The 55031-nt window shown below is 71.8% G+C and carries 54 protein-coding genes and 1 pseudogene (2 of these 55 running past the window's edge); 28 read left to right on the forward strand and 27 right to left on the reverse strand.

The window, feature by feature from the left end:
• Positions 1-926 carry the 5' portion of a type III PLP-dependent enzyme domain-containing protein gene (locus BT341_RS24750; protein WP_072478547.1) on the reverse strand. 379 nt of this gene lie to the left of the window's left edge, so the window shows 926 of its 1305 coding nt (coding positions 1-926); its start codon is at positions 924-926; its stop codon lies beyond the left edge, outside the window.
• An 81-nt stretch (positions 927-1007) separates the two neighbouring features.
• On the opposite strand from BT341_RS24750, the gene BT341_RS24755 reads away from it, so the two are divergent.
• Both BT341_RS24755 and BT341_RS24760 read left to right on the forward strand, forming a co-directional pair.
• On the forward strand, positions 1008-1958 hold the full coding sequence (locus tag BT341_RS24755; RefSeq protein WP_245805092.1) for a LysR family transcriptional regulator: 951 nt from the start codon (positions 1008-1010) through the stop codon (positions 1956-1958).
• Positions 1919-2125 carry a DUF2630 family protein gene (locus BT341_RS24760; protein WP_072478548.1) on the forward strand — a complete coding sequence of 69 codons (207 nt, stop codon included), beginning with the start codon at positions 1919-1921 and terminating at the stop codon, positions 2123-2125. The genes BT341_RS24755 and BT341_RS24760 overlap by 40 nt, the downstream gene beginning before the upstream one ends.
• Positions 2126-2128: 3 nt before the next feature.
• Here the strand turns inward: BT341_RS24760 and BT341_RS24765 are convergent, their stop codons facing one another.
• The gene (locus tag BT341_RS24765; RefSeq protein ID WP_072478549.1) at positions 2129-2923 is read right to left on the reverse strand and encodes an IclR family transcriptional regulator domain-containing protein; all 795 of its coding nucleotides are present in this window, start codon (positions 2921-2923) and stop codon (positions 2129-2131) included.
• A gap of 112 nt (positions 2924-3035) precedes the next feature.
• Here BT341_RS24765 and BT341_RS24770 point away from each other — a divergent pair, with 112 nt between their 5' ends.
• The 5 genes and pseudogenes from BT341_RS24770 (at position 3036) to BT341_RS24790 (ending at position 7489) form a co-directional block, all read left to right on the forward strand.
• Positions 3036-3596, forward strand: a complete 561-nt coding sequence (locus BT341_RS24770) for a flavin reductase family protein (protein WP_072478550.1) — start codon at positions 3036-3038, stop codon at positions 3594-3596.
• A gap of 19 nt (positions 3597-3615) precedes the next feature.
• A complete protein-coding gene (locus BT341_RS24775; RefSeq protein WP_072478551.1) occupies positions 3616-5172 on the forward strand; it encodes a 4-hydroxyphenylacetate 3-hydroxylase family protein in 1557 nt (518 codons plus the stop codon).
• A 13-nt stretch (positions 5173-5185) separates the two neighbouring features.
• Positions 5186-6034 (forward strand): annotated as a pseudogene (gene catA / locus BT341_RS24780) (catechol 1,2-dioxygenase).
• 59 nt (positions 6035-6093) lie between these two features.
• Entirely contained in the window at positions 6094-7212 is a 1119-nt protein-coding gene (locus tag BT341_RS24785) for a muconate/chloromuconate family cycloisomerase (protein WP_072478552.1), read from the forward strand.
• A 1-nt stretch (position 7213) separates the two neighbouring features.
• Positions 7214-7489 (forward strand): muconolactone Delta-isomerase, encoded by a 276-nt coding sequence (locus BT341_RS24790; RefSeq protein WP_072478553.1) that lies wholly within the window; start codon positions 7214-7216, stop codon positions 7487-7489.
• Position 7490: 1 nt separating this feature from the next.
• On the opposite strand, the gene BT341_RS24795 is transcribed toward BT341_RS24790, so the two are convergent.
• From BT341_RS24795 to BT341_RS24805, 3 genes are read right to left on the reverse strand one after another with little or no spacing between them, the layout of a single operon-like run.
• Positions 7491-8582: an Rv2629 family ribosome hibernation factor gene (locus BT341_RS24795; RefSeq protein WP_072478554.1), complete on the reverse strand. Its 1092-nt coding sequence runs from the start codon at positions 8580-8582 to the stop codon at positions 7491-7493.
• Between the two features lie 52 nt (positions 8583-8634).
• On the reverse strand, positions 8635-9189 hold the full coding sequence (locus BT341_RS24800; protein WP_072478555.1) for a hypothetical protein: 555 nt from the start codon (positions 9187-9189) through the stop codon (positions 8635-8637).
• An 11-nt stretch (positions 9190-9200) separates the two neighbouring features.
• Positions 9201-10490, reverse strand: a complete 1290-nt coding sequence (locus BT341_RS24805; RefSeq protein ID WP_072478556.1) for an NAD(P)/FAD-dependent oxidoreductase — start codon at positions 10488-10490, stop codon at positions 9201-9203.
• A 181-nt stretch (positions 10491-10671) separates the two neighbouring features.
• Here BT341_RS24805 and BT341_RS24810 point away from each other — a divergent pair, with 181 nt between their 5' ends.
• Positions 10672-11043, forward strand: a complete 372-nt coding sequence (locus BT341_RS24810; protein ID WP_072478557.1) for an STAS domain-containing protein — start codon at positions 10672-10674, stop codon at positions 11041-11043.
• 47 nt (positions 11044-11090) lie between these two features.
• Here BT341_RS24810 and BT341_RS24815 read toward each other — a convergent pair whose 3' ends face one another.
• The 3 genes from BT341_RS24815 to BT341_RS24825 are packed head-to-tail and all read right to left on the reverse strand — an operon-like array spanning position 11091 to position 12072.
• A complete protein-coding gene (locus BT341_RS24815) occupies positions 11091-11357 on the reverse strand; it encodes a DUF4235 domain-containing protein (RefSeq protein WP_072478558.1) in 267 nt (88 codons plus the stop codon).
• On the reverse strand, positions 11354-11662 hold the full coding sequence (locus BT341_RS24820) for a DUF3618 domain-containing protein (protein ID WP_072478559.1): 309 nt from the start codon (positions 11660-11662) through the stop codon (positions 11354-11356). Before BT341_RS24820 ends, BT341_RS24815 begins: the two co-directional genes overlap by 4 nt.
• Entirely contained in the window at positions 11659-12072 is a 414-nt protein-coding gene (locus BT341_RS24825) for a phage holin family protein (RefSeq protein WP_072478560.1), read from the reverse strand. The genes BT341_RS24820 and BT341_RS24825 overlap by 4 nt, the downstream gene beginning before the upstream one ends.
• Before the next feature lie 118 nt (positions 12073-12190).
• Here BT341_RS24825 and BT341_RS24830 point away from each other — a divergent pair, with 118 nt between their 5' ends.
• From BT341_RS24830 to BT341_RS24840, 3 genes are all read left to right on the forward strand, one after another.
• On the forward strand, positions 12191-12652 hold the full coding sequence (locus BT341_RS24830; protein ID WP_072478561.1) for an SRPBCC family protein: 462 nt from the start codon (positions 12191-12193) through the stop codon (positions 12650-12652).
• A gap of 76 nt (positions 12653-12728) precedes the next feature.
• Positions 12729-13568, forward strand: a complete 840-nt coding sequence (locus BT341_RS24835) for an aldo/keto reductase (protein ID WP_072478562.1) — start codon at positions 12729-12731, stop codon at positions 13566-13568.
• Positions 13569-13638: 70 nt separating this feature from the next.
• Positions 13639-14106 carry a hypothetical protein gene (locus BT341_RS24840; protein ID WP_072478563.1) on the forward strand — a complete coding sequence of 156 codons (468 nt, stop codon included), beginning with the start codon at positions 13639-13641 and terminating at the stop codon, positions 14104-14106.
• A gap of 10 nt (positions 14107-14116) precedes the next feature.
• Here BT341_RS24840 and BT341_RS24845 read toward each other — a convergent pair whose 3' ends face one another.
• Together BT341_RS24845 and BT341_RS24850 are read right to left on the reverse strand one after the other, a co-directional pair.
• Complete coding sequence (locus tag BT341_RS24845; protein WP_072478564.1) at positions 14117-14890, reverse strand: GAF and ANTAR domain-containing protein; 774 nt, start codon at positions 14888-14890, stop codon at positions 14117-14119.
• 312 nt (positions 14891-15202) lie between these two features.
• Positions 15203-15730: a hemerythrin domain-containing protein gene (locus BT341_RS24850; RefSeq protein ID WP_072478565.1), complete on the reverse strand. Its 528-nt coding sequence runs from the start codon at positions 15728-15730 to the stop codon at positions 15203-15205.
• Positions 15731-15856: 126 nt separating this feature from the next.
• Here BT341_RS24850 and BT341_RS24855 point away from each other — a divergent pair, with 126 nt between their 5' ends.
• Positions 15857-17374 carry a CYTH and CHAD domain-containing protein gene (locus tag BT341_RS24855; RefSeq protein WP_072482167.1) on the forward strand — a complete coding sequence of 506 codons (1518 nt, stop codon included), beginning with the start codon at positions 15857-15859 and terminating at the stop codon, positions 17372-17374.
• A 33-nt stretch (positions 17375-17407) separates the two neighbouring features.
• Here BT341_RS24855 and BT341_RS24860 read toward each other — a convergent pair whose 3' ends face one another.
• Genes BT341_RS24860 through BT341_RS24870 form a run of 3 tightly spaced genes read right to left on the reverse strand, consistent with a single transcriptional unit; the run spans position 17408 to position 19031 of the window.
• The gene (locus BT341_RS24860; RefSeq protein WP_072478566.1) at positions 17408-18199 is read right to left on the reverse strand and encodes a SigB/SigF/SigG family RNA polymerase sigma factor; all 792 of its coding nucleotides are present in this window, start codon (positions 18197-18199) and stop codon (positions 17408-17410) included.
• Entirely contained in the window at positions 18196-18645 is a 450-nt protein-coding gene (locus BT341_RS24865; protein ID WP_072478567.1) for an ATP-binding protein, read from the reverse strand. The genes BT341_RS24860 and BT341_RS24865 overlap by 4 nt, the downstream gene beginning before the upstream one ends.
• A gap of 56 nt (positions 18646-18701) precedes the next feature.
• Positions 18702-19031 (reverse strand): plasmid stabilization protein, encoded by a 330-nt coding sequence (locus tag BT341_RS24870; protein WP_072478568.1) that lies wholly within the window; start codon positions 19029-19031, stop codon positions 18702-18704.
• 205 nt (positions 19032-19236) lie between these two features.
• Between BT341_RS24870 and BT341_RS24875 the strand changes: the two genes are divergently transcribed.
• Positions 19237-20199, forward strand: a complete 963-nt coding sequence (locus BT341_RS24875) for an LLM class F420-dependent oxidoreductase (protein ID WP_072478569.1) — start codon at positions 19237-19239, stop codon at positions 20197-20199.
• A gap of 83 nt (positions 20200-20282) precedes the next feature.
• Positions 20283-22055, forward strand: a complete 1773-nt coding sequence (ctaD, locus tag BT341_RS24880) for an aa3-type cytochrome oxidase subunit I (RefSeq protein ID WP_072478570.1) — start codon at positions 20283-20285, stop codon at positions 22053-22055.
• A 280-nt stretch (positions 22056-22335) separates the two neighbouring features.
• Here the strand turns inward: ctaD and BT341_RS24885 are convergent, their stop codons facing one another.
• Positions 22336-22701, reverse strand: coding sequence for an STAS domain-containing protein (locus BT341_RS24885; RefSeq protein ID WP_072478571.1), 366 nt, complete (start codon positions 22699-22701; stop codon positions 22336-22338).
• A gap of 303 nt (positions 22702-23004) precedes the next feature.
• On the opposite strand from BT341_RS24885, the gene BT341_RS24890 reads away from it, so the two are divergent.
• The gene (locus BT341_RS24890) at positions 23005-23733 is read left to right on the forward strand and encodes a GAF and ANTAR domain-containing protein (RefSeq protein ID WP_072478572.1); all 729 of its coding nucleotides are present in this window, start codon (positions 23005-23007) and stop codon (positions 23731-23733) included.
• Between the two features lie 14 nt (positions 23734-23747).
• Here the strand turns inward: BT341_RS24890 and BT341_RS24895 are convergent, their stop codons facing one another.
• Positions 23748-23951 carry a hypothetical protein gene (locus tag BT341_RS24895; protein ID WP_072478573.1) on the reverse strand — a complete coding sequence of 68 codons (204 nt, stop codon included), beginning with the start codon at positions 23949-23951 and terminating at the stop codon, positions 23748-23750.
• A 188-nt stretch (positions 23952-24139) separates the two neighbouring features.
• Between BT341_RS24895 and BT341_RS24900 the strand changes: the two genes are divergently transcribed.
• From BT341_RS24900 to ligD (BT341_RS24915), 4 genes are all read left to right on the forward strand, one after another.
• Complete coding sequence (locus BT341_RS24900; protein WP_072478574.1) at positions 24140-24337, forward strand: hypothetical protein; 198 nt, start codon at positions 24140-24142, stop codon at positions 24335-24337.
• Between the two features lie 123 nt (positions 24338-24460).
• Positions 24461-25408 carry a non-homologous end joining protein Ku gene (ku, locus tag BT341_RS24905; protein ID WP_072478575.1) on the forward strand — a complete coding sequence of 316 codons (948 nt, stop codon included), beginning with the start codon at positions 24461-24463 and terminating at the stop codon, positions 25406-25408.
• Entirely contained in the window at positions 25405-26349 is a 945-nt protein-coding gene (gene ligD / locus BT341_RS24910) for a non-homologous end-joining DNA ligase (protein WP_072478576.1), read from the forward strand. The genes ku and ligD (BT341_RS24910) overlap by 4 nt, the downstream gene beginning before the upstream one ends.
• Positions 26346-27212, forward strand: coding sequence for a non-homologous end-joining DNA ligase (gene ligD / locus BT341_RS24915; RefSeq protein WP_072478577.1), 867 nt, complete (start codon positions 26346-26348; stop codon positions 27210-27212). The genes ligD (BT341_RS24910) and ligD (BT341_RS24915) overlap by 4 nt, the downstream gene beginning before the upstream one ends.
• Before the next feature lie 6 nt (positions 27213-27218).
• On the opposite strand, the gene BT341_RS24920 is transcribed toward ligD (BT341_RS24915), so the two are convergent.
• Complete coding sequence (locus BT341_RS24920; protein WP_072478578.1) at positions 27219-27851, reverse strand: UdgX family uracil-DNA binding protein; 633 nt, start codon at positions 27849-27851, stop codon at positions 27219-27221.
• An 89-nt stretch (positions 27852-27940) separates the two neighbouring features.
• On the opposite strand from BT341_RS24920, the gene BT341_RS24925 reads away from it, so the two are divergent.
• Positions 27941-28357 (forward strand): CBS domain-containing protein, encoded by a 417-nt coding sequence (locus tag BT341_RS24925; protein ID WP_072478579.1) that lies wholly within the window; start codon positions 27941-27943, stop codon positions 28355-28357.
• A 68-nt stretch (positions 28358-28425) separates the two neighbouring features.
• On the opposite strand, the gene BT341_RS24930 is transcribed toward BT341_RS24925, so the two are convergent.
• The 6 genes from BT341_RS24930 to BT341_RS24955 form a co-directional block, all read right to left on the reverse strand.
• Positions 28426-28710, reverse strand: a complete 285-nt coding sequence (locus BT341_RS24930; protein ID WP_072478580.1) for a DUF3040 domain-containing protein — start codon at positions 28708-28710, stop codon at positions 28426-28428.
• 87 nt (positions 28711-28797) lie between these two features.
• Positions 28798-30564, reverse strand: coding sequence for an IlvD/Edd family dehydratase (locus BT341_RS24935; RefSeq protein WP_072478581.1), 1767 nt, complete (start codon positions 30562-30564; stop codon positions 28798-28800).
• A gap of 90 nt (positions 30565-30654) precedes the next feature.
• Positions 30655-32067, reverse strand: a complete 1413-nt coding sequence (locus BT341_RS24940; protein WP_072478582.1) for a GH1 family beta-glucosidase — start codon at positions 32065-32067, stop codon at positions 30655-30657.
• On the reverse strand, positions 32064-32921 hold the full coding sequence (locus tag BT341_RS24945; RefSeq protein WP_072478583.1) for a carbohydrate ABC transporter permease: 858 nt from the start codon (positions 32919-32921) through the stop codon (positions 32064-32066). The genes BT341_RS24940 and BT341_RS24945 overlap by 4 nt, the downstream gene beginning before the upstream one ends.
• Positions 32918-33907: a carbohydrate ABC transporter permease gene (locus BT341_RS24950; protein WP_072478584.1), complete on the reverse strand. Its 990-nt coding sequence runs from the start codon at positions 33905-33907 to the stop codon at positions 32918-32920. Before BT341_RS24950 ends, BT341_RS24945 begins: the two co-directional genes overlap by 4 nt.
• A gap of 4 nt (positions 33908-33911) precedes the next feature.
• On the reverse strand, positions 33912-35210 hold the full coding sequence (locus BT341_RS24955) for an ABC transporter substrate-binding protein (protein ID WP_072478585.1): 1299 nt from the start codon (positions 35208-35210) through the stop codon (positions 33912-33914).
• 249 nt (positions 35211-35459) lie between these two features.
• On the opposite strand from BT341_RS24955, the gene BT341_RS24960 reads away from it, so the two are divergent.
• The 4 genes from BT341_RS24960 (at position 35460) to BT341_RS24975 (ending at position 43085) form a co-directional block, all read left to right on the forward strand.
• Positions 35460-36455 carry a LacI family DNA-binding transcriptional regulator gene (locus BT341_RS24960; protein WP_072482168.1) on the forward strand — a complete coding sequence of 332 codons (996 nt, stop codon included), beginning with the start codon at positions 35460-35462 and terminating at the stop codon, positions 36453-36455.
• Between the two features lie 321 nt (positions 36456-36776).
• Positions 36777-39704, forward strand: coding sequence for a glycoside hydrolase family 48 protein (locus BT341_RS24965; protein ID WP_072478586.1), 2928 nt, complete (start codon positions 36777-36779; stop codon positions 39702-39704).
• 10 nt (positions 39705-39714) lie between these two features.
• Complete coding sequence (locus BT341_RS24970; protein WP_072478587.1) at positions 39715-41241, forward strand: cellulase family glycosylhydrolase; 1527 nt, start codon at positions 39715-39717, stop codon at positions 41239-41241.
• A gap of 26 nt (positions 41242-41267) precedes the next feature.
• Positions 41268-43085, forward strand: a complete 1818-nt coding sequence (locus BT341_RS24975; RefSeq protein WP_177328891.1) for a glycoside hydrolase family 6 protein — start codon at positions 41268-41270, stop codon at positions 43083-43085.
• 66 nt (positions 43086-43151) lie between these two features.
• On the opposite strand, the gene BT341_RS24980 is transcribed toward BT341_RS24975, so the two are convergent.
• Positions 43152-43679 carry a GNAT family N-acetyltransferase gene (locus BT341_RS24980; protein WP_245805093.1) on the reverse strand — a complete coding sequence of 176 codons (528 nt, stop codon included), beginning with the start codon at positions 43677-43679 and terminating at the stop codon, positions 43152-43154.
• A 117-nt stretch (positions 43680-43796) separates the two neighbouring features.
• Positions 43797-45068 carry an ABC transporter substrate-binding protein gene (locus BT341_RS24985; RefSeq protein WP_072478589.1) on the reverse strand — a complete coding sequence of 424 codons (1272 nt, stop codon included), beginning with the start codon at positions 45066-45068 and terminating at the stop codon, positions 43797-43799.
• A 149-nt stretch (positions 45069-45217) separates the two neighbouring features.
• Between BT341_RS24985 and BT341_RS46695 the strand changes: the two genes are divergently transcribed.
• Positions 45218-46579, forward strand: coding sequence for a LacI family DNA-binding transcriptional regulator (locus BT341_RS46695; RefSeq protein ID WP_245805094.1), 1362 nt, complete (start codon positions 45218-45220; stop codon positions 46577-46579).
• 47 nt (positions 46580-46626) lie between these two features.
• Here BT341_RS46695 and BT341_RS25000 read toward each other — a convergent pair whose 3' ends face one another.
• Positions 46627-47718, reverse strand: a complete 1092-nt coding sequence (locus tag BT341_RS25000; protein ID WP_072478590.1) for a lytic polysaccharide monooxygenase — start codon at positions 47716-47718, stop codon at positions 46627-46629.
• Between the two features lie 156 nt (positions 47719-47874).
• On the opposite strand from BT341_RS25000, the gene BT341_RS25005 reads away from it, so the two are divergent.
• Both BT341_RS25005 and mgrA read left to right on the forward strand, forming a co-directional pair.
• Complete coding sequence (locus tag BT341_RS25005; RefSeq protein ID WP_072478591.1) at positions 47875-49068, forward strand: AGE family epimerase/isomerase; 1194 nt, start codon at positions 47875-47877, stop codon at positions 49066-49068.
• Between the two features lie 32 nt (positions 49069-49100).
• On the forward strand, positions 49101-50096 hold the full coding sequence (gene mgrA / locus BT341_RS25010; RefSeq protein ID WP_072478592.1) for an L-glyceraldehyde 3-phosphate reductase: 996 nt from the start codon (positions 49101-49103) through the stop codon (positions 50094-50096).
• Positions 50097-50100: 4 nt separating this feature from the next.
• Here the strand turns inward: mgrA and BT341_RS25015 are convergent, their stop codons facing one another.
• Entirely contained in the window at positions 50101-51246 is a 1146-nt protein-coding gene (locus tag BT341_RS25015) for a cellulose-binding domain-containing protein (protein WP_072478593.1), read from the reverse strand.
• A 421-nt stretch (positions 51247-51667) separates the two neighbouring features.
• On the opposite strand from BT341_RS25015, the gene BT341_RS25020 reads away from it, so the two are divergent.
• Positions 51668-53167, forward strand: a complete 1500-nt coding sequence (locus BT341_RS25020) for a cellulase family glycosylhydrolase (protein ID WP_072478594.1) — start codon at positions 51668-51670, stop codon at positions 53165-53167.
• A 52-nt stretch (positions 53168-53219) separates the two neighbouring features.
• Here the strand turns inward: BT341_RS25020 and BT341_RS25025 are convergent, their stop codons facing one another.
• Positions 53220-55031 carry the 3' portion of a cellulose binding domain-containing protein gene (locus BT341_RS25025; RefSeq protein WP_281256005.1) on the reverse strand. 897 nt of this gene lie beyond the right edge of the window, so only the last 1812 of its 2709 coding nucleotides appear in the window; its start codon lies beyond the right edge, outside the window; its stop codon occupies positions 53220-53222.

The raw sequence follows: 55031 nt of genomic DNA on the forward strand, positions 1-55031 counted from the left end.
TGGGCGCCCGCGTGCGTCACGGCGACGGGCCTGCCGCCCGCGACCTTCGTGTATTCGACCGTGCTGACCAGGAACCCGTTCTTCGCCAGCAGGGACCGCCCGAACTCGGTGACGAAGCCGTACCGGCCGCCGGCGAGGGCCGGGACGCGAGCCAGCAGCGTCGCGACGTACTCGGCGTAGGTCGGGCCCTGGTCCTCGGACGCGAAGTCCACCGGGAGCCCGCCGCCCAGGTCGATGCTGGTGACCTGCCGGTGTCCGGCGTCGGCGTTGATCGCCTCGGCGAGTTCGTGCACGGCGGCGACGCCGTCGGCCATCAGCTGCGGCGGGCAGCCCTGCGAGCCGACGTGGACGTGCAGCCGGGTGAGCCACGGGCGGCGCGCGAAGGCGTCCTTGAGCCGGGCCCGGTTTCCGTCGTCCCGCAACGGGATCCCGAATTTCGACATCGCGGTGGCGGTGCTGGTGTCGCCGATCCGGCCCGCCCCGACCTGTGGGTTGATGCGCACGCCGAGCACCGAACGCGGGGTCGTGGTGACCAGCCGGTCCAGCCGCGCCAGCTCCTGGAAGCTGTCCGCGTTGACGGCCGTGCCCTCGGCGAGGGCGTGCGCGAGCTCGGCGGTGGTCTTGGCGGGGGAGTCGAGGACCAGCCGCGGGCCGCGCAGGCCGGCGGCTTCGGCGACCGCCGTCTCGCCCGGGCTCGCGACCTCGGCGTCGACCCCGAGGTCGCCGAGGAAGCGCAGGACGGGGGCCAGGCCGCACGCCTTGACGGCGACCGTGTGCTGGACCTGCCCGAGCGGGGCGAAGGCCTTGGTCAGGTCCTCGACGGCTTCGCGGATGCCGGCGAGGTCGACGAACCCGGCGAGCGGGGCGGCGAGGCCGTGGGCGGCCGCGGCGGCGAGGGCGTGGCGCTTGCGTTCGGTGCGGTTCACGCCTCCAGGACAGCGCGCCCGCCGGGCGCGGGTCCAAGACTTCGTTCTTCTGAGGTCATAGGACCGGCCTATAGTGGCTGGGTGGACCTGCGTCGTTGGCACTACTTCGCCGTGCTGGCCGAGGAGATGCACTTCACCCGCGCGGCCGCGCGGCTGTTCGTGTCGCAGCCGTCGCTGAGCCAGCAGATCCGCGCGTTCGAGGCGGAGCTGGGCGTGGCGCTGCTCGACCGGTCGGGCCCGCGCTTCGCCTTGACGGAAGCGGGCCGGGTCGCCGCGGCGGAGGCGCGGGAGCTGCTCGACCGCCTGGACCGGGCCCGCGGCGTGATCGCGGCGGCCGGCCGGGGCGACGCGGGCCGCCTCCGGATCGCTTACACGCGTTCGGCACCCGGCCCGCTGGCCGGTGACCTGGTCGCGGCGTTCCGCGCGCGCCACCCGGACGTCGAGCTGGCGCTGGAGACGGGCTGGACGAGCCTGAACCTGGCCCGGCTGGCGGCGGGCGAGATCGACGTGGGCTTCGTCCGGCCACCGGTGCGCGCGCCCGGCATCGAGGTGGCGGTGGTCGGCTCGGAAGAGGTGCTGATCGCGGTGCCGTCGGGTCACGCGCTGGCCCGCCGCCGCAGCCTGCGGCGGGCGTGGATCGCGGGCGAGCCGGTCGTGTTCTGGCCGCGCGAGAACGGTCCGGGCCAGTACGACGCGATCAGCGAGCAGGTCTGGCCGGGCGGGGTGCCGCCGATCGTGCGCGAGGAACCGGAGGACGAGCAGCTGATGCGCGCGGTGGCGGAGGGCGCGGGCATCGCGGCGGTGCCGGAACACCGGGCCCGCGCGCTCCGCCGTCGCGGTGTCGTGCTGCGCCGGCTGGAGGAGCCGGCCCCGGTGATCGACCTGGGCCTGGCCTGGCGGGCGGGGCCGGTGGCGCCGGTGGTCCGAGCGTTCGTGGAGCCGGCCCGCGCCGGCGCGGCGTATGCTCGCGGGCGGACAGGAGGGGATTTCCCATGGCGGCCCGCGAAATCACCGACCGCATCGCCGACTTGATCGACGAGGAGCACCGGCTGCGCACGGGCGCGCTGCACCACGGCGGGCTCACCCCCGGGGAGCGGCTCCGGCTCAAGGACCTCGAACGCCAGCTCGACGCGGCCGTCGACCTGCTCCACCGCCGCCAGGCCCTGTCCGTCTTCGACGACGACCGAGACGGCGGCTGACGCTCAGAAGAACCCTTCGCGCCCGCTGCCGGGCGTGACCCGGTGGCCGAGGTCGGCGCTGATCCGCGCCGCCGTGCGCACCACCAGCGGCACCACCTCCTGGCGCAGCTTCTCCACGTCCGACCGGCCGCTCGACGTCGACGACGCCAGTGCCGCCACCACCGCGCCGCTCGCGTCGCGCACCGGCGCGGACACCGACAGCAGCCCTTCCTCCAGCTCCTCCTCGACCAGCGACCAGCCCTGGTCCTGCACCGTCCGCAACGCGCGGCGGAACGCCGCTTCGTCGGTGATCGTCCGCTCGGTGAACCGCGGCAGCCCAGCCGCGACCACCTCGTCGACCAGCGACGGCGGTGCCCAGGCCAGCAGCACGCGGCCCATCGACGTCGCGTGGGCGGGCACGCGCGTGCCGATCGAGACGTTGATGCTCATGATCCGCCGCACCGGCACGCGCGCGACGTAGACGACCTCGGCGCCGTCCAGCGCGGCCAGTGACGCCGATTCGCCGGTCTCCTCGGCGAGGCTCAGCAGCCGCGGCTGGGCGATCTCGATCATGCCGTGCGAAGCCGAGTAGTGCTGGCCGATGCTCAGCACGCGCGGGGTCAGCGTCCAGCGCGGCCCGTCGCCGCGGACGTAACCGAGCCGCTGCAGCGTGAGGAGGATCCGCCGCACGGCCGGGCGGGACAGGCCGGTCGCCGCCGCCAGCTCGGCGAGCGTCGGATTCGCGCGGTCGGCGTCGAACGCCATCAGCACGGCGAAACCCCGCTCGATGCTCTGGATGAAGTCGCGGTCGGTCTCCATCCGCACATCCTCCCGTACGGCCCGTCATGACAACGCGGACGCGCCGGGGGACTCTCCTCATGCGTCCGCATAGCGTTCAAATTGTACGCAAAGCGTACATGAGGTGGGAGCGATGACGCTCGACCAGCGCGAAGTCCGCAACGCCTTCGGCCGCTTCGCCACCGGGGTCACGGTGGTGACCTGCCGCAACGACCGGGGCGAGCCGCACGGGGCGACCGTGAACGCGTTCACCGCCGTCTCGCTCGAGCCGGCGCTGTGCCAGGTGACGCTCACCCGCAGGTCCAAGGCCTGCCGCTACCTCGACGGCGCGCCGTTCGCGGTGAACGTCCTGGCCGCGGACCAGCTCGACACGGCGTGGCACTTCGCCGGCCGCCCCCGGGACCGGGCGCCGGCGTGGGCCGAAGGGGTCCTCGCCCCGGTGCTGACCGGCACCGCGGCCACCATCTCCTGCCAACCGTGGCGGAGCTACGACGGCGGTGACCACCTCATCGTCATCGGCGAGGTCGAGCACCTCGAGACCAGCGACGCCGACCCGTTGCTGTTCTTCGCCGGCGGGTTCCGCGAACTCGCCCCGCGCGGCCACGCCCACTGGTCGGCCTCGCTCGACTGCCCCGACCTCGGCTGGTTCGGCTCGGCCGCCGAATTCGCCCCGCTCACCGCAGCCGCTCGGTAACGACGAAGGGTTTGCCCCGATGACCATCCAAGAGCAGGACGCGCCGTCGAAGGTGCGCACGACCCGGCCGATGACCGGCGACGAGTACGTCGAGTCGATCCGCGACGGCCGGGAGGTGTTCATCTACGGCGACAAGGTCGACGACGTCACGACGCACCCGGCGTTCCGCAACTCCGTGCGGATGACCGCCCGCCTCTACGACGCCCTGCACGACCCGGACCGCCAGGACGTGCTGACCGCGCCGACCGACACCGGCGGCAGCGGCTTCACCCACCCGTTCTTCCGCACGCCCAGGTCCGAAGAGGACCTGTTCGCCGACCGGGACGCGATCGTCGCCTGGGCGCGCATGACCTACGGCTGGATGGGCCGCAGCCCGGATTACAAGGCCGCTTTCCTCGGCACCCTCGGCGCGAACTCCGACTTCTACGAACCGTTCGCCGGCAACGCCCGGCGCTGGTACACCGAGTCGCAGGAGAAGGTCCTCTACTGGAACCACGCGATCATCAACCCGCCGGTGGACCGCGACCGCAACCCCGACGACGTCAAGGACCTGTTCATCCACGTCGAGCAGGAACGCGACGACGGCCTCGTCGTCTCCGGCGCCAAGGTCGTCGCGACCGGCTCGGCGATCACGAACTACAACTTCATCGCCCACTACGGCCTGCCGATCAAGAAGCGCGAGTTCGCGCTGGTCTGCACGGTGCCGATGGGCGCGCCCGGCATGAAGCTGATCTGCCGCAACTCCTACTCGAACGTCGCGGACGCGACGTCGAGCCCGTTCGACTACCCGCTCTCGAGCCGGTTCGACGAGAACGACACGATCTTCATCCTCGACAAGGTGAAGATCCCGTGGGAGAACGTCTTCATCTACGGCGACGCCGAGAAGGCGAGCACGTTCTTCCCCGGCTCGGGCTTCCTGCACCGCTTCACCTTCCACGGCGTCGCGCGGCTCGCCGTCAAGCTCGACTTCATCGCCGGCCTGCTGATGAAGGGCGTGGAAGTCACCGGCACCAAGGACTTCCGCGGCATCCAGACTCGCGTCGGCGAGGTGATCGGCTGGCGCAACCTGTTCTGGGCGCTCTCGGACGCGATGGCCGCCAACCCGGACGAGTGGCGCAACGGCGCGGTCCTGCCGCACCTGGACTACGGCCTGGCCTACCGCTGGTTCATGACGCTCGGCTACCCGCGCGTCCGCGAGATCATCATGCAGGACCTCGGCTCCGCGCTGATCTACCTGCCCTCGTCGGCGAAGGACTTCTCCTCGCCGGAGATCCGCCCGTACCTCGACCAGTACGTCCGCGGCTCCAACGGCTACGACGCCGTCGAGCGCGTGAAGCTGATGAAGCTGATCTGGGACTCGATCGGCAGCGAGTTCGGCGGGCGGCACGAGCTCTACGAGCGGAACTACTCCGGCAACCACGAAGGCGTGCGCGCCGAGCTGCTGTTCGCCGCCCAGCAGTCCGGCGCGGCCGAGGCGATGAAGGGTTTCGCCGAGCAGTGCATGGCCGAGTACGACCTGGACGGCTGGACCGTCCCCGACCTCTACAACCCCGGCGCCACCACCCTTTCCCGCTGACGAAGGAGCCGTCATGACCACCACCGAACCCCAGGCGCCGACCGCGGCGGCCGCCGGCAGCTCCGCCAGCGCGGCCTTCCGCGCGGCCGCCCGGACCACGCAGGACGTGCCGCCCGAGCGGGTCGGCGAGGTCGCCCGCGCCGTCCTGCGCGGCGTGCACGCCGCGATCCGCGAGCACGACGTCACCTACCCGGAGTTCCAGGCCGCGAAGCAGTGACTGATGGACGTGGGCGAGTGCGGCGAATGGCCGCTGTTCCTGGACGTGTTCGTCGAGCACGTCGTCGAGGAGGTCGCCGCCTGGACGCAGGACGGGACGAAGGGCAGCATCCAGGGCCCGTACTACCTGCCCGGCCAGCAGAAGCTGCCGTGGCAGGCGGCGCTGCCGATGCGCCCGGGCGAGCAGGGCACGCCACTCGTGCTCGCCGGGCAGGTCCGCGACGTCGGTGGCCACCCGGTCCCGGCGGCGGAGCTGGACATCTGGCACGCCGACGACGAGGGCTACTACTCCGGCTTCGCCCCGGGCATCCCGGACGGCAACCTGCGCGGCGTCGTGGTGAGCGACGGCCAGGGCCGGTTCGAGATCACCACCGTGCGGCCGGCGCCGTACCGGATCCCGACCGACGGCCCGACCGGCAGGCTGATCGCCGCGGCGGGCTGGCACGCGTGGCGCCCGGCCCACCTGCACCTCATGGTGCGCGCGCCGGGGTACCGCACGATCACCACGCAGCTGTACTTCCAGGGCGGGGAGTGGCTCGACAGCGACGTCGCCGATGCCACCAAGCCGGAGCTCGTGCTGGACCCGCGGCCCCAGGAGGACGGCAGGCTGCGGGCCGCCTACGACTTCGTGCTGGAACGCGCCTGAAGAACCCCGCCGGCCGGGCCCTCGCGGCCCGGCAGGCCCGTCCCCGGGAACGAGGAGACATGACAGACCTGGCGATCGACCGCGTCGAGACGGTGCTGCTCGACGTGCCGCTGCGCCGCGCGCACCGGTTCGCCCGCACCGGGATGGCCGCGCAGCCGGTGCTGCTGGTGTTCGTCCACACGCGTGGCGGCGCCGTCGGCACCGGCGAAGGCGTGGTGCCCGGCGGGCCGTGGTGGGGCGGCGAGTCGGTGGAGACGATGGCGCTGGTCGTCGAGCGGTACTTCACGCCGGTGCTGCTGGGACGGCCGGTCGACGACATCGCCGGGATCCTGCGCGACCTCGGCGACGTCGTCGCGGCCAACCTCTACGCCAAGGTGGCGGTCGAGGTGGCCCTGCACGACGCGTGGGCCCGCGCCCTCGGCGTCCCGCTGCACACGCTGTTGGGCGGCCTCGCCCGGCGGTCGGTGCCGGTGACCTGGGCGCTGGGCACCGAACCGGCGCCCGTCGTGGCCGACGAGGCCCTCGCCATGCTCGACGCGGGGCACCGCAGCTTCAAGCTGAAGATGGGGGCCCTGGACCCGGCTGACGACGTGGCACGGGTGTGCGCCGTGGCGGAGAAGCTGGTCGGGGTGGCGAGCGTGCGGGTCGATCTCAACGCGCGGTGGGACCTGCTCACGTCGCTGAAGTACCTGCCCCGGCTGGCGGGCGCGGGCGTGGAGCTGGTCGAGCAGCCGGTACCGGGCGCGGAGGCCGAAGCGCTGGCCGAGATCAACCGCGCGCTGCCGATCCCGGTGATGGCGGACGAAAGCCTCCGCACGCCCGCCGACGCGCTGCGGCTGGCGCGCCTGCGCGCCGCGGACGTGTTCTCCCTCAAGACGACGAAGTCCGGCGGCCTGCGGGCCACCCGGGCGATCGCCGAGATCGCCGCCGCGGCCGGGATCCCGTGCCACGCCGGGACGTCGATCGAGAGCCCGGTCGGGACGGCGGCGTCGCTGCAGCTGGCCTGCGCGGCGCCGTCGGTGACGTGGGGCAGCGAGCTGTTCGGGCCGCTGCTGATGAGCGAAGAGCTGGTGACGACGCCGTTGCGCTACGAGGGTGGCGAGCTGCACCTGCCGGACGGGCCGGGCTTGGGCGTCGAGCCGGACCGGACGGCCGTGCGCCGGCTGGAAAGGCGCTGAGATGCTGTTCCACGTACGGATGGACGTGACGATCCCGCCCGGCCTCGACGTCACCGACCGGGTGGCGGCGGAAAAGGCCCGCGCGCTGGAGCTCCAGCGCGCGGGCGTGTGGGTGCACCTGTGGCGGATCGTCGGGCGCTACAGCAACTTCAGCGTCTTCGACGTCGCTTCCAACGACGAGCTGCACGGGATCCTGTCGGCCCTGCCGCTGTACCCGTTCATGCGGATCGAAATCACGCCGCTGGCCACGCACCCGTCGGAGCTCGCCGCGCAGTAGCTCAGGCGTGCCGCAGGAGGGCGCCGAAGCCTTCCCAGAGGTCGACGCGCTCGTCGAGCACCACGACCTCGGCACCGGTGGCCACCGCGGCGAACGGGATCGCCTCGTCCGCCCGGCGCGGCTCGGGCGCGGTGACGCCGAGCGCCTGCAGCCCGGCCTTGCCCACGGCCACCTGCGCCGGATCCGGGCCGCCGAACACCGACGTGTCGCCCGGCGAGCCCACCAGCAGCGTTTCGACGTTCGCCTCGGCCAGCGCGTTCGTCACCGCCTCCAGGCCGCTCACCGCCAGCCCGGCTCCACGGCCGGATTCGGCGCGGAACCGCTCGGCCACGTCGTCGAGCTCCGCGAGGTGACGGCCGGTCAGCAGCTCGTGCACCCGCCGGTCCAGCTCGTCGCGGGACGAGCCCGCGGCGCGGCTGCCCGCGTCGACCTCGTGCGCGATCCGGCGGACCGGCTCGGGCAGGCTCTCGTGCAAGGCGGTCCGCGCCTGCTTCTCGCCGGCCAGGACGACCAGCCGTGCGCCGCAGCGCTGCACCGCCTTCGCCACGTGGTCCGCCACCGCCACGACGTTGCGCCGGGCGGTCTCCTCGGCGGCGTTCTGGAGGTTGTGGTGTGCCGTGCCGCCGCCGCGGACCTTGTGCACCGGGTGGTTTTCGCCGTCGATTGTCCGGGTGTGCGGTTCGCCGTCGCCGTATTCGGTGATTTCGGCCCCGACGCGGTCGACGACGACGAGGACGTACCGCGGGATCTCTTCGCTGTGCGTCGCCAGCGGCAGCAGGTACGGCAGCGGCGAGAAGCGCACCACCTGCGACGGCGGCGGGGCGTCCAGCCGCCGGTCCAGCAGCACCTTCCCGTGCGCGGCGATGATGCTGCGGCCCGCCTTGCCGGCGGGCGGCTCGCTGCCGCGCACGGCCCGCAGGACGGCCTCGGTCGTCGCCGGATCGGCTCCCTGGTCGCTCAGCGCCGCTTCGATTTCCTTGAGCCGGAGTTCGAGCTGCTTGGCCGCGTCCTCGGTGTCGTGCGAGAAGTCGAAGTGCACGGACGCGAACGGGCCGTCCGCGGTCGTGAGTCCGCGCAACGCGGAAGTGTCCACAATAGACTCCTTTCTGCTGCTCGTGCGCGGCGGTTACCGCCCGTGCGACGCGTCAAACGTCGCCGAGCGCGGCGCGGACCGCCGCCACCACGTCCGGGTGGCCGAGCGGCAACGGCGGCGGCACGCGGTCGTCCGCGCTCTCGGTGCTCGAAGCGGCCAGCCGGACTTCGGTGCCCGCCTCGCGCAGCTTGGCCACGACGTCGTCGTGCTCGGCCAGCCAGGCTTCGTTGGCCTTCGCGGCGTCGCCCGAGGGCAGGAACGCGTCGGACGCCGGGTCGACCAGCAGCAGCTGCCGCGCGGCGCCCGGGTGGCGCTCGACCAGCTGCAGGGCCTCCGCCGCGAAGGGACCGCCGGCCACGACGGCGATGTCGGGGTCGCCGGGGCCGGCGTCCCCGAGGAGGTCGTCGGCCTCGGTGAGGGCGCCGCCGGCGGGCACCCGGCACCAGAAGATCCCGCGCCGCTCGGCCAGCGGACGCCAGGTCGCGGGCAGCTCGTCGTGCCGCGCGGCGCCGGCCGGGTCGAGGACGATCACCTTGGGCCCGGACGGATCGCCGGCGGTCACGACGGACGGGCCCTCGGAACGGGCGGGTTCGGGTTCGGCGGGCATGGCGGTTCCTTTCAGTGCCGGGGAAGCTCCGGCGAGTCGGTGTCGAGTGGCACCGACCCGGACCGGACGAGTCCCAATTGGACGGTCTGGCGGCCGGTCAGCCGCTCCAGGACCCAGTCGGCCGCGGTGCGCACCCGGTTCCCGGGCATCGCCATCAGGTGGTAGCCGCGGGTCACGGCCTTGGCGGGCAGCCCGGACAACGGGATGCGCAGCGGGTTCGCGGCGGCCGCGCCGGCGCCCAGGTCGACGACGAAGCCCAGGTCGTGGTGGCGGTAGGTGCCGGGACGGCCGTACCCGAGCGACGCGGCGACGTTGCGCCCGGCGAGCTTGCCTTGCCGCTCGGCGTGCTGCGCCGTCATCGCGGTGTACTGCCCGGGCCGGGTGAGGTCGGGCACGGCGGCCGCGTCACCGCAGGCGAAGACGTCGTCGCGGCCCGGCACGGTGAGCTGCTCGGTGACGACCAGGCGCCCCTTGGCCGTCTCCAGGCCCAGGCCGGCGACCAGCGGGTCGGGCCGCACGCCGACGCACCACACCAGCGTGCGGGTCGGCACCGGATCGCCGTTGGTCAGCGTCACGCCCTTGGCGTCGGCGTGGTCGACCGAGGTGTTCATCAGCACCTCGACCCCGCGCGAGCGCAGGACCTGGTCCGCGGTCCGGCCGAGCCGCCGGTCCAGCTCGGGCAGCACCCGCTCGGCCACGTCGAGCAGCAGCCACCGGATCCGCTGGCCGGCCAGCTCCGGGTGGCGCGCGGCGAGGGCTTCGGTGAACGCAGGACCCTGCGCGGCGACCTCGGTGCCGGTGTACCCGGCGCCGACGACCACGAACGTGCAGCGCGCGTCCCGTTCGGCGGGGTCCTCGGCCGCGGCGGCCAGCTCGATCTGGCGCGTGACGTGGTCGCGCAGGTACAGCGCCTCCGGCACGCCGCGGAAGCCGTGCGCGTACTCCGGCACGCCCGGGACCGGCAACAGCTTGTTGACGCTGCCGGCGGCGAGCACCAGCCGGTCGTACCCGATCCGGTGCTCCCGGTCCTCGGGGTCGGTGTAGGTGACGTGCCGGGCGTCGAAGTCGATCCCGGTCGCGGTGCCGAGCACGAGCCGGACGCCGCGCAGCGTCTCCGGGATCGAGACCGCCACCCGCCGGGGATCCAGGATCCCCGCGGCCACTTCGGGCAGCAGCGGCAGGTACAGGAAGTAGTCCGTGGGGTTGAGCACGACGACTTCGACGTCCTCACCGGCTTCCCTGCGAAGGCTCTTTGCCGCGTGGTAACCGGCGAAACCCCCGCCGACGATCACGACACGCATGGATCTCCTTCCGGGCCGGATGTCCGTCCCGGGCGGTTACCCGAGGCCGGGCCGGGGAAACCCGGCCGGTGGGCCCCCGCGGGGTTGACCTGGGGACACAGGGGCGTACGGTCATAGGAGTTGGCTGTTGTTCAGACACGTGCTCCGGTCAGCGCCCCTGCACACCGCGTTAGGGAGCGCCATGAACTGCTTTCGCACGATCGAAGAACCGTCCGGCCTGACTTTCACCACCACGCAGCGACCGGGCGGAATCCGGGTCATCACCCTGGTGGGTGACGTCGACGCGGCCACGGTCCACACCCTGGACGAAGCCCTCGCCGCGGGGGAGCGGCTGGTCGCCGACCTCACCCGGGTCTCGTTCCTCAGCTGCGCCGGTGTCCGGTCGCTGCTGGAGGCGAACACCCGCACGGAGCTCGCCGTCGCCGTCGGCGGTCACGCCGTGACGCGCTCGCTGGAAGCCACCGGAGCCGACCGGCTCCTGGCGGTCCACCGCGGGACCGGTGCCGCCGTCGCCGCGCTGACCCCGGTCCCGGAACCCGGCCGGGAGGCGTGACCACGCCACCCGCTCCCACCGTCCACTGTGGCCGGTGACCGCCGGGGTCAGTCGTCGCCGGGCCACTCGCCGGTCGCCTTGCGGTAGCCGATGGCCCCCGCCCGCTCGGTGGCGGCCTTGACGGCGGCGAAGATCGCGCCCTGCACCGCCGCCGCGATGATCACCTGCTGCCAGGTGTAGTCGCGGTCGGTGGCGCCGGGCGCGTCCTCTTCGCCGGCCACGCGCTTCCAGACCTGCTTGAACGCCTGGCCGGCGAGGACACCGCCGAGGGCGCCGATCACCCAGCTCAGCGGCTTGTACAGCACCTTGTTCACGAGTCGTTCCTCCGTCGCAGGATGAGCCGGATCACGATCAGCAGCCCCAGCAGGCCGGCGAAGACCGGCAGCGGGTTGCTCCGGACGGCGTCGGCACCCTGCCGGAACCTGATCGCGGTCGGCGCGTTCGTCACGTCGGCGACCTTGGCGGTCGCCTGGTCGAGCTTCTCGTCGACGCTCTCCTTCACCCGGGCCTTCACGTCGAGCTTCTGCCCGAGCGCCTCCAGCGTCTCGGCCAGCTCCTCGCGGGTGGTGTCCCGGTCGAGCCGGGCCTCTTCGGCGTTCTTCGGGAAGTCCCCGCTCATGTGCGCACTCCCTGTTTCACGGTGTCCACGTCGGCCCGCACGCCGGTGATCGCCTCTTCCGGAACCGGCGGCACGCCCTGCGTGACTTCCTTCTTGCCGACCAGCGCCGCGATCCCGGCGACGACGAACAGCGCCGCCGCCACGATCAGCGCGGCCAGCCAGCCGGGCACGACGAGCGCCAGTGCCAGCACCGCGGCCGCGACCAGCGTGCCCGCGCCGAGCAACGCGAACACGCCCGCCGCGCCGAACAGGCCGGCGCCCAGCCCCATCTTCTTCCCCTTGCGCTGCAGCTCGAAGACGGCGAGCCGCATCTCGTCGCGGACGAGCCGCTTGACCTCGTCGGTCAGGTCGGTCACCAGCTCGCCGACCGACCGGTCGGCGGCGGGCTTCTTGTTGGCCTCTTCGATCACCGGACACACCTCCTTGCCTGGCCGCCGTGTACCCGGCGCCGCCCGGTGTCAACCGCGCCGGGTTTGACCGTTGCCGCACCGGGTAGCCGGATGGCTCGACACCGACGAGGAGGAGTGCATGAGCACGATCACCGAAACCGTGGACGTCGAGGTGCCCGTCTCGACCGCGTACAACCAGTGGACGCAGTTCGAGGAGTTCCCGCAGTTCATGGAAGGCGTCGAACAGATCCGCCAGCTGGACGCCACCCACACCCACTGGGTGACGCGGTTCGGCGGGGTGACACGCGAGTTCGACGCGACGATCACCGAGCAGCACCCGGACGAGCGGGTGGCGTGGACGTCCGACTCCGGTCCGGACCACGCCGGCGTGATCACCTTCCACCGGCTCGACGACTCGCACACGCGGGTGACCGCGCAGATGGACATCGACCCGGAGGGGTTCGCCGAGAACGTCGCCGACAAGCTCGGCGTGCTCGACCGCCGGGTGAAGGGCGACCTCAAGCGGTTCAAGGAGTTCATCGAGCGGCGCGGCGGCGAGACCGGCGCGTGGCGTGGTGACGTGGACCGCCCGGGCACGTAACTCGACCGGGTGACACGGCGGGACGGCCACCGTCCCGCCGTGTTTCGCGTCCGGGGGCCTCGGGTAGGCCGCTGGCATGACGACCACCGCTGCCCACGTCCCGACCGTCGAGCTGAACAACGGCGTGCGCATCCCGCAGTTCGGGTTCGGCGTGTTCCAGATCCCGCCGGAGGAGACCGCGCGGGCGGTGCGGACCGCGCTGGAAGCCGGCTACCGCCACATCGACACCGCGCAGATGTACCGGAACGAGGCGGGTGTCGCGGCGGGCATCGCGGAGTCCGGCCTGGCGCGCGACGAGGTGTTCGTCACGACGAAGCTGGCGAACGACGCGCACGGCTACGACAACGCCATCACCGCACTCGAGGGCAGCCTGCGGCGGCTCGGGTTCGACCACGTCGACCTGTACCTGATCCACTGGCCGTTGCCGCACAAGGACAACTACGTCCGGACGTGGCGCGGTTTCGAAGACATCCTGCGCGCCGGCAAGGCCCGCGCGATCGGCGTGTCGAACTTCCAGCCCGCGCACCTCGACCGGCTCGCCGAAGAGACCGGCATGGTGCCCGCGGTGAACCAGATCGAGCTGCACCCGGCCCTGCAGCAGCCGCCATTGCGCGCCTACCACCAGGCACACGGCATCGCCACCGAAGCGTGGAGCCCGTTGGCGCAGGGGGAAGTCCTCGACGACCCGGTGCTCGCGGACCTGGCGGAGAAGCACGACCGGACACCCGCGCAGGTCGTGCTGCGCTGGCACGTCCAGCTGGGGAACATCGTGTTCCCGAAGTCGTCGTCGCCGGAGCGGATCCGGCAGAACATCGACGTGTTCGGCTTCCAGCTCGACGACGAGGACATGACGGCGATCGGCAAGCTCGACGCCGGCAGGCGCACCGGGCCGGACCCGGACACTTTCACGGGGTGACCGCGGCGTTTCCCTGTGCGACCTACCGGGTACCTCTTCCGGGTAGGTCCCCCAGGAAGGAGCGTCCGGCATGACCACGAACGCGTATCTGTCGTTCCTCGCGATCGGCATCGCGCTGGTCTTCATAGACGGGCAGATCATCTACCGCAGCGGCCGCCGGTACCTGGAGAACTCCTACGGCGACCCGGCGGCAGGCGCGTCGATGACCCGGCTGGTCACGGTGCTGTTCCACCTGGCGACACTGGGGGTGCTGGCGCTCGTCTCGACGATCGACATGGGCGGCAGCGACCTGCCGGGCGTCGTCGGACGGCTCGGCGTGCTCCTGCTGATCCTGGCGCTGGCCCACGCGATCACGCTCGCGGCGCTCGCCCGCATCCGCGGCGAGCAGGAGGTGGAGGCGGTCGTCCAGCGCGGCAACCGGCGGCAGCGGGTGGAGCCGGAGCAGCAGGCGACCGTGACGCCGGTCCCGGGCCAGGACGGCCGTTACCCGGCGGCGAGCCCGTCGCTGGAGAACCGGTCCCCGTATTCGGCGCAGTGAGTTCGGCGGGTCAGCGGTCGGCGGGCTGGTCGGTGAGCGCCTTGGCGACATCGGCCAGCTTGACGTTGAGGTCCTGGGACGCGCGGCGCAGCACGTCGAACGCTTCGTCGGCGGTGATGCCGCGGCGCTGCATGAGAATGCCTTTCGCCTGGCCGATGACGTCCCGGCTCTCGATCGCACGGCGCAGGTGCGCCGCCTCCAGCTCGGCCGCCTCGACGGCCTGGGTGTGGGCCAGTGCGAGTGACGCGTGCGTCGCGAGCAGGAGGGCGAGGTCCACCGCCCGGTTGTCGAACGCGTCGGGCCGGCTCGAGTAAACGTTGAGCGCGCCGGAGGTCCGGTCGGTGTCCGGGATCAGGGCGGTGGCCAGCACCGAGTGGTAGCCCAGCGCCGCCGCGCCCGGGCCGAACTTCGGCCAGCGGGGTTCGTGGGCGAGGTCCTGCGACCAGCCGATGGCCGGGCCGTCGGGCCGCGCCGACTCCACGCACGGGCCTTCGCCGTGGTCGTACTGCAGCTGGTCGAGCCGGACCGCGATCGCGTCGGTCTCGACGGGAGTGCGGTAGGTGCCGCCGGGTTCCCGGAGCGTGACGCTGACGAGGTCGGCACCGGGGATGATCGCCTTGGCGGCACCGACGACGAGCCGCAGCACCCCGCCGACGGTCGGCGTCGCCTCGAGCAGGGTCCGCGTGAGATCGGCGAACTGCCCCGCGAGCAGGCCGGCCTGCCCGTGGCCGTCCTGGCCGAACCGGGCCCGTTCCCGGGCCCACTCGTCTTCGCCGATGCTCATGCGTCTCGTCGTCCTCACGTCCGGGTGGAAGTCCTATTCAACCCGATGCCGGTGGGGGAGCGGCGAGCCGGTGTTCAGCCGGGTGACCGGCGACGCGGCGCAGTGTGGCGCGCGCCTGTGCGGGAGCGGGCTGTGCCGACGCCAGGCCGGGAGAGCCTGCGGCGCGGGGCGGCCCGGGCGCGGTCGGCGACGTGCGGCGCGGAGCGGCCCGGGCGCGGTCGGCGACGTGCGGTGCGGGCCACACCCGGTGCGGTGGGGTAGCCGGTCGGCCACCAGCGGTGAGTCAGCCGCGCGGAAGCGAGTTGCCGATGCTCAGCCGGGAGAGCCGGCCGCCCGGCGCAGCGCCGCCCGGGCGCGGTCGACGAAGCCCGGTCCCGGCCACAGCTGGTCCGCCTGCGGCATCCGGTCGGCCAGGTCCGGATGCGGCAGCGTCGCCGCGCTGTGCCGGACCTCCAGGACCTCCCGGCCCAGCTCGGCGCGCCGCTCGGGCGGGCAGCTCGCGCGGACCTCGCGTACCGCCCGCGCGCCTTCGTCGCGGACGTGCCGGCGCACCGCCCGGATCAGCCCGCCCAGCACCCGCTCGAACCGGGGCTCCTGCGGCCCGGTGCCCTCCAGCCGCCGCATCAGGTCCTCGGCTTCCGCCAGGTCGCCGTCGCCGTCGAGGAACCGCTCTTCCGCGACGGCGTGGCGGACCAGCACCGCGATCAGGTGGTCGGCCAGATCCCGCCGGTTCTCGGGGCTGCCCTGGCCGAGCTCCAGCTCGGTGCACAGCCGGTCCAGCTCGCGGTGGTCGCCGGCGAGCACGGTGGTCAGGTCGGTTGCGGGCTGGCTGCCGTTCATGCACGCTCCTGGTCCGGACTCGGTTTTTCGCCCGATCGGGTACCCGCTGCCCGCACACCGAATCGCGCGTCGGCCCGCCGCCTGCCGGGTACCCACCGGGAGAACCGGCCCCCAAGGAGGATGATCATGGCAGCGCCCTCGTCGGTGACCGAACGCGAGCGCAAGTACGAAGTCGCCGCGGGCAGCGGAGTGCCGCGGCTCGTCGGCGTCGCGGGCGTCGCGACCCAGGACGACCCGGTCGAGGAGATCCTCGACGCGTCCTACTACGACACCGAAACGTTCCGGCTCGCCCGCGGCGGCATCACGCTGCGGCGCCGCGTCGGCGGCCACGACGCCGGCTGGCACCTCAAGCTGCCGGTCTCGGCTGACGAACGGCAGGAGATCCGGCTGCCGCTGGGCGGCGACCCCCACAAGGTCCCCGGACGGCTGCGCCGCCTGGTGCGCGCGTACACGCTGGGGGAGAAGCTGGTGCCGATCGCGCACCTGCGCACCGACCGGTTCGCCCACCGGCTCGCCGACGCCGGCGGCCGGACGGTCGCGACGCTGACCGACGACCACCTGACCGGGGAGGCGGGCGGGGAGACCGCGCGGCTCGACGAGTGGCGCGAACTCGAGCTGGAGCTGGACCCGGCCACCGAACCCGGGCGGCTCGGCGAGTTCGACCGGGCGCTGGCCGAAGCCGGCGCGACGGCCTCGCCGTGGCCGTCGAAGCTGCGCCGGCTGATCGGCGACCGCGTGCCGTCGCCGCCGCGCGCCCGCAGGAAGCCGACCGCGGGCGACGTCGTGCTGGCGTCGCTGCGCGAGCACTACGGCGACCTGCGCCGCGCGGACGTCGGGGTCCGGCTGGACGCCGCGGACTCCGTGCACCGGATGCGCGTGGCGACGCGGAAGCTGCGCAGCTCGCTGCGCACGTTCGGGTCCATTGTGGACAAAGACGCGACCGCGCCGCTCGCGGCCGAGCTGAAGTGGCTCGGGCGGCAGCTGTCGCCGGCCCGGGACGTCGAAGTCGGCGAGCGACGGCTGCGCGAGCAGCTCGGCGACGTCCCGTCGGAGCTGGTGTTCGGGCCGCTGCGCCAGTACCTGACCCGCCAGTTCGCCCGTGAGGCCGAAGAAGGCCGGGCCCGCGTCATGGCGGCGCTGACCGGCAAGCGGTACCTGAACCTGCTGCGGGCGCTGGACACCGTGGTCGAGGAACCGCCGCTGACGGCCAGGGCGGGCAAGCCGGCGAAGTCTGCGTTGCGCAAGCCGCTGCGCAAGGCCGCCAAGAGGCTGCGTCACGCCGAAGGGGCGACGGAAGGACTGGAGGACCGCGAACTCGAGAAGGCGTTGCACGAGGTCCGCAAGAAGGCGAAGCGTGCCCGCTACGCCGCCGACACCGTGAAGCCCGTCTACGGCAAGAAGCTGCGGAAGTGGCGCAAGAACGTCAAGGCCGTGCAGCAGACGCTGGGCGAGCACCAGGACACCGTGGTCGGCCGGGACGTCCTGCACCACCTGACCATCGCCGGGCACGGGGAAGGCCAGAACACGTTCACGTTCGGGATGCTCTACGCCGGCGACGCCGCCCGGGCCGAGCGGCTGCGCGAGACGTTCGCACGGCGGTGGCGGCGGCTGGAGAAGGGCGGCCGCCCCGGCTGGCTCCGCTGAGCGGCGGGCCCGGGCCGGCCGCCGCGGCCGGCCCTAGCCCTCGCCGGTGAGCTTGCCGCGCAGCTGTTCCAGGGTCTGCGACAGCAGGCGCGAGACGTGCATCTGGGAGATGCCGACGCGGTCGGCGATCTGGGTCTGGGTGAGCCCGCCGAAGAACCGCATCACCAGGATCGCGCGCTCCCGCTTGGGCAGCTCCTGCAGCAGCGGCTGGAGGGCCTCGTGGTTTTCGACCATGGCCATCTCGTGGTCGGGTTCCCCCATGGTGTCCGCCAGCGACAGCGCCTCGGCGTCGTCGTGCACCGGCTTGTCGACGGACAGGGCCTGGTAGGCGTTGCCGGCCAGGAGCCCTTCGCGGACTTCGTCGACGTCCAGGTTCAGGTGCTCGGCCAACTCGGTCGGCGTCGGTGCCCGCCCCAGGCGCTGCGAGAGCACCGCCGAGCCCTGGCTCAGGGACAGGTGCAGCTCCTTGAGCCGCCGCGGCACCCGCACCGACCAGCCGGTGTCCCGGAAGTGCCGCCGTACCTCGCCCATGATCGTCGGCACGGCGAAGGACAGGAAGTCGTGCCCCCGGGCGGGGTCAAACCGGTCCACGGCGTTGATCAGCCCGATCCGGGCCACCTGGACCAGGTCCTCCCGGGGTTCGCCGCGGCCGGAGAACCGGGTCGCGATGTGCTCGGCGAGCGGCAGGAGCTCGGTCACCAGCTTGCTCCGGACGACTTCGCGGCGGGGGTCGTCCGGTCCGAGCGTCCCCAGCTCCTCGAACAGCGGCTCGCAGTGGGCGTATTCGTCCGGGCGGTGGAGGAGGGTTTTGCGCTCGCTGCTCACGCGCTCGTTCCCGGGTTCAGCACCAGCTCGATCGTGACGATGCCCGCGCCTCCACCGGGAAGGACGTCGCAGTGCGCGGTCACCGACCGGCTCAGCGTGGTGAGGACGTGCCAGCCGAAGGTGCGGTCGCTCGGTGGCCGCGGGTCGCTCGAGCGGACCGAGACGACGACGTGCAGGCCGTCGGCGGCCTGCAGGAACCGGCAGTGCAGCTGGCTGCCGAGCTCGGCCAGCTGGACCAGCTGAGCGCACGCCTCGTCGACGGCCATTTTCGCGTCGGCGATGGCGTCGAGGCCGAAGTCCGCGCGCGAGACCACGCCGTGCGTGAGCATCCGGACCAGGGGAATCTGCTCGGCCATGGCCGGCAGGCGCAGCTCCACCGGCTCCTCGAGCAGCTCGTCCAGCGTCGGCCTCCGGCCGTGCGAGCTGCCGCTTCGTGTTTCTTCCATGCGTGAGGTACTACCCATCCGGGGGACAGCCGACACTTCGTGATCAGGGATCTGCGTCACCGGCCCAGCGCCCGTTCGAGTTCTTTCTTGGTCATCGTCGAGCGGCCGTCGATGTTCCGCTTCTTCGCCTCGTTGTAGAGCTGGGCCTTCGTCGGCCCGCCGGGGCCCTTGCGGTTGCCGGACCGCTCGCCGCCGCGCTGCTGCGGGGACTTGTCCTTGACCGACGTCCGGCTGGCCTGCCGGGACTCGCCGGACTGCGCCCGGTTCTTGTTTACCGTGCGCGCGGCGATCTCCTTGGCCCGTTTCGTGCTCGCGCCGCGGTCCTCGGCCGAGTCTTTGATGTGCTCGTACTGCCGCTCGCGCTTGTCGCTCCACGACTGAGGCATGCCCGCTCCTTCCTCTCGCGGGGTGAGTACCCGGTCGATCACCGGGTAAACCCCCGGCCAGGGCGGCCCGCGGGACGCACCGGGAGTTCCTGCACGACCAGGGTGCCGGGGACGCCGTGGGTGCGCGTCCGGTCGATCTTCCGGCCCGCCGGTTACCCAGTGCTCCGGGCGGGTACGCGGGGGGCTGATGCGAGAGGAGGCGCCGATGCGGATCGGCTACACCCTGATGACCGAGCAGGCGGGGCCGAACGACCTGGTCCGGTTCGCCGCCGGGGCCGAGCAGGCCGGCTTCGACTTCGAGGTGATGAGCGACCACTACTCGCCGTGGCTGGACGAGCAGGGCCACGCGCCCTACGCCTGGAGTGTGCTGGGCGCGGTGACCCAGGCGACCGAGCGCGTTGAGCTGATGACCTACGTCACCTGCCCGACCATGCGCTACCACCCGGCGGTGGTCGCGCAGAAGGCGGCGACCGTGCAGGCGCTCTCGGGTGGCCGGTTCACCCTCGGCCTCGGCGCGGGCGAGAACCTCAACGAGCACGTCGTGGGCCGCGGCTGGCCACCGGCGAACGTCCGGCACGACATGCTCGCCGAGGCCGTGCAGATCATCGGCGGCCTGTTCGACGGCGGGTACTTCGACTACGAGGGCAAGCACTTCCGCGTCGACTCGGCGAAGCTGTGGGACCTGCCGGAGAAGCGGACGCCGATCGGGGTCGCGGTGTCCGGTTCGCAGTCGATCAAGCGGTTCGCCCCGGTGGCCGACGCGATGATCGCCGTCGAGCCCAAGAGGGAGCTGTCGCAGGAGTGGGACGCGACGAAGCTCGGCCCGCCGACCCGCAAGATCGGCCAGATGCCCGTGTCGTGGGGGACCGACCGCGACGCGGCGGTGCAGCGCGCGCACGAGCAGTTCCGGTGGTTCGCCGGCGGCTGGAAGGTCAACGCCGAGCTGCCGGGTCCGTCCGGTTTCGCCGGGGCCACGCAGTTCGTCCGCGAAGACGACGTCGCGGGCTCGATCCCGTGCGGCCCGGACCTCGAGCCGATCGTCGAAGGCGTGCGCGAGTTCGAGAAAGCCGGCTTCACCGACGTCGCCCTGGTGCAGATCGGCGGCGACCAGCAGAACGGCTTCCTCGACTTCGCCGAGAAGGAGCTGCTCCCCGCCCTGCGCGGGTAGGTCCACCCGTTCGGGGGAACGCGGATCGCGGCCGTCAGGAGTAGTACGCGGAGTACGGGGCAGTCCGGCGACAGGAGTTGCGGATGACCGACGTGAAGCCGGCACCGAGCCTGCGGGCGGTGCCACTGGCAGTCGCGCGGCGCGGGCCGAAAGGCAGCGTGCTGCTCCGGCTCATGCGCACCACCGACCCGAAGCAGATCGGGATCCTGTACCTGGTCTCCTCGTTCGGGTTCTTCATGGCGGGCGGCGCGATGGCGCTGCTGATGCGCGGCGAGCTGGCCCGGCCCGGCCTGCAGTTCCTGTCGCCGGAGCAGTACAACCAGTTGTTCACCATGCACGGCACGGTGATGCTGCTGCTGTACGCGACGCCGAACCTGTTCGGGTTCGCCAACTACATCCTGCCGCTGCAGATCGGCGCGCCGGACGTCGCGTTCCCGCGGCTCAACGCGTTCTCCTACTGGCTGTACCTGTTCGGCGGGCTGATCGTGCTCAGCTCGTTCCTGACCCCCGGCGGCGCGCCGGACTTCGGCTGGACGGCCTACACGCCGCTGTCCAACACCATCCACTCGCCGGGCATCGGCGGCGACCTGTGGATCATGGGCCTGATCGTGTCCGGGCTCGGCACCATCCTCGGCGCCGTCAACATGGTCACCACGATCGTGTGCCTGCGCGCGCCCGGGATGACGATGTGGCGGATGCCGCTGTTCACCTGGAACATCCTGTTCACCGCGATCCTGATCCTGCTGGCGTTCCCGATCCTCACCGCGGCGCTGTTCGGCCTGGCCGCCGACCGCCACCTGGGTGCGCACGTGTTCGACCCCGAGAACGGCGGGGCGATCATGTTCCAGCACCTGTTCTGGTTCTTCGGCCACCCCGAGGTCTACATCGTGGCGCTGCCCTACTTCGGGATCGTCACGGAGATCATCCCGGTGTTCAGCCGCAAACCGCTCTACGGCTACCGGCTGATGGTGTTCGCCACGATCGGGATCACCGGCCTGTCGGCGACGGTGTGGGCGCACCACATGTTCGCGACGGGTTCGGTGCTGCTGCCGTTCTTCTCGATCATGACGTTCTTCATCGCGGTGCCGACCGGGATCAAGTTCTTCAACTGGATCGGCACGATGTGGAAGGGGCACCTGAGCTTCGAGACGCCGATGCTGTGGTCGGTCGGGTTCATGGTGACGTTCCTGTTCGGCGGGCTGACGGGGGTCATCCTGGCGTCGCCGCCGCTGGACTTCCACGTGCACGACAGCTACTTCGTGGTGGCGCACTTCCACTACGTGCTGTTCGGCACGATCGTGTTCGCGACGTTCGCGGGCATCTACTTCTGGTTCCCGAAGATGACCGGCCGGATGCTCGACGAGCGGCTCGGCCGGTGGCACTTCTGGACGACGTTCATCGGCTTCCACACGACGTTCCTGGTCCAGCACTGGCTGGGTGACATGGGCATGCCGCGCCGGTACGCGGACTACCTGTCGACGGACGGCTTCACGACGCTGAACACGATCTCGACGATCGGCGCGTTCATCCTGGGCGCGTCGACGCTGCCGTTCATCTGGAACGTCGTGAAGAGCTACCGCTACGGCGAGCAGGTCCTGGTCGACGACCCGTGGGGCTACGGCAACTCCCTCGAGTGGGCGACGACGTGCCCGCCGCCCCGGCACAACTTCCTGGACCTGCCGCGGATCCGCTCCGAGCGGCCGGCGTTCGAGCTGCACCACCCGGAGGCGGTGGAGCGGATGAAGGAGGAGCGGTACATCCGGTCGAAGCGCGCCCAGGCCAAGGCGGCGGACAAGGGGACCGAACCACCCCAGTCGCGTGAGGGCCACGCGGGAACGGCGGGTTCCTCGCGCTGACGCCCGGGCAGCGGGCTGCCGGGATCTGCCTGGGGTTTTGCGTGGGTCGCCGGAACCGGTGGTGCTGGGCGAGTGCGGCTTCGGCCGCGGTACTCGCCCATCGCGCCGGATTCCGCGGCTCGGCGATCCGGCGGCGCCAGGCGGCGTGGGGCACCGGTCGGTGCGGTTCCTCGCCCGGCTGCCGGCCGAGGGGCGCTCACAGGCGGCCGGGTGGCCGGAACGCGGAGGCCGGCGGGCTTTCTTGGCCGTCGCCACTGCCCGCGGGCTTCGACCGCCGCCGTCAGGCGGTCGCGGGTTCGGGGCGCCGGTCGGCGACCGTCACGCGCTGGTCCGCGCCGGTGACCCGCAGGGCCCGGCGGACGAACGGGCTCCGGCCGGTCACCACCAGCAGCGCCGTTCCCTTCTGCTCCGCCTGCAGTGCCGCGTGCAGCAGCACCCGCACCCCCGCCACGCCCAGGAAGTCCACTTCGGACAGATCCACCACCAGCCGCTCCGGTGCCGCCCAGAGGCGGTCCGACAGCAGGGTCGCCAGGTCCGCCGCCGTTGCCGTGTCGAGGTCGCCGCGGGCCGTGATCAGCACCGCGTGCGGGGCGGGCCACGCAGTGCGCAGCCGCAGTGCCGGGTGTGGTTGCCGGGAGATCTTCATGCCGGTTCGCCGCCGTCCTGGTGCCGCGCGGGGCCGAGGGCGCCGCCGCGCTCGAATGATGCGGGGCCGGCTGCTGATTGAACCGTCCACCGAGCCTAGCCACCTCCGGGGGACTCGCAACCGTCGTTGCTCCGAACGGGGGAGAGCCGCACGCCACCGCGGTGACCGCTTGTGCCCGCGCCGACCGGGATGCAGTAATCTCGCGCTGGACCCGTTAAAGCGCTAGCGGCCCACTAGTGGCGCGCGCCCGGGTCCTCCCTGGTCTTCAGCGCCCTGACTCACGGAATGAGGGCGTCAGCAAGGATGACGGGCGGGCACGAGGAGCTCACCGCGCGGCTCGACGAAGTCACGGTCGCCATGGAGTCGCTGACCGCGATGCTGGACACCGAGCTCGACCTCGGCCAGATGCTGCAGGCGGTGTGCGACCACGCGGTCCAGGTCGTGCCGGGTGCCGACATGGCGAGCATCACCCTGGTGCGCGACGGCGTGCCGGAGACGGTCGCCAGCACCGACGAGCGGGCGGTCAACTTCGACCGCGAGCAGTACCGGATCGGCGACGGCCCGTGCCTGCGCGCCGCCGAGACGGGGCAGCCGGTCCGGGTGGGCATCGGGGCGGTCGGGGACCTGTGGCCGCAGTTCGTCTCGTCGGCCGAGCAGCTGGGCGTCGCGAGCTTCCTCGCCGCGCCGCTGACCGTGGACGACGACATGTCCGGCGCGGTCAACCTGTTCGGCTTCGGCGAGCACGGCTTCAGCGAACTGGGCACGAAGATCCTCGAGCTGTACACGGCGACGGTCGTGTTCGGCCTCCGCAGCGCGCGCCGCTACTTCGCCGCGCGTGAGCTGGTCGACCAGCTGAACCGCGCCCTCGAGACCCGCGCGGTGATCGACCAGGCCAAGGGGATCCTGATGGCCGCGCACCGGATCACCGCGGAGGACGCCTTCCAGCGGCTGGTGAAGCGTTCCCAGGACGGCAACCGCAAGCTGCACGAAGTGGCCGCGGAGTTCGTGGCCGCGGTCGCGACGACCACCTGACCGCCGGCCGGTCGCTAGCTCGTGGGAACTTCGTCCGGCGGGGTCTCGGCCACCGGGTCACCGCGGTGCCGGCTGCGCTGGCAGGTCGTGCAGACCAGGGTGCGGCCGAGCACCGTGCCGTCGTCCGCGACCACCTGGGCCACGTGCATCGTCGGGAAGCCGCAGACTTCGCAGGGCAGCGACCCCTCCTCGCGGCTGATGCGGATCTGCGTGCCCATCCGGCCTCCTGGTGTGACGTGGGTCTCACTACTCTGCCGGTTTCGGCCGCGGGGCCCACCGAATTCACTCGTTCGGCCTAGCGAAAGCCGTCTCCGGGAACCCGATCGGCTGCTCCAGTGTTTCGTGGGATGAGACGGGGTAATCCGCCGGCGCAAGGATCACCGGGGGATACCGGAGGGGAGCGAACATGCGAGACAAGCGGAACGACCTGCGGCCGGTGGCGGACCTGCTCCTCGAGGGCGGGGACACGCCGACCCAGGCGGCCACCCGGCGCAAGGCGGCACTCGCCGTCGCGGCGCGGGCGAAGGATCCCGAGGACTGCGCGCGGCTGCTCGACATGCTGGGCCTGCACCGGATCGGCACCCGCAGCAGCGAAGTCGCCTGACGCGCGTGCGCGCGGAGCCCGCCGAGGCCACCCGGTCCGGCGGGCTCCGGCCGTCACGCACCGCGACGGCGCCGGGTTTCGGGAAGCGATCATGCGGGTATCGCTGCCGGTGAGGAGGTCGACATGGCCAGACCGGTGTGGAGCGGCGCGCTGAGCCTGGGGTTGGTCACCGTGCCGGTGGAGCTGTACCCCGCGGTGGCGGACCACACGATCCACTTCCACCAGTTCGAACGCGGGACGTCGGACCGGATCCGCAACCGCCGGGTCAACGAGCGGACCGGCGACGAGGTGAGCCAGGACGAGATCGTCAAGGGCTACGACCTCGGCGGCGGCGACCACGTGCTCGTCGAGCCGGACGAGCTGGAGGAGATCGCGCCCGAGCGCTCGCGGCGGATCGACATCGAGCAGTTCGTCGAGCTCGACGAGATCGACCCGTGGTTCTTCGACAAGACGTACTGGCTCAAGCCGGCGAAGGAGGACTTCGCCAAGGCGTACGGCCTGCTGCTGCAGGCGATGGACCGCAGCGAGAAGGCCGGCATCGCGAAGTTCGTGCTGCGCGGCAAGGAGTACCTCGCGGCGATCCGCGCCGGCGAAGGCGTCATGGTGCTCAACACCCTGCACTTCGCCGCGGACCTGCGGAAGCCGAAGGACGTCATGGGCGGCCTGCCGAGCCTGCCGAAGCCGCGGCCGAAGGAGCTCGACATGGCCCTCGCGCTCGTCGACGAGATGACCGCGCCGTGGCAGCCCGAGGACTACCGCGACGAATACTCCGAGCGCGTCGAAGAGCTGATCAAGGCCAAGGAGCAGGGCAAGGAGATCGCGCACGAGGAGGAACCGGAGCCCTCGGCCGACGTCGTCGACCTCTTCGAGGCGCTCTCGCGCAGCGTGAAGAACCGCAAGAGCGGCGGCAAGGAACGCGCGGCCGCGCCGAAGAAGCCGAAGCAGCGGAAGAAGCCCGACCTCGCCGAGCTGTCCAAGTCCGATCTGGACAAGCTCGCCCGCGAGCAGGGCGTCAAGGGGCGGTCGAAGATGACGCGCGCCGAGCTGGAGAAGGCGCTGAAGGCGTCGTGAGCGGGCCAGGCTGGCGCGAGCCGACCTTGGCCACGCTCACCGACCGCCGCTTCTCCGACGAGAACTGGCTCTACGAGCGCAAGCTGGACGGCGTCCGGGCGATCTGCGTGCGGGACGGCGGCACGCCGACGCTCTATTCGCGCAACCACAAGGTGATGGACACCGCCTACCCGGAGCTCGTCGAAGCGCTGGCCGCCCAGGGCGGCCCGCGGTTCGTCGCCGACGGCGAGATCGTCGCGTTCGACGGCGGCAACACCAGCTTCGCCGCCCTCCAGCCGCGCATCCACGTCAGCGACCCGGACCGCGCCCGGGCCACCGGCGTGCGCGTCTACTACTACCTGTTCGACCTGCTGTACTACGACGACCAGGACACGACCGCGTTGCCGCTGCGCCAGCGGAAGGCACTGCTGCGGGACGCCTTCGACTTCGAAGACCCGCTGCGGCTGTCGGCGCACCGCAACACCGAAGGCGAGAAGTTCTACGACGAAGCCTGCCGGCGCGGCTGGGAAGGCGTCATCGCGAAGCGGGCGGACGCGCCCTATCACCATGGACGGTCACCCGACTGGCTGAAGTTCAAGTGCGCGCAGGGTCAGGAACTCGTCATCGGCGGCTTCACCGACCCGCAGGGCGCGCGGCACGGCTTCGGCGCGTTGCTGCTGGGCTACCACGAAGACGGCGGCCTGAAGTACGCCGGCAAGGTCGGCACCGGGTTCGACGAGAAGCTGCTGTCGTCGCTGCACGCGCGGCTGCGGGAGCGCGAGACGTCGCGGTCGCCGTTCGCCGGGCCGGTCCGGGAACGCGGCGCGCACTGGGTCCGGCCGGACCTGGTGGCGCAGATCGGCTTTTCCGAATGGACGCGCGACGGGCGGCTGCGGCATCCGCGGTTCGCCGGCCTGCGCGAGGACAAGAAGGCGGCGGACGTCGTGCGGGAGCGGGCATGACGGAGATCTCCCATGCGGACAAGCTGTACTACCCGGCAGACGGGCTGACGAAGGGCGACGTGGTCGAGTACTACCGCGCGGTCGCCGGCGTCATGGTGCCGCACCTGCGCGGCCGCCCGCTGACGCTGCGCCGGTTTCCCGACGGCATCGAGGGCCAGGGCTGGTTCCAGAAGCACCCGGGCGAGCACTTCCCGGACTCGGTCCGCGTCGAGCGCGTGCCCCGGCGTGGTGGCGGCACCGACGAGTACGTGGTCTGCGACGACGCCGCGACGCTGGAATACCTGGCGGGACAGGGAACGCTCGAGTTCCACGTCTGGCTGTCCACAGTGGACGCACCGGAGCGGCCGGACCGGCTGGTGCTGGACCTCGACCCGCCGGCCGGCACGCCGGTCGCCGAGCTGCGGGCGGTCGCGCGGCGGATCCGCGACCACTGCGAGCGCGCCGGGCTGACCCCGTTCGTCCAGGCGACCGGCGGGCGCGGCTTCCACGTGCTGGCGCCGCTGGACGCGAAATCCGGCACCGAGGTGGTCCTGGAACTGTCCCGCGCGCTGGCCGGCCGCGTGGCCGCCGACGACCCGGACCGCCTGACGACGGCGCAGCGCAAGGACAAGCGCGGCGACCGGATCTTCCTCGACGCCAACCGCAACGGCTACGCGCAGACGTTCGTCGCGCCGTACTCGCTGCGGGCCCGCCCGGGCGCGGCCGCCGCGACCCCGCTCGACTGGCGCGAGCTGGGCAAGGCCGAGCCGGACGGCTGGAGCCTGGCGAAGGAGAAGCAGCGGCTGGCACGCAAGGAGGACCCGTGGCGGGATCTCGGCGCGCACGCCGCCTCGGCGGAAGCCGCCCTGCGAAAGCTGCGCTGAGGCCGCTCAGGCCAGCATCTTGCCGGCGGCCTTCAGGTCGGCGACGAACGCCGCGTACGCCTCGTCGCGGTCCGGGGCGCGCAGGATCGCCGACGGGTGGACGGTCGCGACCGCCGACGGCACCAGGTCCGCCACGTCTTCCGGCGCGTCCAGCGGCTCGCCGCGGTGGGCCGTCAGGCGGAACTTGGGGCCCAGCAGCGACTGCGCGGCCGTGGCCCCCAGCAACAGCACCAGTTCCGGGCGCACCGCGCGCAGCTCCGCCAGCAACCACGGCCGGCAGGCGACCACCTCGGTGCGGCCGGGCTTCTGGTGGATGCGGCGTTTGCCGCGTTCGTCACGCTTGAACTTGAAGTGCTTGACCGCGTTGGTGACGTACAGGGCCGTCCGGTCGAAGCCGGCTTCCTCGAACGCGCGGTCCAGGAGCTTCCCGGCGGGGCCGACGAACGGCTCGCCCGCCAGGTCCTCCTTGTCACCGGGCTGCTCGCCGACGACCAGGATCCGCGCCCCGGCGCTGCCTTCGCCGAAGACGGTCTGCGTCGCGTCCTGGTAGAGCGGGCACCCTCGGCAGCCGGACGCCGCCGACCGCAACCGGGCGAGGTCGGTGGTGTCCGGCGGCTCGGCACCGCGGGTATCCGGCATGTGCCGGGAAATTCCCCGTGCCGGGGCCGAGTAAACCCGCGACGCGGGGGTAGCCGAACTGCAACCGCCCGGAACGAAAGGAGTTCACGATGACCACCGCACGCGAGATCATGACGTCGGACGCGACCTGCGCCCGGGAGTCGGACACCGTGCACGACGCCGCGGTCACGATGGCGCAGAAGGGGGTCGGTGCGCTGCCGATCTGCGGCGAGGACAACCGGCTGAAGGGCATGATCACCGACCGCGACATCGTGGTGAAGGTCCTGGCCGAGGGCAAGGACCCGCGCGCGGTCCACGTCGGCGAGCTGGCCCAGGGCGAGGTCGTGACGATCGGCGCCGACGACGACGCGCAGGAGATCCTGCGCACCATGTCCGAGCACCGCGTGCGCCGGCTGCCGGTGATCGACGGGCACGACCTGGTCGGCATCGTCGCGCAGGCGGACGTCGCCCGCGCGCTGTCCAACCCGACGGCGGGCGAGCTGGTCGAGGCCCTGTCCTACGACTGACTTCGCGGACGCGGCCCGCGTCGCCCGGCCCGGGTGACGCGGGCCGCGGCGCGTCCGGCGATCTGCGCTCAGCTGTCCTGAGTGGACTTGCGGCCCGCCTCGGCGCGGGCGATGTGCCACGCCACGAGCGCGCCGCCGGCGACCGTGCCCCAGAGCACCAGTCCCGCGTCCCGGGCGAAGAGCCCGACGATGAGCATGGTCAGCGCCGTGATGTCGCACAGCACGAGCAGCAGTTTCCAGCGGCGGGCCTCGCGCAGCGTGCGGCCGCTGAGGGCGGCGGCGAACGCGGGGTCGCTCGCCTCCAGCTCGGCTTCGATTTCGCGCAGGGCGTGGCGTTCGCGCTCCGGCAGCATGATGGCCTCCTCGCCTCGGGCTACCGCAGGGATACCCGCTCCGCGGCCGTTCGAAGCGGCCGTTTCCCCGGCTGCCGGGCGTCGGAATCAGTGGTTGTCGCGCGGAATGCCCTTCGTCCGCGCGATCCGCTGGTACGCCACCGCCGGGCGCAGCACCATGCCGTCGCAGAGCTGGTCGACCATCGACCGCTGGATCTCCTGCCACGGCGTCTGCGCCGCCGGCACCGGGTAACCGCCGGCTTCGGCGAGCTCCTTGCGGCGCAGCGCGAGCTCTTCGTCCGGCACGAGCACGTCCGCGGTGCCGGCGCGGAGGTCGATCCGCACCCGGTCGCCGGTGCGCAGCAGCGCGAGCCCGCCGCCGGCCGCGGCCTCGGGGGAGGCGTTGAGGATCGACGGCGACCCGGACGTGCCGGACTGGCGGCCGTCGCCCAGGCACGGCAGCTCGCGGATGCCCCGCTTGATCAGCGCCGCGGGCGGGCGCATGTTCACCACCTCCGCCGCGCCCGGGTAGCCGAGCGGGCCGGTGCCGCGCATGACGAGCAGCGAATCCTCGTCGACGCCGAGGTCCGGGTCGTCGATGCGGGCATGGTAGTCCTCCGGGCCGTCGAACACGACGGCGGTGCCCTCGAACACGCCACCGGCCAGGTAGCGGCGGCGGAACTCGGGCGAGATCACGCTGGACTTCATGATCGCGGCGTCGAACAGGTTGCCCTTGAACACGAGGAACCCGGCGTCCTCGACGAGGGCGGTGCCGAAGGTCCGGATGACGTCCCGGTCGGTGGCTTCGGCGTCGCGGCAGTTCTCGCCGAGCGTGCGCCCGTTGACCGTCCGCGCGTCCTCGTGGACGAGCCCGTGCCGCATCAGCTCGTGCACGACGGCCGGGACGCCGCCCGCGCGGTGGAACTCCTCGCCGAGGTACTTCCCGGCCGGCTGGAGGTCGACCAGCAGCGGGACGGCGTACCCGAGCCGCTGCCAGTCCGCCAGGGGCAGCTCGACACCGACGTGGCGGGCGATGGCGCCGATGTGGATGGGCGCGTTGGTGGAGCCGCCGATCGCCGAGCTCACGACGATGGCGTTCTCGAAGGCTTCGCGGGTCAGGATGTCGGACGGCTTGAGGTCTTCGCGGACCATGTCGACGATCCGCAGGCCGGTGCGGTAGGCCATCCGGGCCCGGTCGCGGTGCGGCGCGGGGATCGCCGCGCAGCCGGGCAGGCTCATGCCGAGCGCCTCGGCGAGCGCGTTCATCGTCGAGGCGGTGCCCATGGTGTTGCAGTGCCCGGGTGACGGCGCCGAGGACGCGACGAGGTCCATGAACCCGGCGGCGTCGATCTCCCCGGCCGCGAGCAGCTCGCGCGCCTTCCAGACGATGGTCCCGGACCCGGTGCGCTCGCCGTTGAACCAGCCGTTGAGCATCGGGCCGCCGGACAGCACGATGGCGGGGATGTCGACGGTGGCGGCGGCCATCAGGCAGGCGGGGGTCGTCTTGTCACAGCCGGTGGTGAGGACGACGCCGTCGATGGGGTAGCCGTAGAGCGTCTCGACGAGGCCGAGGTAGGCGAGGTTCCGGTCGAGGGCGGCGGTCGGGCGCTTGCCGGTCTCCTGGATCGGGTGGACGGGGAACTCGACGGCGATCCCGCCTGCCTCCCGGATGCCTTCCCGGGTGCGCTCGGCCAGCTGCAGGTGGTGGCGGTTGCACGGGGAGAGGTCGGAGCCGGTCTGCGCGATGCCAATGACCGGCCTGCCGGACTGCAGCTCCTCCCGCGTCAGGCCCCAGTTCAGGTACCGCTCGAGGTAGAGCGCGGTCATCCCGGGGTCGGCGGGGTTGTTGAACCAGGCTTCGCTGCGCAGTCCCATACCGGCCAGTCTGTCAACGCCGGCGCCGGAATGCACGCCCCGGCTCGGGAGGTTCGTGGCGGCCACCCGCGCCGGCGGCCGCCACGGACGTCAGCCGAGGCCGTTGAGGCCGATCACGCGGGAGTACCAGTGGGCGCTCTGCTTGGGCGTCCGGCGCTGGGTCGCGTAGTCGACGTGGATCAGGCCGAACCGCTTCGCGTACCCCTCGGCCCACTCGAAGTTGTCGAGCAGCGACCAGTAGAAGTACCCGCGCAGGTCGACCCCGGCCGCCAGCGCGTCGTGCGCTGCCCGCAAGTGCGAGTCCAGGAACGCCACGCGGTCGGTGTCGACGATGTCGCCGCCTTCACCCACCACGTCCGGGTACGCCGCGCCGTTCTCCGTGATGTACAGCGGCACCGACCGGTAGCCGCGGTGCACCTGCAGGAGCGACTCCGTCAGCCCGGCCGGCTGGACCTCCCAGCCGGAGTCCGTGCGGGGCGCCGCCGGGTCCGGGACGAAGTGGACGTCGCCCGCGCCGACCCACTCCGGGCCCGCCGGCTCGCTGCCCGGCACCGGGCGCCCCGCGACGCGGTAGTCGCGGTAGTAGTTCACGCCCAGCCAGTCGACGTGCGCGGCGATGACCGCCGCGTCCTCGTCGCGGACCACGTCGCCGAGCCCGAACGGCGCCAGGTCGGCCACCAGGTCGTCCGGGTACCCGCCGCGCAGCACCGGGTCGAGGAACAGCCGGTTCTGCAGGCCGTCGATCCGCCGGGCCGCCGAGACGTCGGAGACGTTCGCCGGGTCGTGCGGGGCGACCGGGTACAGGTTCAGCGTGATGCCCGCCGGGGTGTCCGGTGCGTGCCGCCGGATGATGTCCATCGCCAGCCCGTGGCCGAGCAGCAGGTGGTGCGTCGCGGCGACGGCGGCCGGGTGGTCGGTGCGGCCGGGCGCATGGATGCCGCCCGCGTAGCCGAGCATCGCCGCGCACCACGGCTCGTTGAGCGTCGACCAGCTGGCGACGCGGTCGCCGAGGCGGGCCAGCACCGTCTCGGTGTACTCGGCGAACCGGTAGGCGGTGTCCCGGCTGGTCCAGCCGCCCCGCTCCTCCAGCGCCTGGGGCAGGTCCCAGTGGTAGAGCGTCGCCCACGGCTGGACCCCGGCCTCGAGCAGGCAGTCGACCAGCCGGTCGTAGAACGCGAGCCCGGCGGCGTTCGGCGCGCCGCCGTCCGGCCGCACCCGGGGCCAGGCCAGCGAGAACCGGTAGGCGCCGAGCCCGAGCCGGCGCATGAGGCCGACGTCCTCGGAGTACCGGCGGTAGTGGTCGGCCGCCGGCTCGCCGTTGTCGCCGCCCCGGACCGCGCCCGGGCGGCGGGCGAAGACGTCCCAGACCGAGTCGGTGCGCCCGTCGGCCGTCGTGGCTCCTTCCACCTGGAACGCCGCGGTGGCGGCGCCCCAGACGAAGCCAGGCGGGAACATCAACGCGGTCTCCGCCCGAACGCTGTCGGGATGTACGGACATGTTCACCCTTTCACGGCACCTTGCATGATCCCGGCCACGATCTGGCGGCCGAGGAGGACGAAGACGATGAGGATCGGGATGGTGGCCAGGGTCGTGCCGGCCAGCACCAGCGAGTAGTCGACGTAGTAGCCGCTCTGCAGCTTCTCCAGCGCCACCTGGACGGTCGGGTTCCCCGCGTCCAGCACCACCAGCGGCCAGAGGAAGTCGTTCCACGACATCATGAACGTGAACATCGCCAGGATCGCCGCGGCCGGGCGCACGGCGGGCAGGCAGACGTTCCAGAAGATCCGGATCATGCTGCAGCCGTCGACGCGCGCGGCCTCGATGAGCTCGTACGGCAGAGCGTCCACTGTGTACTGACGCATCCAGAACACGCCGAACGCGGTGACCAGGTTGGGCACGATCACCGCCTGCAGGTGCCCGGCCCAGCCCAGCTCCGACATCGCGATGAACAGCGGGATGATGCCGAGCTGGGTGGGCACCGCGAGCGTCACGACGATGAACACGAACAACCCGTTGCGGCCGCGGAAGCGCAGCTTGGCGAAGGCGAACCCGGCCAGCGACGAGAACAGCACCGTGGTCAGCGTGACCGTGCCGGACACGATGACGCTGTTGGCCAGCGCCTTCCAGAACGGCACGCTGTCGAACACGCGCGAGGCGTTCGCGAAGAAGTTCCCGCCGGGCAGGAACGGCGGGACGCGCTCGGTGAGCATCCCGTTGTCACGGCTGGCCACCAGGAACGACCAGTAGAACGGGAACAGCGAGCCGAGCACGAAGATCGCCAGCACCACGTAGGTGGCCTTGCGCGGCTTGCCGAGGTTGGCGACGCTGCGGCGGAGCCCGCCGTGGAGTGTGGTCATTTCTTCTTCACCGCCGGGGTACGGGCGATCCGGCCGGTGAGGAAGAAGTTCACCAGCGCGATGAGCACGATGATCACGAACAGGACCCAGGCGATCGCCGAGGCGTAGCCGAGGTTGTAGTTCTCGAACGCCGACTGGTACAGGTACAGCGTCACGGTCTGGAACTGGTTGGTCGAGCCGCCGTTGTTCGACCCCGGCATCGCGTCGAACAGCTTGGGCTCGGTGAAGATCTGCAGGCCGCCGATCGTCGAGGTGATGGTGACGAAGATCAGCGTCGGCTTCAGCAGCGGCAGCGTGACGTTGAAGAACCGCCGCCAGGTGCCCGCGCCGTCGATGAGCGCCGCCTCGTGCAGCTCCTTCGGGATGGCCTGCATGGCCGCCAGCACGATCAGGGCGTTGTAGCCCGTCCAGCGCCAGTTGACCATGATGGCGATCGCGACGTGGCTGCCGATGCGGCTGGCCTGCCAGTCGACCGGGTCGAGCCCGACGGTCTGCAGCAGGCCGTTGATCAGCCCGTACTTGGGGCCGAACAGGTTGGCGAAGATGATGCCGATCGAGACCAGGCTGGCCGCGTACGGCAGCAGGATGCCGACGCGCCAGCCCGTCGCCCCGCGCAGCCGGGCCCCGAGCAGGGCCGCCAGCAGCACCGCGATGATGATCTGCGGGACGCTGGAGAGCAGGAAGATGCTGATCGTGTTGGTCAGCGCGTTCCAGAACTGCCCGTCGCCGAGCAGGTCCTTGTAGTTGCCGAGGCCGATGAAGTCGGGGTCGTCGCTGCCGGCCTTCCACTTGAACAAGGAGACGTAGGCGGTGTAGAGCAGCGGGAACAGCCCGACGATCCCGAACACGATGAAGAACGGCGCGACGTAGAGGTACGGCGACACCTTGACGTCCCACCGGCTCAGCCGGTGCCGGAAGGTGGGCCGGGGAGACACCCGCTCCCCGGCCTTACTCCCTTCTGGCGCGATCTTGTCGATGACGGTCATCGGGTCAGCGCGTGATCTTCTTCGCGGATTCGACCAGCTGGTTCCAGCCGTCCGCCGCCGACTTGCCCTGCTCGACCGCCTGCAGGGCCGGGCTCGCCGCGTTCTCCTGGATCTGGCCGTCGCCGGGACCCTTGTACTGCGGCTTCTGCACCTTCTTGGCCTGCTCGGCGAACAGCTCGCCGACCTTCGCGTCGCCGAAGTACGGGTCGGTCTGGCTCAGCAGCGCGGGGTCGGTCAGCGCCTTGACCTGGCTCGGGAAGTTGCCCTTCGCCTGGAACGCCTTGATCTGCTGCTCCGGCGCGGTCAGCCAGGCGGCCAGCTCGGCCGCTTCCTTCGGGTGCTTCGACTGCGTCGGCACGGTCAGGTACGAGCCGCCCCAGTTGCCGCCGCCGCCGGGGAACGCCGCGGTGACCGCCCACTTGCCCGCGTTCTCCGGGCCGGCCTGCTCCTTGATCACGCCGAGCATCCACGACGGGCACACCTTCGTGGCGAAGGCGCCCTGCTTGAAACCGGAGTTCCACTCGTTGCTGAACGCGGTCAGCTTGGCCGACTCGCCCTTGGCGACCGCGTCGGTGACCTTGGTCCAGGCGTCCTTGATGCCCTGGTTGCTGTCCAGGGTGAGCTTGTCGTCGGTGTTCAGGTAGCCCTGGGGGAGCTGGTTGACCATGGCGTTGAAGTTCTGCGCGGCCGAGTCGAACCAGGCCTTGTGGGTCTTGGCGGCGAAGTCGGCGCCGGCCTGGAAGTAGCTGTCCCAGGAGGCGAACAGCGGCTTGACCGCTTCGGGGTCGGTGGGCAGGCCGGCGGCCTGGAACATGTCCTTGCGGTAGCACATGGCCAGCGGCCCGATGTCGGTGCCGTAGCCGATGACCTTGCCGTCCTTGGTCTTGGCGGCGTCGTACTTCCAGCTCAGCCAGCGGTCGGGGGAGGCGTCGGCCGGGCCGATCTTGCTCAGGTCGTTGAACTTCGAGCCCTTGTCCAGGACGTCGGAGAGGTGACCCTCCTCGACCGCCGTCACGTCGGCGAGGCCCGAGCCCGCGGCCAGCTTGGTGATCAGGTCCTGGTGGTAGGGCCCGCCCTGGCCGGTCTTGCGGTGGGTGATCTTGATGTTCGGGTGCAGCCGCTCGTACTCCGGGATGAGGGCCTCGTACCCGAACTCGGTGAAGGTCGCCAGCGTCAGCTCGACGTGCTCGTTCGGGTTCGCCGCGGCCGGTGTGTTGCTGTCACCGCCTCCGCAGGCCGTGGCGCCGAGCGCCGTCATCGTGATGCCCAGTGCGAGGACCAGGCCGTTCCGGATCGTTCTCACGTGTTCAACCACCTTGTTGACGGGAATGAGCGCTCTCACTGCTGGGAGCCCGACTGGGAGCGCTCCCAGGTGTCGGAGAGTCTGGTTGGGGGCTCCACCGGTGTCAAGGGGTCGTAACCGGAGCGTTTCCTGCGAGGAGCGCTCCCGGACTTCGCACTGGGTGACCGTTAAGCTGAGGACGTCCGGGTGGTTGTGGTGAGCGAGGGCGGTACCGTGGGGCCTCGAGCAGGGGATGAAGAGCGGCCGACGCTGGAGGATGTCGCGGCGTTCGCCGGCGTGTCTCGGTCGACGGCGTCGCGCGCGCTGAACGACGACGCGTACGTCAGCGCGGCGGCGCGCGAGAAGGTCCTCGCCGCGGCCCGTGACCTGGGCTATTCCCCGAACCAGGCGGCGCGGTCGCTGGTCACCCGCCGCACCGGCGCGGTCGCCGTCGTGCTGTCGGAGCCGGAGGCCCGGCTGCTCGACGACCCGTACCGGACCGCGGTCATGCGGGCCGGCTACCGCGAGCTGGCCGACGTCGGCCGCCAGATGGTGCTGATCTTCTCCGACACGCGCGAGGACCTCGGCAAGACCGTCCGGTTCCTCGAAGGCGGCCACGTCGACGGCGCGCTGGTGTTCGCGCCGCACCGCGCCGACCCGCTCCCCAAGGCGCTGCGGCTGCTGCGCATCCCGGTCGTGTTCGGCGGCCAGGCGGCCGGCATCCGCCGCGGCGTGCACGTCGTCGACTTCGACAACGAGGGCGGTGCCCGCCTGGCGGTGGAGCACCTGGTCGCGGCCGGGCGGCGGCGGATCGGCACGATCGCCGGGCCGCAGGACCAGAGCGCCCCGATCGACCGGCTCGCCGGGTGGCGCAAGACGCTGCTCGACGCCGGGCTCGACCCCGACGGCCTGGCCGAAGAGGCCGACTTCACGCTGGCGGGCGGGGCGAACGCGATGTCCGCGCTGCTGAGCCGCCACCCGGACCTCGACGCGGTGTTCGTCGCCAGCGACATGATGGCGGTGGGCGCGCTGCGCACCCTGGACGCGGCGGGCCGCCGCATCCCCGAAGACGTCGCGGTGGTCAGCTTCGACGACAACGCGACGCTGGCCCCGGCCATGGACCCGCCGCTGACGTCGGTCCACCAGGATCCGCGCGAGCAGGTCCACGCCATGGTCGAGACGCTGATGCAGCTGCTCGAGGACCAGAGCCTGAAGCCGCGGCAGCAGATACTGCCGGTCTCGCTGGCGGTCCGCGCCTCGAGCTGACCCGCGGGCCCGGACGCTCGACACGACTTTTCCGTCGCGAGCGTTCTTGACCCAGATGTACGCCAATGGCGCTAAACGGCGTTCTCTGCGTACCCATCGTGAGCGTGGCGCTGCACCATTCGAGTGAACTGCCGACGATCGGGTGGGGCTGTTCAGGACCGTTCAGTTCGGCGTCGCTCGCCACGCGCTCCGGTGTGACGTCCGCAGCCGCGGTGTCCTTCTGACTCGATTCTTTACATCCAGGTTTCAAGCTGGCTACCGTCTGCGCCTGGAAGCGCTCCCAGATCGCTGGCTCCCTACGGACAAAGGAGTTCCGCAGCCATGCGTTCCTCTCCCCGAATGCGCCGGTTGCGCGGCCGCACGCTCGCACTGGCCACGGCCGTGCTGGCGGGCACCGCCGCATTGGTCGCCCCACCGCCGGCGCTCGGCGCCGACATCGCCTGTTCCGTCACCTACACCACCAACGACTGGGACACCGGGTTCACCGCCAACGTCTCGCTGCGCAACGACGGCGCGCCGCTCGACAGCTGGAAGGTCGGCTGGACGTTCCTCGACGGCCAGAAGGTCCAGCAGGGCTGGAGCGCCACCTTCGCCCAGAGCGGCGCCGCGGTCACCGCGTCGAACATGCCGTGGAACGGCCACCTCGACACCGGTGCCAGCACGTCCTTCGGCTTCAACGGCTCGAAGGGCACCGCCAACCGCCCGCCGACGGACTTCTCCGTCAACGGCACCGCGTGCACCGGGGCCAACAAGGCGCCGACGGTGAGCCTCACCGCCCCCAGCCCGACCGGCACCTACTACGCCCCGGCCACCATCCCGCTCGCCGCCACGGCCGCCGACTCCGACGGCACGGTGAGCAAGGTCGAGTTCTACGCCGGTGACACGCTGCTGGCCACCGACACGTCCGCGCCCTTCGAGGGCAGCTGGGCCAACGTCCCGGCCGGGACCTACTCGATCACGGCGAAGGCCTACGACAACAAGAACGCGTCGACCACCTCCAGCCCGGTCACCGTGAAGGTCCTGTCCGGGCCGACGATCGTCGCCTCCCCGGCGACCGCGCAGGTCAAGCAGGGCGGCACGACGACGTTCGGCGTCACCCTCGCCGGTGCCCCGTCCGCACCGGTGACCGTGGCGATCGCGCGCACCGCGGGCAGCACGGACCTGACCGCGACGCCGGCCAGCCTGACGTTCACCCCGGCCAACTGGAACGTGGCGCAGAACGTCACGGTCGCCAGTGCCGACAACGGGGGAGACCTGGGCAGCGCGACCTTCACCGCGAGCAGCAGCGGCTACACCGCGGCCACGGTGACGGTCAGCGAGATCTCGTCGTCCACTTCGGACTACCAGCTCGCGTTCCTCACCCAGTACAACAAGATCAAGGACCCGAACAACGGCTACTTCCGGAAGTTCGGCAACATCCTGGTGCCCTACCACTCGATCGAGACGCTGATGGTCGAGGCGCCGGACTACGGCCACGAGACGACGTCGGAGGCGTTCAGCTACTACCTCTGGCTCGAAGCGGCCTACGGGCGGGTGACCGGTGACTGGTCGCCGTTCAACCAGGCGTGGACGTCGATCGAGACGTACGCGATCCCGTCGGCGGCGGACCAGCCGGGCAACAGCGGCTACAACGCCAGCAAGCCCGCCACCTACGCGGCCGAGTACCCGAGCCCGAAGTCGTACCCGTCGCAGCTGCAGTCGGGCGTGTCCGTCGGCAGCGACCCGATCGCGGCGGAGCTCAAGGCGGCCTACGGCTCATCGGACGTCTACGGCATGCACTGGCTGCTCGACGTGGACAACATCTACAAGTTCGGGCACTGCGAAGACGGCACGAACACCGCGCCCGCGTTCATCAACACCTTCCAGCGCGGCTCCCAGGAATCGGTCTGGGAGACGGTGACGCAGCCGAGCTGTGACGTGATGAAGTTCGGCGGCAAGAACGGCTACCTCGACCTGTTCACCGGCGACTCCTCCTACGCCAAGCAGTGGAAGTACACCGACGCGCCCGACGCGGACGCCCGCGCCGTGCAGGTGGCCTTCCAGGCGGAGAAGTGGGCGGCGGCGCAGGGCAAGAGCGCCGACGTCTCGGCCGTGGTGAAGAAGGCGTCGAAGATGGGCGACTACCTCCGGTACTCGCTGTTCGACAAGTACTTCAAGAAGATCGGCAACTGCGTCGGCGCGTCGAGCTGCGCGGCCGGCACCGGCAAGGACAGCGAGCACTACCTCATCTCGTGGTACTACGCGTGGGGCGGGTCGATGGACTCCGCCAGCCCGTGGGCCTGGCGGATCGGGGACGGCGCGGCCCACCAGGGCTACCAGAACCCCCTGGCCGCGTACGCGCTGTCGACCGACCCGGGCCTGAAGGTCACCTCGGCGACCGGTGCCCAGGACTGGGCCACCAGCCTCGGCAGGCAGATGGAGTTCCTGCAGTGGCTGCAGTCCTCCGAAGGCGGTCTCGCCGGTGGCGCGACCAACAGCTGGGACGGCCAGTACGGCACCCCGCCCGCCGGCACGCCGACGTTCTACGGGATGTTCTACGACTGGCAGCCGGTCTGGCACGACCCGCCGAGCAACCAGTGGTTCGGCTTCCAGACCTGGGGCATGGAACGGATCGCCGAGTACTACCAGGCGACCGGCGACGCCCGGGCGAAGAAGATCCTCGACAAGTGGGTCCCGTGGGCCATCGCGGGCACCACGGTCGGCACGGGCGGCTCGTTCCGGATCCCGTCCGACCTGACCTGGAGCGGCGCGCCGGACACCTGGAACGCCACCAGCCCCGGGGCGAACACCGGCCTGCACGTCACGGTGAAGAACTACAGCCAGGACGTCGGGGTCGCGGCTTCGCTGGCCAAGACGCTGCTCTACTACGCGGCGGGGTCGAACAACGCCCAGGCGAAGACGGTCGGGGAGCAGCTGCTGACGGCGCTGTCGGCGAACGCGGACAGCAAGGGCATCGCGGTGCCGGAGACCCGGTCGGACTACAACCGGTTCGACGACACCTACGACGCCACCACGGACCAGGGGCTGTACGTGCCCCCGGGCTGGACCGGCACGATGCCGAACGGCGACGCGATCAACTCCGGCTCGTCGTTCCTGTCCATCCGGTCGTTCTACAAGAACGATCCCGACTGGCCGAAGGTGCAGTCCTACCTGAACGGCGGCGCCGCGCCGACGTTCACCTACCACCGGTTCTGGGCGCAGTCGGAGATCGCCACGGCGTTCGCCGCGCACGTCGCCCTGTTCGGCTGAAAGGCACCCGATGAAGCGACTGCTTTCCCTGGTGGTCGCCGCACTGGCCGGGGGCGCCGTACTCACGGCGTCCCCGGCCGCCGCGGCCTCGCCCACCGCAACGGGAACCGGCACCGGCTATTGGCACGCGGTCGGCTCCCAGCTCGTCGACGCGACCGGGGCACCGGTCCGGATGACCGGCGTCAACTGGTTCGGCGCCGAAACCGGCAACTACTCGCCGCACGGCCTGTGGAGCCGCAACTACAAGGACATGCTCGACCAGATGGCGAGCCTCGGCTACAACACGCTGCGGCTGCCCTACTCCAACCAGCTGTTCGACCCCGGCGTCAAGCCGACGAGCATCGACGCCGTCCAGAACCCGGACCTGCAGGGGCTGTCCGGGCTGCAGGTGCTGGACAAGATCATCGGCTACGCCGGCACCAAGGGCATGCGCGTGATCCTCGACCAGCACCGGCCGGACTCCGGCGCGCAGTCCCCGCTCTGGTACACCAGCGCGTACCCGGAAAGCCGCTGGCTGTCGGACTGGACGATGCTCGCCCAGCACTACAAGGGCAACCCGACGGTGATCGGCGCCGACCTGCACAACGAGCCGCACTCGATCCAGGGTGGCGGGGGAGCGTGCTGGGGCTGCGGGGACACCGCGACCGACTGGCGCCTGGCCGCCGAACGCGGCGGCAACGCCGTCCTGGCCGCCAACCCGGACTGGCTGATCATCGTCGAGGGCGTCGACTGCGTCAGCGGCACCGGCGACCCGCAGTGCGGCTGGTGGGGCGGCAACCTCTCCGGGGCCAAGCAGTTCCCGGTGCGGCTGTCCAAGCCGGAAAAGCTGGTGTACTCGGCGCACGAGTACGCGACGTCGGTGTTCGCCCAGCCGTGGTTCTCCGACCCGTCCTTCCCGGCGAACCTGCCGGCGTTGTGGGACCACTTCTTCGGCTACCTGCAGAAGCAGAACATCGCGCCGGTGCTGCTCGGCGAGTTCGGCACCACGCTCGCCGACCCGCGCGACAAGACGTGGCTGCAGGAGCTGATGAAGTACACCGGCACCGGGCCGACCGGGATGAGCTTCACGTACTGGTCGTGGAACCCCAACTCCGGTGACACCGGCGGCATCCTCAACGACGACTGGACGACGGTCAACCAGGCCAAGCAGGCCATCCTGCAGCCCTACCTGATCCCGCCGGTCGGCTCGGGCGGGGGCGGCACGACCGACCCGCCGCCCGCGGTGAGCTGCGCGGTCACCTACCACGTCGACAACGCGTGGCAGGGCGGGTTCGTCGCCTCCGTGACGCTCAAGAACACCGGGACCTCGCCGCTGAAGAGCTGGGCGCTCGGCTGGACCGAGCCGTCCGGCACGCAGATCACCAGCGGCTGGAACGCGACGGTGACCCAGTCCGGGCAGCAGGCGACGGCCAAGGCGCCGTCGTGGGCGCCCGACCTGGCCGGCGGCGCTTCGGTGTCCATCGGCTTCCAGGCGACCGGCTCGTCTTCCGGCAGCCCCACCGGCTTCGCCGTCGGTGCCACCGCCTGCACGTCCTGACCCGACAACACGAAGGAGCACACTCGATGAGGAGTGAATTCTGGTCCCCGAAGAGGAAGACGCGGCTCGCCGTGGCTTCCTCGGTGACGGCCGCCGCGGTCGTCTCGGGGCTCCTGGTGGCCGGCGGGAGCCCGGCGACCGCCGCCACCGGCTGCAAGGTGACCTACACGGTCAACCAGTGGGACACCGGGTTCACCGCGAACATCGCGGTGACCAACCTCGGCGACAGCGTGTCGTCGTGGAACGTCGAATGGGACTTCGCCGGCAACCAGCAGGTGCAGCAGGGCTGGAGCGCCACGTTCACCCAGACCGGCAAGCACGTGAGCGCGAAGAACCCGTCCTGGGGCGGCACGCTCGGCACGAACGCGTCGGCGAGCTTCGGCTTCAACGGCTCGTACTCGGGCACGAACGCCGTCCCGACGTCGTTCTCGCTCAACGGTGTCCACTGCGACGGCACCACGGGCGGCCCGACCACGACGCCGACGACCCCGACCACGCCGACGACCCCCACGACCCCGACCACGCCGACCACGCCCACGACCCCGACCACGCCGACCCAGCCGGGGACGCACGTGGACAACCCGTACGCGGGCGCCAAGGGGTACGTGAACCCGGACTGGTCGGCCGAGGTCAGCTCGGCGGCCGCGGCCAAGGGCGGCACCCTGGGCGCGCAGATGGCCAAGGTGGCGAACACCTCGACCGCGGTGTGGCTCGACCGGATCGCCGCGATCGCCGGCACCACGGACTCGCGCGGCCTGCGCGGGCACCTCGACGCCGCGCTGGCGCAGGCGAGCGGCGGCACGCCGGTGACCATCCAGATCGTCGTCTACGACCTGCCCAACCGCGACTGCGCGGCGCTGGCGTCCAACGGTGAGCTGAAGGTCTCGCAGAACGGCCTGGCCCGGTACAAGAGCGAGTACATCGACCCGATCGCGTCGATCCTGGCCGACCCGAAGTACGCGCCGCTGCGGATCGTGGCGGTCGTCGAGCCGGACTCGCTGCCGAACCTGATCACGAACACTTCGATGGCGACGTGCGCGGAGGCGCAGTCCAGCGGGGCGTACGTGCAGGGCATCCAGTACGCGCTGAACAAGCTGCACGCGATCTCCAACGTCTACAACTACCTGGACATCGCGCACTCGGCGTGGCTGGGCTGGGACAGCAACTTCGGTCCCTTCGTCAACCTGGTCAAGCAGATGCTGCAGGGCACGACGGCCGGGGTGAACAGCGTCGACGGCTTCATCAGCGACACGGCGAACTACACCCCGCTCACCGAGCCGAACCTGCCGGACCCGAACCTCACGGTCGGCGGGCAGCAGCTGAAGTCGGCGACGTTCTACCAGTGGAACCCGTACTTCGCCGAGGTGCCGTTCGCCACGGCGATGTACAACGCGTTCGTCGCCGCCGGCCTGCCGAGCAGCATCGGCATGCTGGTCGACACCTCGCGCAACGGCTGGGGCGGCTCGGCCCGGCCCACCGGCGCGTCGGGGTCCACTGTGGACGCCTACGTCAACTCGGGGCGGATCGACCGGCGGCTGCACCGCGGCAACTGGTGCAACCAGAGCGGCGCGGGCCTCGGCGAGCGGCCGACGGCCAGCCCGGCGGCGCACTTCGACGCCTACGTCTGGATCAAGCCGCCGGGTGAGTCCGACGGCGCGAGCCAGCAGATCCCGAACGACGAAGGCAAGGGTTTCGACCAGATGTGCGACCCGACCTTCCACGGCACCCAGCAGGCCAACGGCGGCAACCTGACCGGTGCGCTGCCGAACGCCCCGCTGTCGGGCAAGTGGTTCGAGGCCCAGTTCGAGGAGCTGGTCCAGAACGCCTACCCGCCGGTGCAGTAAGACCCCCGGGCCGGGCGGTGCCGCACAGCCGCCGCCCGGCCCGGGTTCCCACTCTTCGCGAAGTTCCTAGAGGTCCTTGCGGAAGGACAGCCGGTCCAGTCCCGGCCCGTCGTAGTCGGGCTGGACCGGCAGTCCGCCGAACTCCTTCGGCCCCGGTTCGGTGACGAACCCCAGCCGGGTGTGGAAGGCGTGCGAAGCCTTGTTCACCGGTGACGTGATCGCCCGGACGGTGGTCCGCCCGTGCGCCCGGCTGTAGGCGAAGAACCGCTCGTACAGGGCGGCGGCGAGGCCCTTGCCGCGCTCGGCGGGATCGACGCCGACGAAGTGGATGTAGCTCTCGGCCGGCCGCGACGGCGAGAGGAACCCGATCAGGAACGCGACGACGCGGTCGTCGTCGCCGGTCACCAGGAAGCTGCTGCCGGTGAAGTGCTGGAACATCAGCTTCGGCAGCAGCAGGGCCCGCTGGCGCGAGCCTTCTTCGCCGCCGAGGCCGCCCCACCAGGCATCGAGCACGGCGAGGACCGGCAGGTGGTCGTCCGGGCCGGGATGGCGGACGGAGTGGCCCGCCAGCGGGGACAGATCAGGAGTCGTCACCGGGCCAGCGTGCCGCACCACGGGTGCGGCGCGCGAGCCGGTTTCCGCCGCGGTCACCTCACGGACAGGAGTTCCCCAGTGCGCTGCCCCCTTGCCCGCGGACCGGCCGCCCGCCGGTCACGGCACCACCCGGTGCACCCCGATCAGCACCTGCTGCCAGACGGCGCCCGGGTCGGCGCCGTGCTCGACCGACTTGAGCGCCGGCGCGATCACCGTCTCCTGGATCTTCCCGTCGCCCGGGCCCTTGTACTGCGGTTTCCCGACCTTGCGGGCCTGCGCGACGAAGACCTGCCCGCTCAGCGCGCCGCCGAAGTAGCCGTTCATCTCGCTGAGCAGGTCCGCGGAGGTGAAGGCGTCGACCTGGCTGGGGAAGTTGCCGCTCACCCGGAAGGCGTGCAGCTGCTGCTCGGGCGCGGTCAGCCAGGCGGCGAGCGCGGCGGCTTCCCGCTGGTGCGGGCTCGCGGCGGGCACGGCGAGGTAGGAGCCGCCCCAGTTTCCGCCGCCGTCGGGGAAGGCGTCGGTGATCGCCCACTTGCCCGCGTTGGCCGGCCCGGCCTGCTGTTCGATGATGCCGAGCATCCACGACGGACAGACCTTCGTCGCGAAAGCGCCGGTGCGCAGCCCGTTGTTGCCGTCGTCGGCGAAGGCGGTGAGCCCGGCCGACTGCCCCTGCCTGACGGCGGTGGTGACCTGGTCCCACGCGGCCTTGAGCGCGGTGTTCGTCTCGAGCGTCGGGTGGTCCTGGCGGTCGAGGTAGCCGACCGGAAGCTGGTTGACCATGGCGTTGAAGTTCTGCGCCGCGGAGTCGAACCACGCCTTCCCGTGCGTGCGCTTGACGTACTTGTCGCCCGCCGCGAAGTAGCTGTCCCAGGTGGCGAACATCGTCTTCACCGAGCCGGGATCGGTCGGCAGGCCGGCCGCCTCGAGGAGGTCCTTGCGGTAGCACATGGCGAGCGGGCCGATGTCGGTGCCGTAGCCCACCAGCTTGCCGTCCTTGCTGCGGCCCGCCTCGTACTTCCATTCCAGCCACCGGCCGGGCTTCACGTCGGCCGGCCCGACCTTGGCCAGGTCGGCGAACTTGTCCGACTGGGCGAGGACGTCGGCGAGGTGGCCTTCCTCGACGGCCTGGATGTCGGCGAGTCCCTGGCCGTTCTGCAGCTTGCCCAGCAGGTCCTGGTGGTACGGGCCGCCCTGCTCGGTCCGCACCTGCCGGACGGTGATGCCGGGGTGGGTGAACTCGTAGCCGGGGATCAGGTCGTCGTAGCCGAACTGGCCGAACGTCGCCAGGGTGAGCGTGATGTGCTCGGGGGTGGCGGGACCGCAGCCGCCGGTCAGGACGAGCAGGACGGCGGCGGCGACGAAGGCCAGCCGTCTTCGGATCAGCCTCATGTCAGCGCACTCCCCGTTCGCGATTCACTCCCTCGTGAATGGGAGCGCTCCCGGGGGGAGTCTTGTTTCCGGGTGCGGCGGGTGTCAAGGTGCGCGACGGCGGGTGCCCGGCCGGACACGGACGGGCTCTCCCGGGCGGAAGGGGTGCGATGAAGCGTCCGACGATCACCGACATCGCGCGGCAGGCCGGCGTGTCCAAGGGCGCGGTGTCGTACGCGCTGAACGGCCGCCCGGGCGTGTCGGAGGCGACCCGGCACCGGATCACGGAGATCGCCCGCGAGCTGGGCTGGTCCCCGAGCAGCACGGCGAGAGCCCTGTCGGGCGGCCGCGCCGGGGCGATCGGCCTGGTGGCCGGCAGGCCGGACGTGCTGGCGGTCGAGCCGTTCCTGACGGCGTTGCTCGAAGGAGTGGAGCGCGAGCTGGTGCTGCGGGTGGTCCGCGGACCCGAGGCGGAGCTGGCCGTGTACCGCCGCTGGCGGGCCGAGCGCAGGGTCGACGGCGTGCTGCTGGCGGGCCCGGAGTGCGCGGGCGAGCTGCCCGGGATCGGCCTCCCGGCAGTGGTGCTGGGCGGCCCCCCGGAGTGCCGCGAAGTGCCGTCGGTGTGGATGGACGACACGGCGGCGGCCGACGAGGTGCTGAGGTACCTGACGGCACTGGGCCACCGCCGGGTGGTGCGCCTGGCGGGCCCGGCGGTGCTGGCCGACCCGCGGGTGCGGGAGGAAGCGTTCCGGACGGCGGCGGCGCGGCTGGGGTTGACGGAGGTCCGGACTGTCCACACAGGACCGGCGCCGCTTCCGGCGGCGGTGACAGTTCACCCGCCAGGGGGAGAGGTGGTCAGGTACCCGACGGTCGCCGCCGCGGCGGCGGGATACCGGGCGGAGATGGCGACGGGGTTCGGCCGCTCGGGCGGGATGACCGGGAGAAACTCGGGCCCGGCGGCGGATGCGGGGAGCGCGGGCCACCGAAGCTCGGCCGGGCCGGCTGGTCGCCGGGGCGAACCCGGCGCGGGATTCGGCCGTGCCGGCGAGGTTACCGGTTACCGGCGCGGCAGTGTGGCGTCAGCCGGTCACCGAGCCGGTCGCGGCGCAGCCGCGATCACCGCTCACCCCGGCGAGCCCGCCGCCCCGCGGCTCGCTCCCACCGTCCATTCCGGCCACACCACCCACGCGGCCGAAACCGGCGCCGGAGTGGTGCGGCAGCTCCTCACCGGCCCGCAACCACCCACCGCGGTCCTGTGCGACACCGACACGCTCGCCGTCGCCGCGCTGGTCGTCGCGCGGGAACTCGGGCTTGCCGTGCCGCGGGATCTCTCCGTCGTCTCCTGGGACGACTCCGATCTCTGCCGTCTCGTGCGGCCCGCGCTCTCCGCCGTCCGGCGGCCGCTCGCCGAACTCGGCGGGCTTGCCGCGTCGATGCTGCGGGACCTCATCGCCGGCGAAGACGTCGGTGACGTCTGTGCGTCGCGGCCCCGGCTGATCACGCGGGGCAGCACCGGGCGCGCCCGCTCCTGACCTCTGTGGAGGCCCCGCCGGCGCGGCGGGGCCTCCACAAGCGACAGTCAGGTTCCCTGGCAGGTCACCGCCGGCTGGGCCGGGTTGGCCCCCGGCGCGTTGACCACCAGACCGAACGTCGTCTGCCCGTCCGGCGCGATCCGGCCGTTCCAGTCCGCGTTGCGGACGGTCACCGCCGAACCCGACTGGCTCAGCGTGCCGTTCCAGACGCTGCCGATCGTCTGGCCCGACGGCAGCGTCCAGCCCACCTGCCAGCCGTTGTACGCCGTCGTGCCGTGGTTCATCACCGTCACCGTCGCCTGGTAGCCGCCGCTCCACGCGTTGGTCACCTCGTACATCGCCATGCACGAGCCCGCGGGGGTCGTCGGCGTCGTCGGGGTGGTGGGCGTGGTCGGCGTCGTGGGCGTGGTCGGGGTCGTGGTCGTCGTGCCGCCGGAGCCCTTCACGCCGGTGACCTCGCCGTGCCCGCCGTCGAACGTCACGTCCGAGCAGCCGTAGAACGTTTCGGTGCTGTCGGAGCGCTTCCACACCGAATAGATGATGTGCCGGCCCGACTTGTTCGACGGCAGCGCGCCGCTCCACTTGTACTGCCCGTCGACCGTGCCCACCTGGCCGGTCACCGGCGGGTGGTCCACCGTCAGGAACGGCTGGTCCTCCAGCTCGTCCCAGGTGAGCGGCTTCGAGGGGTCCCAGCCGTCCTTCGTCACGTACGTGTAGAACCAGCCCGGGTGGGCGGCCCACGCGTTGTAGGAGAAGTCGAACGTGGCCCCGGCCGTGAGGTGGGTCAGCGGCCAGTCGCCGACCTGGTCGAACCCGGCGTAGTTCGCGTTGCCGCCCGAGCAGAGCTTGCCGTCGGGGATGAAGCCGCGGGTGCGGCCGGCGCCGTCGGAGCGCAGCACGGCGAACCAGTTGTACAGCGAGTTGGCGCCGCTGGTGGCCACCGCGGCCGCGCAGGCCGGGTTCTGCGGGATGATCTGGCCGGTCGAGCTGAGCCCGTCCTCCCAGCACAGGAACGTCCGGCTCCCCGGTTTCATCATCGCGCCGTGCGCCTCGGCCGTGCCGGTGTCGAGCAGGACGGCTGTCAAGCTCGCCAGCAGCACGGTGACGGCGGCGAGGATCGTACTTCGTCTCCTGGTCACGTCAGTCCCTTCGTCGGGTAGCGTGCGTCGAAGACTGGGAGCGCTCTCACGATCAGGATACGCGGTGGGGGTCACTTCCGGAACATCCCGCGGTGACCGGCGGGTGCGTCGTGGCCTACGTTGGGCGGGGCCGTCGATCTACCGGAAAGGCCGAGAGTGGACAGTCCGTCATCGGTGCCCGCCTGGGTGCGCGCCGAACCCGCCCGGCTGCTCGGTTTCGCCGCCCGCGCGGCGCACCCGGGCGGCGGTTTCGCCTGGCTCGACGACGCCGGGCGGCCGGTGCTCGACCGGCCGGTCGAAACGTGGATCACCTGCCGCATGACGCACGTCTTCGCGCTGGCGTCCCGGCAAGGCGCGGCCGCGGGGGAGCAGGTCGCCCACGGCGTCGCGGCCCTGAAGGGCTTGCTGCGCGACGCGCAACACGGCGGCTGGTACGCCTCGACAACGTTGTCGGAGAAGCGCGCGTACGAGCACGCCTTCGTCGTCCTGGCGGCGGCGAGCGCGGCCGCGGCGGGCGCCGAAGGGGCCGAGTCCCTGCTCGCCGAGGCCCTCGACGTCGTGGAACGCCGGTTCTGGGAGCCCGGCCCCGGCCGCGTCGCCGACGTCTGGGACCGCGGCTGGACGCGCCTGGAGGACTACCGCGGCGCCAACGCCAACATGCACACCGTGGAGGCGTTCCTGGCCGCCGCCGACGTCACCGGCGACCGGCGGTGGGCCACCCGCGCGCTGTCCATTGTGGACCACCTGGTGCACGGCGAAGCCCGCGCGCACGGCTGGCTGCTCCCCGAGCACTACGACGCCGGCTGGCACGTGCGGCCGGAGTACAACCGGGACGAGCCCGCCCACCCGTTCCGGCCGTTCGGCGCGACCATCGGCCACCTCTTCGAATGGGCACGCCTGGCCGTGCACCTCAAGCGTGCGCTCGGCGCGGAGGCGCCGGGCTGGCTGGTACCGGACGCGGCCGCGCTCTTCGCGACGGCGGCCCGCGACGGCTGGGCCGTCGACGGCAAGCCGGGATTCGTCTACACCACCGACTTCGCCGGTGTCCCGGTCGTGCGCACCCGCCTGCACTGGGTGGTGGCGGAGGCGATCGCCGCCGCGTGGACGCTGCACCAGGAGACCGGCGACCCGGCCTACCTCGCCCGGTTCGAGGAGTGGTGCGCCCACGCCGAAACCTGTTTCGTCGACCGCGAACTCGGGTCGTGGCACCACGAGCTGGACCCGGAGAACCGTCCCGCGAAGACGGTCTGGGCGGGCAAACCGGACATCTACCACGCCTACCAGGCGACGCTGCTGCCGAGCCTGCCCCCGGCGGCGTCGTTCGCCGGTGCCCTGTTCCCGCGCCGCTAGACTGCCCGCCACCGTTCCGGACAAGGAGAACCATGTCGCCTTTCGCCGCCGCCGATGACCGGTACGCGGGCATGCCGTACCGGCGGGCCGGGCGCAGCGGGCTGCAGCTGCCGGCCGTGTCGCTGGGCCTGTGGCACAACTTCGGGGACGACAAGCCCCTCGACGTCCAGCGCGCGGTGCTGCGCCGCGCGTTCGACCTCGGCGTGACGCACTTCGACCTGGCCAACAACTACGGCCCGCCCCCCGGCGCGGCCGAGGCGAACTTCGGGCGGCACTTCGCCGCCGACTTCCGCCCGTACCGCGACGAGATCCTCGTGTCCTCCAAGGCGGGCTACCTGATGTGGGACGGCCCGTACGGCGAGTGGGGCTCCCGCAAGAACCTGCTGGCCAGCCTCGACCAGAGCCTCCGCCGCACCGGGCTGGACCACTTCGACGTCTTCTACTCCCACCGCCCGGACCCGCAGACGCCGATCGAAGAGACGATGGGCGCCCTCGACACGGCCGTCCGCTCCGGAAAGGCGCTCTACGCGGGCATCTCGAACTACTCGCCGGAGCAGACCCGGGCCGCGATCGCGGCACTGCGGGAACTCGGCACGCCGCTGCTGATCCACCAGCCGTCGTACTCGATCCTGAACCGCTGGGTCGAGGACGGCCTCCTGGACACCCTCGACGACTACGGCGTCGGTTCGATCGCGTACTCGCCGCTGAGCCAAGGCCTGCTGACCGACCGCTACCTCGACGGCATCCCGGCCGGATCGCGCGCGGCGGGCGCCAGCCCGTTCCTCACCGCCGACCGGATCACCGAGGAGACGCTGACGACCGTCCGGGCGCTGAACGACGTCGCCAAGCGGCGCGGCCAGTCACTGGCCCAGCTGGCCATCGCCTGGGTGCTGCGCCGGGGCCGCGTCACGTCCGCGCTGATCGGGGCCAGCAGCGTCGCACAGCTCGAAAACACCGTCGCGGCCACCGCGAACCTCGAGTTCACCGACGACGAGCTGGCCGAGATCGACCGGATCACCGCCCGGTAGCCCGTCAGCAGCCGATCCGCGAGCCGCCGACGGCCACGTCGTCGAACCACAGCGTGTCGGCGTCGCCGCCGTAGCTTTCCCAGCCGAGCCGCAGGTCGGTCACCGATGGGTGCCAGGCGCGGGCGAGCCACTGCTGGTCGATGTCGGGGGTGGGCACGCCGTCGACGACGAGCCCGGGCACCTCGGCGGAGCCGAGCCAGGTCCGCAGGTGCCCGGCGGCGCCGTCGAGGGCGAATTCGAAGCAGGACCAGGTGCCGGTCGGCAGCGGAACGCTCTGGGCCACGCCGGCCGGGCTCTGCGCCGGCAGCGTCGCGTCGTCGGATTCGCGGTTCCACTGCAGCGCCCGGTTCTGCCCGCCGGCACGCAGGTCGCGGCCGCCGTCGGCGCTGTCGCGCATGGCCATGAACGTGACGTGCCCGGCGGGCAGCGGCGTCGTGTGGCGGACCCAGAACCGGCCGTAGAGCACGCCGGAGCCGGACACGCTCGTGCCGAAGAACGCGTGGTTGCAGTAGCCGCCCCCGCCGGCGACCTTCACCGAGCGGCTGCCGGAGTGCGCGACCGTCCCGTCGACGGTGACGGTGCCCGTCCCCGTGCAGTTCGCCGCGCCCACGGTCCACAGCCCGGACGGCGTGGTGCCGGTCTGCCCCTCGAAGTCGTCGCAGATCGTCGCGCCCGCACAGCCCGCGGGCGGGGTCGTGGGCGTCGTCGGGGTGGTCGGGGTGGTCGGGGTGATCGTCACCGGGGGAGCGGGGTCGCCGCACGTGACGCCGTTGAGCGCGAAGTCGGTGGGGGCGGGGTTGGTCCCGCCGTAGGTGCCCTGGAGGCCGAACGAGACGGTGCCGCCGGCGGGCAGCGCGGCGTTGTAGGGCACGCTTTCCGCGGTGACGGCGGTCCCGGACTGGCGGACGGTGGCGTTCCAGGCCGACGTGACGGACTGGGTGCCGGCGTAGTGCCAGGTGAGGCTCCACGAGGAGAGCGCGGTGGCGCCGTTGGTCACCGAGATCTCGGCGGTGAAGCCGGTCTGCCACTGGTTGACGTGGTAGCCGATTTCGCAGGCGGGCGCGGCGGCGGCCGGACCCGCGACGACGACCGCGCTCGTGCCCGCGGCGGCGAGGCAGAGGGCGGCGAGAGCGCCGGCGAACCTGTTCATGGGGCCTCCCGGGGCGCGGACAGGGGCGCCGCGGTCACCCGCGGCGCCCCTGGGTGGTGGCCGCGTTCTGACGAGGCGACCTGGCATGGGAGCGCTTCCAGCCGCCGGAAACGTAACCCCGGTGTGTCGCTGTTGTAAAGCGCGACCCGGTCGTGACCCGATCCGGTGGTCCGTTTTCCGCAGCCTTGGCCGCGTGCGGCGCGTACTGAACGCTCCTGAACGGCCGAATCCGTTGGGTGGCAACCGGTCTCGGCGCTGCGCTGCGCCATCGGCCCGCGCGGGCGGATGCGCCCGTTGGAGTGGTTTCCGGAAATCCTCGCCGAAGATCGCCGCCGGGTTTACAGCGCCGGGGGCGCGGGGTACTGTCCACCGCTGCTGGGAGCGCTCTCACGGAGTTCCGTTCCGCACAAGGGAGTGATCGATGCGTTCCGGATCAGCACTGATCGGCGCCGCCGGCGTGTTCGCCGTCGCCGCCGCGACCACAGCGTTCAGCCTCGGCACGCCGTCGCCCGCCGCGGCGGCGACCGCCTGCGAAGTCGGCTACACGGTCAACGACTGGGGAAGCGGTTTCACCGCCAACCTCACCTTGAAGAACCTCGGGACGGCGCCGCTGTCCGGGTGGCAGATCAGCTACACCTACGCCGGGAACCAGCAGCTCCAACAGGGGTGGAACGCGACGTGGGCGCAGTCCGGCCACACCGTCACGGTCACCCCCGCCGGCTGGAACGGCACGATCGCGCCGAACGCGTCGGTCAGCGCCGGCGCGAACTTCGCCTACAGCGGGACCAACACGGCACCGGCGTCGTTCAGCGTGAACGGCGCCCCGTGCGGCGGCACGCCCCCGCCGACCACGACCCCCACCACGCCGACGACCCCGACCACGCCGACGACGACCCCGCCGCCCACGGGCGCGCCCGCGCTGCACGTTTCCGGCAACCGCCTGGCCGACTCCGCGGGCAACGCCGTCACCCTGCGCGGCGTGAACCGCTCGGGCGGCGAATTCGCCTGCGTGCAGGGCACCGGCCTCTTCGACGGCCCGATGGACGCCGCCTCGGTGGCCGCGATCAAGAGCTGGCACGCCAACGTCGTGCGCGTGCCGTTCAACGAGGACTGCTGGCTCGGCCTGCCGGACGTCAAGCCGGAGTACGCCGGCGCGACCTACCGCGCGGCGCTCAAGTCCTACGTGGACCTGTTGCACCAGAACGGCCTGGTCGCGATCCTCGACCTGCACTGGACCCACGGCGTCTACACGGGAAACTCCTCCGCGTGCAGTGACGTCGACGCCACCTGCCAGAAGCCGATGACCGACGCCGAGCACTCGGTGGACCTGTGGACGTCGGTCGCCGGCACGTTCAAGGGCGACGACGCCACGATCTTCGACCTGTTCAACGAGCCCTACCTCGACCGCGCGGTGTCCGGGTCGGCCCAGGCGTGGACGTGCTGGCGGGACGGCGGCTCCGCCTGCCCGGGCATCGGCTACCCGGTGGCCGGGATGCAGGCCCTGGTGAACGCGGTGCGCGCGACCGGCGCCACGAACGTGATCATGCTGGGCGGACTCGCGTACTCCAACGACCTGACCGGCTGGCTGCAGTACAAGCCCACCGACCCGGCAGGCAACCTGGTCGCGTCCTGGCACTCGTACAACTTCAACTCGTGCAGCTCGTCGTCGTGCTGGGACAGCCAGCTGGCGCCGGTCGCGGCGGCCGTCCCGCTGGTGGCCGGGGAGATCGGCGAGAACGACTGCGCGAGCGGGTACGTCACCGGCCTGATGGACTGGCTCGACCGGCACCAGGCGTCCTACCTCGGCTGGACGTGGAACACCTGGAACTGCAGCACCGGCCCGTCCCTGATCTCGGGCTACGACGGCACCCCGACGGCCTTCGGCGCGGGCATCCGCGCGCACTTCCTCGCCGCGGGCTGACCGCGGAGCCGCCGGAGGCGGGACGACGATGCCGTCCCGCCTCCGGCGGGGTTCAGCTCGTGGTGCAGGCCTTGCCGTTGAGCGAGATCGCGGCAGGCTTCCCGTTGGCGGCCCCGGAGGTGCCAGTGAAGCCGAACTCCGCGCTCCCGCCCGGGGCGATGGTCCGGTTCCAGCCCGCGTCGACCGCCGAGACCGCCGAGCCGGTCTGCGTCACCTGCGCGTTCCACGCCTGCGTCACGCGCTGGCCGTCGGCGAACGACCACGTCACCGTCCAGCCGGTGACCGCCGCCGTCCCGGTGTTCCCGACCTTCACCCCCGCCTGGAACCCGCCCTGCCACTGGTTCGTCACGGTGTAGACCGCGGTGCACGACGAAGACGGCGCCGGAGTCGTGGTGGTGGCCGGCGGCGTGGACGTCCCCGGCGAGGTGGTCGTCGTCTCCGGCGGTGGCTGGTCACCGCCGGACTCGCCCACGATCACGCCCCGCCCGTTCGTGCCGACGTACACCCGGCCGTAGACCCGCGGATCGCCGGTCAGGGCCGCCCCGATGTTGCCGTACTGGTGCTGGTCGTCGTTGATCCGCGTCCACGACCCGCCCGCGTCGTCCGACCGGAAGATCCCGCGCACCCCGCCGATCTTCGCGATCGTGTACAACGCCGGATACGTCCGGCCGGGAGCGGCCTTGCCGAACCCGATGTTGTCGGCTTCGGTGACCGCCGCCAGTCTCGTGAAGGACGCGCCGGAGTCGGTGGAGTGCCAGAGCCCGTACGTGGCACCGGATCCACCGGCCAGCCAGACGTCACCGGACACGCCCGGCATCGCCTTGAAGTGCGCCGATCCGCTGGGCAGCCCGGTGGCCGCCGTGGCCGTGAACGTCGCGCCGCCGTCGGTGCTGACGTAGAACCGGCCGGCCGCGAAGCCGTAGAACTTCTTCGGGTCGACGCGGTCGGCCTCGACGACCGCGCCGGCCGGGATGCCGCTCGACGCCGTCCACGACGAGCCGAACCCGGCCGAATAGCTGACGCCGGTGCCGTCCGGGCTCCACACGAACCGGCTGCCGTCGGCGGCCGCGGCGACCGTGCCGCCGGCGGCGTTCCCGCCCGGTTCCGCGCCCTGGAACCAGTTCTTCCCGCCGTCGGTGGAGAAGGCGATCCGGTTGTCATCGGGCCGGGCCGACCGGTCGAGCGTGCCGACGCGCACGATCGTGGCCGGGCTCAGCTCGGCGTAGTCGAGGCTGGTCGTCGTCGTGAACACCGGCTGGGTGTACATGCCGGCCGGGACGGCGTCGAGGCTGTCGTGCCGGAAACCGCCGATGTCGCCGAGGCCGGACAGCAGCGGCGCGCCGGAGGGCGGGCTGATCAGGTCCAGCACCGCGGTCTCCTCGAGGCCCGCGACGACCGGCTTGATGGTGATCTTGCCGCCGCTGTCCCACTTGGTGAGGTCGGACGCGCCGTAGATCGTCGCGCCGGTGCCGTAGAGCAGGTGGTTCGAGTCGAACGGATCGATCTCCACCGACTCGGTCATCCAGCCGAGCTTCGGCGAGGGCACCGGGGGAGCGGCCTGGACGCCGAAGTTCAGCCACGGCACCGCGGAGATGTCCTGCGTGTAGCGCAGTGACCGGTCGGGGTAGCTCGAGAAGTCCCAGATCCGCGTCCAGGTGGCGCCGCCGTCGGTGCTGCGGAAGAAGATCACGTCCGGCCACCACGACACCTGCGTCGCGACCATCAGCGTGTTCGGGTGCTGCCGGTCGATCGTCAGCCCGCTGTAGCCGAAGTAGTCGTCGGAGCTGCCGGAGGGGATGGGGCTGATCCGGGTCCACGCGCCGGTCTTCGTGCTGTACTTCCAGACGTCGCCCTTCGCGCCGTC

Source organism: Amycolatopsis australiensis, from assembly GCF_900119165.1.
Lineage (GTDB): Bacteria > Actinomycetota > Actinomycetes > Mycobacteriales > Pseudonocardiaceae > Amycolatopsis > Amycolatopsis australiensis.

What these genes read in the sequence shown, in the direction of transcription:
- BT341_RS24775 (WP_072478551.1), top strand. Translation starts at nt 3,616, where the DNA reads ATGACCATCCAAGAGCAGGACGCGCCGTCGAAGGTGCGCACGACCCGG.
- BT341_RS24985 (WP_072478589.1), bottom strand. Translation starts at nt 45,068, where the DNA reads ATGAGGCTGATCCGAAGACGGCTGGCCTTCGTCGCCGCCGCCGTCCTG.
- BT341_RS24975 (WP_177328891.1), top strand. Translation starts at nt 41,268, where the DNA reads ATGAGGAGTGAATTCTGGTCCCCGAAGAGGAAGACGCGGCTCGCCGTG.
- BT341_RS24770 (WP_072478550.1), top strand. Translation starts at nt 3,036, where the DNA reads ATGACGCTCGACCAGCGCGAAGTCCGCAACGCCTTCGGCCGCTTCGCC.
- BT341_RS24870 (WP_072478568.1), bottom strand. Translation starts at nt 19,031, where the DNA reads ATGCCTCAGTCGTGGAGCGACAAGCGCGAGCGGCAGTACGAGCACATC.
- BT341_RS24920 (WP_072478578.1), bottom strand. Translation starts at nt 27,851, where the DNA reads ATGCCGGATACCCGCGGTGCCGAGCCGCCGGACACCACCGACCTCGCC.
- BT341_RS24810 (WP_072478557.1), top strand. Translation starts at nt 10,672, where the DNA reads ATGAACTGCTTTCGCACGATCGAAGAACCGTCCGGCCTGACTTTCACC.
- BT341_RS24965 (WP_072478586.1), top strand. Translation starts at nt 36,777, where the DNA reads ATGCGTTCCTCTCCCCGAATGCGCCGGTTGCGCGGCCGCACGCTCGCA.
- ligD (WP_072478577.1), top strand. Translation starts at nt 26,346, where the DNA reads ATGACGGAGATCTCCCATGCGGACAAGCTGTACTACCCGGCAGACGGG.
- BT341_RS24855 (WP_072482167.1), top strand. Translation starts at nt 15,857, where the DNA reads ATGGCAGCGCCCTCGTCGGTGACCGAACGCGAGCGCAAGTACGAAGTC.
- BT341_RS24875 (WP_072478569.1), top strand. Translation starts at nt 19,237, where the DNA reads ATGCGGATCGGCTACACCCTGATGACCGAGCAGGCGGGGCCGAACGAC.
- BT341_RS24885 (WP_072478571.1), bottom strand. Translation starts at nt 22,701, where the DNA reads ATGAAGATCTCCCGGCAACCACACCCGGCACTGCGGCTGCGCACTGCG.
- BT341_RS24830 (WP_072478561.1), top strand. Translation starts at nt 12,191, where the DNA reads ATGAGCACGATCACCGAAACCGTGGACGTCGAGGTGCCCGTCTCGACC.
- BT341_RS24820 (WP_072478559.1), bottom strand. Translation starts at nt 11,662, where the DNA reads ATGAGCGGGGACTTCCCGAAGAACGCCGAAGAGGCCCGGCTCGACCGG.
- BT341_RS24890 (WP_072478572.1), top strand. Translation starts at nt 23,005, where the DNA reads ATGACGGGCGGGCACGAGGAGCTCACCGCGCGGCTCGACGAAGTCACG.
- BT341_RS24850 (WP_072478565.1), bottom strand. Translation starts at nt 15,730, where the DNA reads ATGAACGGCAGCCAGCCCGCAACCGACCTGACCACCGTGCTCGCCGGC.
- BT341_RS24805 (WP_072478556.1), bottom strand. Translation starts at nt 10,490, where the DNA reads ATGCGTGTCGTGATCGTCGGCGGGGGTTTCGCCGGTTACCACGCGGCA.
- ctaD (WP_072478570.1), top strand. Translation starts at nt 20,283, where the DNA reads ATGACCGACGTGAAGCCGGCACCGAGCCTGCGGGCGGTGCCACTGGCA.
- BT341_RS24800 (WP_072478555.1), bottom strand. Translation starts at nt 9,189, where the DNA reads ATGCCCGCCGAACCCGAACCCGCCCGTTCCGAGGGCCCGTCCGTCGTG.
- BT341_RS24835 (WP_072478562.1), top strand. Translation starts at nt 12,729, where the DNA reads ATGACGACCACCGCTGCCCACGTCCCGACCGTCGAGCTGAACAACGGC.
- BT341_RS24765 (WP_072478549.1), bottom strand. Translation starts at nt 2,923, where the DNA reads ATGGAGACCGACCGCGACTTCATCCAGAGCATCGAGCGGGGTTTCGCC.
- mgrA (WP_072478592.1), top strand. Translation starts at nt 49,101, where the DNA reads ATGTCGCCTTTCGCCGCCGCCGATGACCGGTACGCGGGCATGCCGTAC.
- BT341_RS24900 (WP_072478574.1), top strand. Translation starts at nt 24,140, where the DNA reads ATGCGAGACAAGCGGAACGACCTGCGGCCGGTGGCGGACCTGCTCCTC.
- BT341_RS24840 (WP_072478563.1), top strand. Translation starts at nt 13,639, where the DNA reads ATGACCACGAACGCGTATCTGTCGTTCCTCGCGATCGGCATCGCGCTG.
- BT341_RS24970 (WP_072478587.1), top strand. Translation starts at nt 39,715, where the DNA reads ATGAAGCGACTGCTTTCCCTGGTGGTCGCCGCACTGGCCGGGGGCGCC.
- BT341_RS25015 (WP_072478593.1), bottom strand. Translation starts at nt 51,246, where the DNA reads ATGAACAGGTTCGCCGGCGCTCTCGCCGCCCTCTGCCTCGCCGCCGCG.
- BT341_RS24950 (WP_072478584.1), bottom strand. Translation starts at nt 33,907, where the DNA reads ATGACCGTCATCGACAAGATCGCGCCAGAAGGGAGTAAGGCCGGGGAG.
- BT341_RS24895 (WP_072478573.1), bottom strand. Translation starts at nt 23,951, where the DNA reads ATGGGCACGCAGATCCGCATCAGCCGCGAGGAGGGGTCGCTGCCCTGC.
- BT341_RS24925 (WP_072478579.1), top strand. Translation starts at nt 27,941, where the DNA reads ATGACCACCGCACGCGAGATCATGACGTCGGACGCGACCTGCGCCCGG.
- BT341_RS24790 (WP_072478553.1), top strand. Translation starts at nt 7,214, where the DNA reads ATGCTGTTCCACGTACGGATGGACGTGACGATCCCGCCCGGCCTCGAC.
- ku (WP_072478575.1), top strand. Translation starts at nt 24,461, where the DNA reads ATGGCCAGACCGGTGTGGAGCGGCGCGCTGAGCCTGGGGTTGGTCACC.
- BT341_RS24845 (WP_072478564.1), bottom strand. Translation starts at nt 14,890, where the DNA reads ATGAGCATCGGCGAAGACGAGTGGGCCCGGGAACGGGCCCGGTTCGGC.
- BT341_RS24785 (WP_072478552.1), top strand. Translation starts at nt 6,094, where the DNA reads ATGACAGACCTGGCGATCGACCGCGTCGAGACGGTGCTGCTCGACGTG.
- BT341_RS24935 (WP_072478581.1), bottom strand. Translation starts at nt 30,564, where the DNA reads ATGGGACTGCGCAGCGAAGCCTGGTTCAACAACCCCGCCGACCCCGGG.
- BT341_RS46695 (WP_245805094.1), top strand. Translation starts at nt 45,218, where the DNA reads ATGAAGCGTCCGACGATCACCGACATCGCGCGGCAGGCCGGCGTGTCC.
- BT341_RS24945 (WP_072478583.1), bottom strand. Translation starts at nt 32,921, where the DNA reads ATGACCACACTCCACGGCGGGCTCCGCCGCAGCGTCGCCAACCTCGGC.
- BT341_RS24760 (WP_072478548.1), top strand. Translation starts at nt 1,919, where the DNA reads ATGGCGGCCCGCGAAATCACCGACCGCATCGCCGACTTGATCGACGAG.
- BT341_RS24865 (WP_072478567.1), bottom strand. Translation starts at nt 18,645, where the DNA reads ATGGAAGAAACACGAAGCGGCAGCTCGCACGGCCGGAGGCCGACGCTG.
- BT341_RS24930 (WP_072478580.1), bottom strand. Translation starts at nt 28,710, where the DNA reads ATGCTGCCGGAGCGCGAACGCCACGCCCTGCGCGAAATCGAAGCCGAG.
- BT341_RS25020 (WP_072478594.1), top strand. Translation starts at nt 51,668, where the DNA reads ATGCGTTCCGGATCAGCACTGATCGGCGCCGCCGGCGTGTTCGCCGTC.